This window comes from Stenotrophomonas sp. FBCC-B152, from assembly GCF_059134105.1.
Window position 1 is genome coordinate 1,231,957 of the sequence record NZ_CP101442.1, and the last position, 56,602, is coordinate 1,288,558.

A 56,602-nucleotide genomic window follows, 5' to 3' on the forward strand; every position below is an offset into this window, starting at 1 on the left:
CCGGCCAATGACCGCCTGCTGATCGCCGAAGAAGACGAGACCTACGCCAGTGAATTCAAGGTGTACACGCTGGAAGGCAGGTTCAGCGGCACCACCTTTGGCCGCGATGCGTTCAAGGCCCAGGCCGAAGGCGTGATGCTGCGCACCTGCGGCAAGGACGGCTGGTGGATCACCACCGAACAGGGCAAGGATCGCAGCGTGTTCCATCTGTTCGACCGCCACACGCTGAAACATGTCGGCGCGTTCCAGGGCAATACCGTGGCCAATACCGATGGCATCTGGCTGAGCACGGCCGCCTCGCCGCGCTTCCCGCATGGCGCACTGTACGCCGTGCATGACGACCAGGGCGTGGTCGCCTTCGACTGGGCCAGCGTGGCCAGACAGCTGTCGCTGCCGCTGGAGTGTGCAAAGTGAGCGGTATCCATGCATGCGCCCGCGCGCTCGCGGTAGTGCTGCTGCTGGGCAGCGCGTCCAGCTGGGCCAAGCCGGAGGGCAAGGCCGAACCGAACACCCAGGTGCCGATCGGCAACCGGCATTACGCGGCGACCGGCTTCCCGGACCGCATCGTGGCATCGCCGGCGCAGGACGCATCGCGCGGCTTCGCCGTGGCGTGGCGTACCGATACCAGCGTCAGCACGCCGCTGCTGGAATGGGTGGTAGCAGGCGACTCGCCCGATGTCGGCACGCCCAGGCGCGTCACCGCCGTGACCGCGACGCTGGACACCGAACTGGGCCCCTCGCACCATCACCGTGCCGACGTCGCTGGCCTGGCGCCGGATACGCTGTACCTGTGGCGGGTGCAGGGTAACGGGACCTGGAGCGCCTGGAACCAGCTGCGCACCGCCGGGCGGGCCGACCAGCCATTGACCCTGCTGTACTTCGGCGACACCCAGAACAAGAACGTCAGCCACGTCTCGCGTGTGCTGCGTGCCGGCATCAAGGCCGCACCGGACGCGCGATTGACGCTGTTTGCCGGTGACCTGGTGAGTGGCGGTGATGGTGTGGACGACAGCGAGTGGGGCGAGTGGTTCGCTGCCGCCGGCTGGCTGCCGCAGGAAACCGCAGTGGCACCGGCGATCGGCAACCATGAGTACTTCGAGGAATTCGAGGACACCCCGCAGGAGCGCCGCGTGCTGGGCCGGCACTGGCCGGTGACCTTCGCCCTGCCGCGCAACGGCGTGGATGCCGCGTCCACCAGCACCTACTGGTTCGACTACCAGGGCGTTCGCATCGCCGTGCTGGACGGCACCTCGGCGCTGGACCTGGGCACGGCCCAGGCGCAGGCGGCGTGGCTGGACAAGGTGCTGGCGGACAACCCGCAGCCGTGGAGCATCGTGCTGCTGCACCAGCCGTTCTATTCGCCGCGCGAGGGCCGCGAGAACGCCGAGCTGCGTGACGTGCTGCTGCCGGTGGTGCGCCGCCACAACGTGGACCTGGTGCTGCAGGGCCACGACCACACCTACGGGCGTCGTGGCGAAGGGCAGGCGGCCACCCCGCAGTACGTGGTCACGGTGGCCGGCCCGAAGCAGTACCGGCTGTCCGACGAAGCGCGCGCGACGATGGCGCCGGTCGGTGAGGACACCCAGCTGTACCAGGTGCTCACGATCGATCCACGGCACCTGCGCTATGAAGCACGCACGGTCACCGGCCGCCTGTACGACGGCTTCGAACTCAACCGGGAAGCCGATGGAAGCAAGCGCAAGACCGAACTCACCGAGGGCCGCATCGCCCCGCGCGACTGCACGCGCACCCAGACCCTGAAGGGTCGCGCCGACCGCTGCTGGGAATAAGGACTGCCATGAACCCGAAACCCAAGCTTCCCCTGATCGCCCTGGCCGCCGCGCTGCTGCTGCTCACCGGCGCCAGCCTGGCCAGCAACGCGGTGTTGCACCCCTTCCTGGCCGCCCAGCCGAAGGAAGCGCCGGAGGAAGCCAATCTGGCCGTGGAAATCCCGGCCGGAAGCTTCACCAAGTACGAAATCAAGGAAGACGGCCTTGTCCACGTCGACCGCTTCCAGTCCATGCCGGTCGCGTACCCGGCCAACTACGGCTCGATGCCGCGCACCCTGGCCGGCGACAACGACCCGCTGGATGCACTGGTGTTGACCCGCGAGCCGCTGCATCCGGGCGTGATCGTGCGCTTCCGGCCGATCGGCTACCTGAAGATGGTCGACAAGGGCGAGCACGACGAGAAGGTCATCGGCGTGCCCACTGACAAGATCGACCCGACCTACGCCAACATCCGCGACCTGCAGGACCTGCCGCTGATCGAGCGCCAGCGCATCGAAGCGTTCTTCCGCGTCTACAAGGACCTGCCCGAAGGCCGCAACCCGGTGCAGTTCAACGGCTGGGGCAACGCGGCCGAAGCGAAGGCGCTGATCCGCGAATCGATGGAGCGCTTCGACGCCCAGCAGCGCCGCGCCAAGGGCGACTGAACGCCCCGGACGGGGGGCACCCTGACTTCCGGCCCTTCTTGGTAATGCCGCCGGCATCGACGATGGTGGCACTGCCAAGGAGAGCACGCTATGTCATCGATGCCGTTCAACCCCCGCACGCTTGCGGCCGCGCTCCTGCTGTTGTCGGGCACATGTGCCGCACAGGACCTCGCCATCGTGGGCGCACGGGTGGTTTCCTCGCCGGATGCGGCCGCCATCGACGATGCCACGGTCTGGATCCGTGACGGACGCATTGCCGCCGTAGGCCCGCGCGACAAGGTGACGTTGCCGAAAGGCGTGCAGGTCATCGACGCCCGCGGCAGCACCGTGACCGCGGGCTTCTGGAACAGCCATGTGCACCTGATGTCGCCGCCGTTCCACCAGCCCGGAGGGCAGGAGGCCGGGGCGCTGGAAACCGCGCTGCGTCAGCGCTTCGGGCAATGGGGCTTCACCACGTTGTTCGATATCGGCTCATTGCCCGGTGACGTCATCGCGCTGCGCGCACGCATGGCGCGCGGCGAGGTCCACGGCCCGCGCCTGCTGACCGTGGACATGCCGTTCTATCCCGAACATGGCACGCCGATCTACGTGCGCGACCTGTGGGAGCAGACCCGTACGCGCAGCGCGGAAGTCGCTTCGCCGGACGAAGCGCGCCAGCGTGCAGAAGCGCAGATCAGCGCAGGTGCCGATGGGGTCAAGGTCTTCACCGGCGCCATCGTCGGCGGCGAGCAGGGGGTGCTGCCGATGCGGTTGGACGTGGCCAGCGCAGCCGTGGCCTCGGCGCATGCGCATGGAAAACCTGCCTTCGCGCACCCGACCAACATGGCGGGGCTGGAGGTGGCGTTGGCCAGTGGCGTGGACGTGCTCGCACACACCGCGCCCGACGCCGGTCCCTGGGCGCCGGAGCTGGTGGCACGGCTGAAGGCGGACGATGTGGCGCTGGTGCCGACGCTGTCGCTGTTCGATGCCCACCTGCGCCAGGAAGGGGTGCCGGACGCGGTGGTGCAGCGCTTCGTCGGCAACGCCCAGCAGCAGGTCAAGGCCATGGTCGCCGGGGGTGGCCAGGTGCTGTTCGGCACCGATGCTGGCTATACCGAGGTGTACGACACCCGGCTGGAATATCGCCTGATGGCCGGCGCCGGCATGGACTGGCGGCAGATCCTCACCAGCCTCACCACCGCCCCGGCGCAGCGTTTCGGCCAGGCGTCCGGGCGCGGACGGATCGCGGAAGGTTACGCCGCCGACCTGGTGGTGCTGGGCAGCGACCCGCAAGAATCACCGGAAGCGCTGGCCGACGTGCGCATGACCATCGCCGACGGCCGGATCATCCACCAGCGCGACGCTCCGTAGCGCCACGCCGCGCCTCCAAACCTGTGTGCGTGGCTGCGCCTTACAACAGCATCCCGCCGCCCACCTCGATGCGCTGCGCGGTGACCCAGTGATTGCCGGTTCCCACCAGCGCCGCGACCATCGCGCCGATGTCGTCGGCGCGACCGGGCCGTCCCAGCGCGGTGTGGTCGCTCACATAGCGGTTGACGTCCGGGTTGTCGCGCACCGCGCCGCCGAAGAAGTCGGTCTCGGTTGCCCCGGGCGCTACCGTATTGACGGTGATGCCGCGCGGACCCAGTTCCAGTGCCAGGTAGCGCGTCATCACCTCCATCGCGCCCTTCATGGAGGCATACACCAGGCTGCCTGGCGCTGTATGCCGGGTAAGGCTGGTGGAGATATTGACGATGCGGGCTCCATCTTCCAGGTGCGGGGCCAGGGTCTGGCTCAGCAGCAGCGGACCTTTGAAATGGAGCGCATGCAGGTGGTCGATGTCATCAGCGCGGATGCTGCCGAACAGGGCCGGCGCATGTGCGCCTGCATTGTTGACCAGCGCTTCCAGCCGCCTGCCTCCACGTTCCTGCAGCCAGGCAGTCACCACTTCCTGGAACGCAGGGAAGCTGGCGCTGTCGGTGAGATCCAATTCAAGCGCCAGCGCCCGTTGGCCCATGCGGGTGATCTCCGCGAGGGCGGCATGTGCTGCATCGGGATCGGTGCGGTACGTTAAGATCACATCCCAGCCCTGTGCTGCCAGGTGCTGCGCGATGCTGCGGCCGATTCCCTTGTTGCCACCGGTGACCAGCGCAACGCGGGCGCCGCTATCGGGAGAATGCCTGTGCATGAGACAACCTGTTGCGAGGAAGGAGGCGGCATGATCGACCCCGGCGATGCGCAGGTCTTGCAGGTTCCTGCAGCGTTCTTGCCTGATCGTGCAGATGCGCGGAACGGCCGCGCATGATCGCGCGATTGTACAAGGCGGTAGCAGCCCTGCTGCGTGCAACGCCGGCTACAGGCGGCCAGGTGCTCACGCCGCTGCCAGGCGTGATCGTATCCAGCACCCCTCACGCGCGCATGCCCAGCCATGCGCTGTACCGGCCCGCGCTTGGCGTGGTGGTGCAGGGTGCCAAGCAGGTGCTGGTGGGGAAACAACGCCTCGATTACCGCGCAGGTGAGGCACTGGTGACCCGGATCGCCCTGCCGGCAAGTGGCAGGGTGCTCGTTGCCAGCAAGGCGGCACCGTTCATGGGCGTTTCCATCGAACTTGATCCGGTGTTGCTGCAGGAGACCCTGGCCCGGCTCGATCCGATGCCGTCTGCCAAAGGGGCGCTTCCAGGCCTGTGCGTGCACGTCTTGCCGCCACCGGTGCTGGACTGCGTGGCGCGGATTGTTGAAGCGGCGTCGTTGGCGCAGGCGGACGTGCTGTTGCCCACCCTCCTGCGCGAGCTGAACTATTGGTTGCTTACCGGCGCGACCGCGGCGGATGTGGCGGCCATGGCACGCCCGGAAGGGGCACTGCATCGCGTTGCCGATGCTGTTGTTTACCTGCGCCGCCATTTCCGCGAGCCGCTGCAGGTCGAGGCGCTGGCGGCGGCAAGCAGCATGTCGGTGTCGTTGTTCTACCGCCAGTTCCGCGCGGTAACTGCGTTGTCGCCGTTGCAGTTCCAGAAGCAGCTGAGGCTGCTGGAGGCAAAGCGCCTGCTGGAAAACGACGAGGTGAATTTCACCGGTGCAGCGCTCAGCGTGGGCTATGAAAGCCTGTCGCAGTTCAGTCGGGAATACCTGCGCTGCTTCGGGCACAGCCCGCGCCACAGCGTTCAGGCAGGAACAGAGGAGCACGGTACCGCTTGATCGCGTGCGGGACCTGAATTAATATCCGACCGGACGGATATTAATGGACGGCAGCATGGCTCGACCCCGCACCATCGATCCCAATCAATTGCTGGATGCCGCCGAGCGCGTTGTGGCGCGCCTTGGCGTGCCCGGGCTGACGCTTGATGCAGTGGCCGTGGAAGCCGGCATCAGCAAGGGCAGCGTGCTCTACGACTACCGCAACAAGGCGGCACTGGTGCAAGCGGTGGTGATGCGCGCGCTGCAGCGCGACAGCGCCCACAACCAGGCTGCCATCGACGCGCTGGATGGCGACGACAGCCCGGTGATCCGGGGGCGCCTGTTGGCGGCGGCGCAGCCGTTGCCCGAACCCTTCCGTCCCGTGGCGCTGAGCCTGGTGGCGGCCATGGCCAGCGATTCCAGCCTGCGTGCGCCCTTCCAGGCGCATCAACGCGAGGTCATTGACGCGATCGAATCGAGCGCGCAGCAGCCGCGTGGCGCGATGCTGGCATACCTGGCGCTGGAAGGCCTGAAGCTGCTCGAATCGCTTGACTACCACCGTTTCCCCGAACAGCAGCGCGCACAGCTGCTGAGCGATATCGCCTGGCTGGTGGAGCAGCGCCCGCATGCGGCGCAGCCACGGCCGTAGGAGTCCCCATGTCTGTATCCCAGCGTATTTTCCTCACCGGCGGCAGCGGCTACGTCGGTCGAAACCTGATCGAGGCCTTCACCCGTCGCGGCTGCGAAGTGGTTGCGCTTGCCCGCAGTGATGCGGCGGCAGGCGTGGTTGAACAGCGTGGCGCACGCGCATACCGCGGAGAGCTGCTCGACGAAGCGCTGGCAGCCGGCATGCAGGGGTGCGATGTGGTCGTCCACGCCGCCGCGGACACCGATCACGTGGCGGGCGGCGAACGGCAGCGCCGGATCAATGTCGACGGTACCCGGCAGGTGGTGCGGGCGGCGCAGCAGGCCGGCGTCACCCGGTTGCTGCTGCTCAGCACCGAATCGGTGCTGGCCACGGGGCGCGCGCTGGTCGCGGTGGATGAGCGCGCGCCACTGCCGCGCAGGGCCATTGGTGGGTACTCACGCTCCAAGGCTGCGGCGGAGCAGATCGCGCTGGCCGCCAACGGCGAGCGACTCTCGGTCAGCGTGCTGCGCCCCCGCTTCGTATGGGGACGCGACGACACCACTGCGCTTCCGCAACTGTGCGAAGCGGTGCGGTCAGGCCAGTTCGCCTGGATTTCCGGCGGCCACTACCTGACCTCCACCACGCACATCGCCAACCTGTGCGAAGCGGTACTTGCCGCCCTCACGCACGCGCGGCCGGGAGAGGTGTACTTCATCGCCGACCAGCAGCCCGTCCAGTTCCGCAGCTTCATCACGGCGCTGCTGGACACCCAGGGCATGGCAGTGCCCGAACGCAGTGCTCCGCGCCCGTTGCTGTGGTTGCTGGCCAACGCAGGCGATGGACTGGCGGCGGTCAGTGGTGGTCGCCTGCGCGGGCCGCTGACCCGCCAGCAGTTCGCTGCCTCCGCGGTCGAGGTGACCCTGGAGACCAGGAAGGCGCGCCAGGAGCTGGGATATCGCGACGTGATCACGCGCCAACAGGGGCTGGACGAACTGCGCGTTCTGCGGGAAACGCCCAGCCACGCGGGGCGTGGCTCTACGTCGGTTCGTGGATCGGGCAACGGTTGAACGTTGAACGGAATTCACGCGAGGCCGCCATTACCACGCGACGTGCGCGGTTGAGGTTGCCCAGCGGCCGATGCGCCGCCAGGGCATGCCACGGGGCGAAGGCCAGCTGGTCTTCGCTCGATTCGGCGTCTGCACTCCAGGAGGCCTGGGCTTCGACCAACAGACGACCGACGGGCAGGTACGGGCTGAGCGCTTCAGGCCACACCACCGACGCGTCTTCAATCGGCATCTTCTCCAGGTCGCGGCACAGCTGCACCCGCAGCTCCCATTCGGCCACGGCACCCGGCTGGGCGAAGAACGTAGCAACCGCCTCGCGTTGCGTGTCCGGAGCCGATTCCAGCGGCTCGCCGGTCAGCGCCTTCAACGCCGGGGATACCGGCACCCAGGAGAACTTGGCGATGTACGCGCCATAGCGGAATGGCACCTGGGTAAAGAAGGTCTCACCCAACGGGTGATGCTGCGGTTCGCCGCCCAGCGCCTTGAGCGTGGCGCTTTGCCCGCCGACGGCTTCCAGCGCTGCCTCGGTGCCGCGCAGCGTGGCCGACAGCACCTGCTTGGTGCGCGGCATGCGCTCGGTGGTGGCAGCCAGCAGCTTCGCCGAGCGGAGGAAACCGCTGATGCCGGGCGTGTTGAACGCCGGTCCATTCACCATCAGGAAGTCCTGGCTGTGCAGTTCGTCGCCGCCCTCCACGCGCGCACCCGGGACGTCGATGATCTTGACGGCCATCGCGCGCGGCGTGGAGACGGTATCGGGCAGCTGTTCGGCCGGTGGCGAGGACAACCGCACCAGGGCGTCGTACTCACCGGGTGCGGCAAACAGGCCCTGGCTCAGCTCGGGCGACAGCCCCTCCAGCACGCGGAAACGCCCGCGCAGCAGCGCGTGCCCCTTGGCATGCACCGCGCGGTGCGCGTGGCCTTCGTGGTTGGCCACCACCTGGGCCATGTCGGTGAACACCTTGGCCAGTTCGGCGATGGTGGCCTGTTCGTCCGCGTCGGCATGTTCAACGTTGACCGAGTAGGCAACAGCAGGGAGGAGCGCAGGCATGGCGATGACATCCGCAGGAAGAGGGGCCACCTTCCCGCGTGACCCGTGCAGGGGCGGTGCAGACAGCATCGCGGCGATGCGAAGGGCGCGTGCAGCGCCTTCACCCGGCATCGCTATCATGTGGCTCTCTTTCAGCGTAGGCGGTGCTTGTGTCGGTAGCTCTGGTCTGGTTCCGCCGTGATCTGCGTCTTCAGGACAACCCGGCGCTGCAGGCCGCGCTGGAGGCGGGGCATCTCCCGGTGCCGGTCTACATCCACGCGCCGGACGAGGAGGGCGCATGGGCGCCGGGCGGTGCGTCGAACGCGTGGCTGCACCGCTCGTTGGCCGCGCTGGATGCGGACCTGCGCGCGCGCGGGTCGGCGCTGGTGCTGCGCCAGGGTGACAGCCAGGCGCAGCTGCAGGCGCTGATCGAAGAAACCGGCGCCGAGGCGGTGTACTGGAACCGCAAGTACGAACCGGCCACGCAACCGCGCGACGCCCGGATCAAGCGCGAGCTGCGCGGGCAGGGCATCGATGCAAACAGCTGCAACGGCAGCCTGATGTTCGAGCCATGGGACATCGCCACGCTGCAGGGCGGGCCGTACAAGGTATTCACCCCGTTCTGGCGCAACGCGCTGACCCGCATGAACATTCCGGCGGCCGCCCGGCTGCCGCAGACCCTGCCGGCGCACGCTGCGACAGGCGTGGCACTGGACACCTTGGGACTGGCGCCGACGCTGGACTGGGACAAGCAGTTCTGGGAGCACTGGCAGCCCGGCGAAGCTGGCGCGCAGGAAGCGCTGTCGGTGTTCATTGACGGTGCATTGAACGGTTACCGCCAGCAGCGCGACCTGCCGGACCGGGTAGGCACGTCGCTGCTGTCGCCGCACCTGCACTTCGGCGAAGTCTCGCCGTGGCAGATCGTGCGACGGCTGGAAGCGGAGCGCAGCGCCAGCCGCGATGCCGATATCGATGGCTACATCCGCGAGCTGGGCTGGCGTGAGTTCTCTTACCACCTGCTGCACCACTTCCCGCAGACCCCGGAACAGAACCTCAACCCGCGTTTCGCGAACTTCCGCTGGGCCGAGCCGAATGCGACGCAGATGCAGGCCTGGCAGCAGGGGCGGACCGGCGTGCCGATCGTAGACGCGGGGCTGCGCGAACTGTGGGCCACCGGCTACATGCACAACCGCGTGCGGATGATCGTGGCCAGCTTCCTGTGCAAGCACATGCGCCAGCACTGGCTGCACGGCGCCCGCTGGTTCTGGGACACGCTGGTGGATGCGGACCTGGCCAACAACACCATGGGCTGGCAGTGGGTCGCCGGTACCGGTGCGGATGCGGCGCCGTATTTCCGCATCTTCAACCCGGTCACGCAGTCGCAGAAATTCGATCCGCATGCGCGTTACATCACCCGCTGGGTGCCCGAGCTGGCGCCGCTGCCGGTGAAGGCGCGCTTCGCACCGTGGCAGTCGCCGTCGTTGTTGGCCGAGCTGGCACCGGGCTATCCGGCGGTGCCACTGGTGGATCTGGCGGCCGGCCGCGAGGCGGCGTTGGCCGCGTATCGGCACACCGGCTGATGCCCGAAACCTGAACGAAATGCCGAATCCGTGCGTGTTCATCATGCCGGCATCGCATCTGCGTGTTTATCCTTCTGGCCGTCCGCACGCCGTCAGACGGCATCCAAGGAGAACACCATGATTCGATCCGCACCCCGCAACGTGGCCCTGGCCCTGATGACCGCTGCCGCCCTGTCGGCCTGCGCCACCGGTGGCTCCTACGTGCAGAGTGACCAGTACGGCAACCCGACCGAGCAGCAGAGCCGCACCGGCCGCAATGCGCTGATCGGTACCGCCATCGGCGTGGCCGCCGGCCTGCTGACCGGTGACAGCGCGACCGAGCGTCGCCAGCACGCGATGGTGGGTGCAGGTATCGGTGCACTGGCCGGCGCCGGCGTGGGTGCGTATCAGAACAAGCAGGAACGGCAGCTGCGCGAGCGTACTGCCAATACCGGCATCGACGTGCAGCGCCAGGGCGACAACATCGTGCTGAGCCTGCCCGATGGCGTGACCTTCGACTTCGGCAAGTCCGCGCTGAAGCCGCAGTTCTACGGTGCGCTCAACGGCGTGGCCGCGACGCTTACCGAATACAACCAGACCATGATCGAAGTGGTCGGCCACACCGACAGCATCGGCAGCGATGCGGTGAACAACAAGTTGTCCAAGGAGCGCGCCGATTCGGTGGCTGCCTACCTGGCCGGGCAGGGCGTGGATCGCGTGCGCATGGAGACGCTGGGTGCCGGCAAGGCCTATCCCATCGCCGACAACAGCACCGATGCCGGCCGCGCCAAGAACCGCCGCGTGGAGATCCGCGTGATCCCGCTCACCCAGTAACGGAAGCACCGCGCACTTTCGCGATAAAAAAATGCCGCCTGGAAAGGCGGCATTTTTCATTGCGCGGACGGGTTGGATCAACCCGCCGTCACCGTCTCCAGGATCCGCTTCCCGGTCTCCTGCAGCTCCGCTTCGGCTTCCTTCTGCTGCTGCTTGGCCAGCTTCGCCGCCGGGCACTGCGCCAGCATGTAGTTGGCGTCGAAGTTGAGCTTTTCGACCAGGAAATCCACGAACGCGCGCACCTTCGGCGACACCAGCCGGCCGCCGGCAAACACCGCGTTGAAATCCACTTCCGGGCCGGTCCAGCCCGCCAGCACGCGGCGCACCATGCCCGATTCGATGAACGGCTTGGCCATCACATCGCCGGTGAGCAGCAGTCCCTCGCCGCAGACCAGCGCACCGTTCAACGCCGACGGATCATTGGCCACCAGCAGCGGATTGACCGGGAAATCGCGCAGGTCGCCGCCGTTCTCGCCCAGCTGCCAGAAGAACCGGTTGTTGTTGAGGTTGCGTGCCTTGCGCATCGCCAGGATGCGGTGGAACTGCAGTTCGTCCGGGTGCAGCGGCTCGCCGTAGCGTTCGATGTAGGCCGGGCTGGCGAACACCTGCGTGCGCAGGCTGCCCAGCTTGCGCGCCACCAGGTTGGAATCGGGCAGGGCACCCACGCGCAGCGCGAGGTCCGCTTCGCCCGCGATCAGGTCCAGCTTTTCGTTGCCCAGGTGCATGTCCAGCTGGATCTCCGGGTACTGGGCGTGGAACTGCCCCAGCAGCGGTGCGATCCAGGTGATGCCGATCGAATAGGGCACGGTGAAACGCAGCCAGCCGCGTGGGCCGGACTGCAGCTGGTTGACCGCGCCTTCGGCTTCTTCCAGCTCGCGCGCGATGCGCTGGCAATGCTCGTGGTACACCGAGCCTGCCTCGGTCAGGCCCAGCCGGCGCGTGGTCCGGTGCAGCAGGCGTGCGCCCAGCCGCGTTTCCAGTTCCTGGACCTTGCGGCTGACGGTGGTCTTGGGCAGGCCGAGCGCATTGGCAGCGGCAATGAAGCTGCCTTGCTCGACCACCTTGACGAAGATCAGCGTGTCGTTGAGATCGTGGGCCATGACGGAGTCCATATCGGGGGATGGGTAGGGTGCCCGAAAGATTGTGCCGGGTACGGGACGATTATTCCCCTTAATTCGGACTAATCAAGGGGGAGTTCGAGGACTAATCTGGCGCCATTCCCGAATTGGAGGACGCCAACCATGTGGTTGCAGAACATTCTAGGCCGCGTCATCGGCGGCCGCACGCCCTCGCTGGACCTGGCCCTGACCGTTGAAAAGCGCCCCTCGGCCTTCTCCGGCAAGGCTTTCCGCGAGTTCACCCCGCCCGCCAACCTGCAGCGCGGCGGCAGCCTGCGCTTGGGCGCCCGCAACGGCGGCCGACTGGGCCGAATTGGGATTATCCCGGCGACGGGAGTTAAAGTCCCATGAACGGGACACTGGCCCCCGAAGTGCTGGTGCTTGGCGGCACCGGCAGCGTCGGGCAGGGCATCGTGGCTGCGCTGCTGGAGGCCGGCAGCCCGGTCCTGGTGGTCGGCCGCGACCCGGGCCGGCTTGAGGCGCTGCGCGAGCAGTTCGCCGATGAGCCGGGGCTGGAAACGCTGTTGGGCTCGCTCGCCGACGATGGTTCGGCGCAGGCGCTGGCCGAGCGCATCGCGCAGCGGCCGCGCACGCTGGCCGCAGTCATCGATGCAATGGGCGGCCCTTACAACCGCGGCCGGGTCATCGACCGCAGCGGCGATGCGCTGCTGCAGGCGCTGCAGGCCGACATGATGCCGCACGTGCACGCCGGGCGCCGCCTGCTGCCGCTGCTGCAGAGTGAAGGCCACCCGCGCCGTTATGTGCTGGTGGGCAGCCCGGCCGGCTTCAAGCCGTGGGCCGGCTATGGCGAAAGCTCCATCACCGGCGCCGCCACACGCATGTACGCGCAGGTGCTGCACCAGGAAGCGCAGGCGCTGGGCGTGCGCGCGCAGATGCTGGAAGTGTGCAACCCGGTGTGCACGCCCACCAACGCCGCCAACGCGTGCATCGAATGGCCGAGCGCGCTGCTGGTTGGCCGCCGCGTGGTTTCCCTGCTCGACAACTGCGTCGACAACCGCGCCATCGTGCGCTGCGACACCCGCGATGCGGAACTTCCGCGTGGACTGCTGCAACTGGACCGGCCTCCCGCCTGGCGCGACATTGCAGGTGTCGCTTGACCTTTACCTAGGTTCAGGTCCCAAGCTGCCGCCCCCACGCAGTACAACGCGATTTTGTTTTTCTTTGACCACCCCTACGTACGGATGCATTCCATGACTTCCTCCAATTCCACTCCGCATCGCTTCTCCCGACGGCTGGCCATGGCCGGCGTGTCGATCCTGGCGGCCGCCGTGCTGACCGCATGCAGCGGCAGCCAGGCCGAAACCGCCGGCCCGCCGCCGCCGCAGGTCAGCGCCGCGCCGGTGCTGGTCAAGCCGGTCAGCCAGTGGGACGACTTCAGCGGCCGCGTCGAGGCGGTGCAGAGCGTCGAACTGCGCCCGCGCGTGTCCGGCTACATCGACAAGGTCAACTACGTCGAAGGCGATGAAGTGAAGAAGGGCGATGTGCTCTTCACCATCGACGCGCGCAGCTACCAGGCCGAGTACGACCGCGCCCGTGCCGAACTCACCCGCGCGCGCACCCAGGCCACCGTCGCCCGCAGCGAGTCCGAGCGCGCCAAAAAGCTGTCCGAGCAGCAGGCCATCTCCACCGAATCCTGGGAGCAGCGCCGTGCCGCCGCCGACCAGGCCGGTGCCAACGTGCAGGCCGCGCAGGCGGCGTTGGATGCAGCGGCCCTGAACCTGGAATTCACCAAGGTGCGTGCGCCGATCGACGGCCGTGCCGGCCGCGCGATGGTCACCGCCGGCAACCTGGTCACCGCCGGTGACAGCGCCAGCGTGCTGACCACGCTGGTGTCGCTGGACACGGTGTTCGTGTACTTCGATGCCGACGAGGGCACTTTCCTGCGGTACGCGCAGATGGCACGCAAGGGCGAACGCCCGAGCGAGCGCGACAGCGAGCTGCCGGTGAAGGTCGGCCTGTCCGGTGAAGAAGGCTTCCCGCACGCGGGCAACGTCGACTTCCTGGACAACCAGGTCACCCGCAGCACCGGCACCATCCGCGTGCGTGCATTGCTGGACAACGCCGACCGCGCCTTCACCCCGGGCCTGTTCGCCCGCGTGCAGCTGCTGGGCAGCGGCGAGTTCCAGGCCATGCTGATCGACGACAAGGCCGTGCTCACCGACCAGGACCGCAAGTACGTGTACGTGGTCGACAAGGAAGGCAAGGCGCAGCGCCGCGACATCCAGCTGGGCCGTACCGCCGAAGGCCTGCGCATCGTGCAGCAGGGTCTGGCCGCCGGCGACCGGGTGATCATCGATGGCGTGCAGAAGGTCTTCATGCCGGGGATGCCGGTGCAGGCCAAGGCGGTTGCGATGCAGCCGGCTGCGGCGGCCGCACCTGTTGCATTGAACTAAAGAGCAGCCGGCCAACGGTCGGCTCTACCGTGTCTTTCAACGCCCCGTGGGGCACCGCTCCCGCTGTCGTCCTCGACAGCGGCAGGGGTGCTGCACGCCGGCGTTGGTGAAAACCCAGGAATCCCCTAATGGACTTTTCCCGTTTCTTCATCGACAGGCCGATTTTCGCGGCGGTGCTGTCGATCGTGATCTTCGCCGCCGGCCTGATCTCCATACCGATGCTGCCGATCGGCGAGTACCCCGAAGTGGTGCCGCCGTCGGTGGTGGTGCGCACCGTGTACCCGGGTGCGAACCCGAAGGTGATCGCCGAAACCGTGGCCACCCCGCTGGAAGAGGCGATCAACGGCGTTGAGGGCATGATGTACCTCAAGTCGGTGGCCGGTTCGGATGGCGTGCTGCAGATGACCATCACCTTCCGCCCGGGCACCGACCCGGACGATGCGGCGGTGAAGGTGCAGAACCGCGTCGCCCAGGCGCAGGCGCGCCTGCCGGAAGATGTGCGGCGGCAGGGTGTGACCACCCAGAAGCAGTCGCCCACCTTCCTGATGGTGGTGCACCTGACCTCGCCGAAGGGCAAGTACGACACCCTGTACCTGCGCAACTACGCCCGCCTGCATGTCAAGGACGCGCTGGCGCGCATCCAGGGCGTGGGTGATGCGCAGATCTTCGGTGGCGGCGATTACGCCATGCGCGCCTGGCTGGACCCGGACAAGGTCGCCGCGCGCGGCCTGACCGCGAGCGACGTGGTGCGCGCCATGCGCGAGCAGAACGTGCAGGTCTCGGCCGGCCAGCTCGGCGCCGAGCCGATGCCCAACAGCCAGTTCCTGACCCTGATCAACGCCCAAGGCCGCCTGCGCAGCGAGCAGGAGTTCGGCGACATCGTGCTCAAGGCCGGTGTCGATGGTGAAGTGGTGCGCCTGTCCGATGTGGCCCGTGTGGAACTGGGCGCCGGCGATTACACCCTGCGTTCGCAGCTGGATGGCAAGAACGCGGTGGGCATCGGTATCTTCCAGGCCCCGGGTGCCAACGCGCTGGAGATCCGCGATGCGGTGATCGGCACGATGGACGAGATGCAGAAGACCTTCCCGGACGACGTCAAGTACGAAGCGGTGTACGACACCACCATCTTCGTGCGCGACTCGATCAAGGCGGTGGTCTCCACGCTGCTGGAAGCCATCGCGCTGGTGGTGCTGGTGGTGATCCTGTTCCTGCAGACCTGGCGTGCCTCGATCATTCCGCTGATCGCCGTGCCGGTGTCCATCGTGGGTACGTTTGCCGCGCTGTACGTGCTGGGCTTCTCCATCAACACGCTGAGCCTGTTCGGGCTGGTGCTGGCGATCGGCATCGTGGTCGATGACGCGATCGTGGTGGTGGAGAATGTTGAGCGCAACATCGAAGAAGGCCTGACTCCGCTTGCCGCGGCGCACCAGGCCATGAAGGAAGTGTCCGGGCCGATCATCGCGATCGCGCTGGTGCTGTGTGCGGTGTTCGTGCCGATGGCGTTCCTGTCCGGGGTGACCGGCCAGTTCTACAAGCAGTTCGCCGTCACCATCGCCATCTCCACGGTGATCTCGGCGATCAACTCGCTGACCCTGTCGCCGGCGCTGGCGGCCCGCCTGCTCAAGCCGCACGACGCGGCCAAGGATGCGCCGACCCGGATCATCGACCGCCTGTTCGGCTGGGTGTTCCGTCCGTTCAACCGCTTCTTCAAGTCCAGCTCGGAAAAGTACGAGCGCGGCGTGTCCAAGATCCTCGGTCGTCGTGGCGCGGTGTTCGTGGTGTACGCGGTGCTGCTGGTCGCCACCGGTTTCATCTTCAAGGTGGTGCCGCCGGGCTTCATCCCGACCCAGGACAAGCTGTACCTGATCGCCGGTGTGAAGCTGCCGGAAGGCTCGTCCATTGCCCGTACCGATGAAATGCTGCGCAAGGTCGCAAAGATCGCCCAGGAAACCGAGGGCGTGGCGCACACCATTTCGTTCCCGGGCCTGAACGCGCTGCAGTTCACCAACACGCCCAACACCGGCGTGGCGTTCATTCCGCTCAAGCCGTTCAACGAGCGCCATGGTCGCACTGCCGCGCAGATCAACGCCGAGATCAACCAGAAGATCGCCGGGCTGCAGGAAGGCTTCGCCTTCGCGATGATGCCGCCGCCGATCCTGGGCCTGGGCAACGGCAACGGCTACCAGATGTTCATCGAAGACCGCGGCAACCTGGGCTACGGTGCGTTGCAGACGGCGGTGAGCCAGATGCAGGGTGCGGTGGCGCAGACCCCGGGCATGGCCTTCCCGATCACCAGCTACCAGGCCAACGTGCCGCAGCTGGATGCTGAAGTGGACCGGGTCAAGGCCAAGGCCCAGGGCGTGCAGCTCACCGAGCTGTTCGACACCCTGCAGACCTACCTGGGTTCGTCCTACGTCAACGACTTCAACGAGTTCGGGCGTACCTGGCAGGTGATCGCGCAGGCCGACGGCCAGTTCCGCAACAGCGTGGAAGACATCGGCAAGCTGCGTACCCGCAACGACCGTGGCGAGATGGTGCCGATCGGTTCGATGGTGACCATCAAGGAAACCTACGGCCCGGACCCGGTGCTGCGCTTCAACGGCTACCCCGCCGCGGACCTGGCCGGTGAAGCCGACCCGCGCCTGCTGTCGTCGGCCGAAGCGATGAACAACCTGACCGAAATCGCCGCCAAGGTGCTGCCGGTCGGCATGACCACCGAATGGACCGACCTGAGCTACCAGCAGGCCACCCAGGGCAAGGCCGCCTTCATCGTGTTCCCGGTGGCGATCCTGCTGGCGTTCCTGGTGCTGGCCGCGCTGTATGAGAGCTGGTCGCTGCCGCTGGCGGTGATCCTGATCGTGCCGATGACGCTGCTGTCGGCCCTGTTCGGCGTATGGTTGACCGGCGGTGACAACAACGTGTTCGTGCAGGTCGGCCTGGTGGTGCTGATGGGCCTGGCGTGCAAGAACGCGATCCTGATCGTCGAATTCGCCCGCGAACTGGAAATGGGCGGCAAGGGGATCGTGGAAGCCGCGCTGGAAGCCTGCCGCCTGCGTCTGCGCCCGATCGTGATGACCTCCATCGCGTTCATCGCCGGCACCATCCCGCTGGTGCTCTCGCACGGCGCCGGTGCGGAGGTGCGCTCGGTGACCGGTATCACCGTGTTCGCCGGCATGCTCGGTGTGACCCTGTTCGGCCTGTTCCTGACCCCGGTGTTCTACGTGGCCCTGCGCAAGTTCGTCAGCCGCAACGGCGGCGGCAAGCTGGTCGCCCACGGCGAATCCACTCTCCACCATTGATCCTGACCCCTACAAGGAATCACGCATGAATACCGCTACTTCCAAGATCGCCCTGGTCACCGGTGCCACCCGTGGCATCGGCCTGGAAACCGTCCGCCAGCTGGCCCAGGCCGGCGTGCACACGCTGCTGGCCGGGCGCAAGCGCGACACCGCCGTGGCCGAAGCGCTGAAGCTGCAGGCCGAAGGCCTGCCGGTGGAAGCGATCCAGCTCGACGTGGTCGACGCCGCCAGCATCGCCGCCGCCGTGCAGGAGATCAGCGACCGCCATGGTCGCCTCGACATCCTGGTCAACAACGCCGGCATCCTGCTCGACAACCCGGCGCTGGCCCCCTCGGCGCAGACCCTGGACACCTGGCGCAGCACCTTCGACACCAACCTGTTCGCGGTGATCGCCGTGACCCAGGCGTTCCTGCCGCTGCTCAACCAGTCGCCGGCCGGCCGCATCGTCAACGTGTCCAGCATCCTGGGCTCGCTGACCCTGCATAGCCAGCCCGGTTCGCCGATCTACGGCTTCGCGGTGCCGGCCTACAACGCCTCCAAGAGCGCGGTGAATGCCTGGACCGTGCAGCTGGCCTATGAGCTGCGCGAGAGCACCACCAAGGTCAACACCGTGCACCCCGGTTACGTGAAGACCGACATGAACAGCGGCGAGGGCGAGCTGGAAATCGCCGATGGCGCACGCTCCAGCGTGGGCATGGCACTGATCGGTGCCGACGGCCCCAACGGCAGCTTCACCTACCTGGGTGAGGTGCTGCCATGGTGATCCGTGTGTTGACCGCCGCCGTTGCCAGCGCGCTGCTGGCCGGCTGCGTCAGCGTCGGCCCCAACTACCAGGCACCGCCGGCACAGCCGGTGGTCCTGCAGGGCGCGGCCGCGCCGGTGTTCAGCACCACCTCGCCGGTGGCCAGCTGGTGGGCGCAGTTCGATGACCCGGTGCTGGAACAGCTGGTGCACGATGCGCTGGGCGACAACCTGGACCTGCGCATTGCGATGGCGCGCGTACGTGAAGCACGTGCGGTGTTCGTCGAGCAGCGACTGGACCAGCTGCCGCACGTGACCAGTGGCGGCAGCTACGACCGCCGCAAGGCGCCGGATCTTACCGCCGGTGGTGAGCGCGTCTTCAGCGAAACCTACCAGCTCGGCTTCGATGCCGGCTGGGAGCTGGACCTGTTCGGCCGCCAGCGCCGTGCCGCCGAAGCGGCGCGTGCGGACCTGGGCGCAGAGCAGGACAACCTGGCCGATGCGCAGGTGACGGTGGCGGCTGAAGTGGCGCGCAACTACTTCGAACTGCGCGGCACCCAGAAGCGCATCGAAGTCGCCAAGCGCACGCTGGTGAACCTGCGCGACACCCAGAAGCTGACCGAAACCCGTTGGGACCTGGGCGCGGGCAGCGAGCTGGACGTGCAGAGCAGCCGCGCGCGGTTGAAGGCGATCGAGGCCGACATTCCGCTGCTGGAAGTGGCCGAAGTGCAGTCGCGGCATCGCCTGGCGGTGCTGCTGGGCCAGCGCCCGGATGCACTGGACACGCTGCTGGAACCGCGTGATGTCGCGCCGTATGCGAAAGCATTGCCGCTCGGCGATACCACCGACCTGCTGCGCCAGCGTGCCGATGTACGCGTGGCCGAGCGTCGCCTGGCCGCCGCCACCGCGCGGGTTGGCGTGGCCACCGCCGATCTGTTCCCCCGGATCAGCCTGAGCGGGTTCGTCGGCTTCCTGTCCGGCGATGCCAGCGGGCTGGTCAACGGCAACAACAAGGCGTGGTCGGTGACCCCGTCGATCAGCTGGGCCGCGTTCGACTTCGGTACCGTGAAGGCGCGCCTGAGGGCCAGCAAGGCCCAGGCCGATGGCGCGGCTGCCGAGTATGAGAAGGCGGTGCTGCTGGCGCTGGAAGACACCGAAAACGCGTTGACCCGCTATGCCAAGCAGCAGGCCCGCCTGGCGATCGTCGCCGAGCAGGCCCAGGCCGCGCGGCGTGCCGAACAGCTGGCGCAGATCCGCTATCGCGAAGGGTCGGAAGACTTCCTGACCCTGCTCGATGCGCAGCGTACCCAGCTGGCCGCCGACGATGCGTTGGCCGCGGCCGAGTCGACCGTCAACGTCAGCGTGGTGGGTGTGTACAAGGCGCTGGGCGGTTGGGGCCAGCAGCAGGACGCAACTCCGCCGGCGGTGGCCGGCACGATGCGGTGAAGGAACGCGGGGGGCGGCAAGAGTCGCCCCCTGCACACTTTGTAATGGTTCGCCGCAATGGCGTACCGGAGAACCCCGCGCTGACGGCTTTGCCTCTCACGGGTCGGCCGGAGGCGGTGCTAAAAACACCGCCTGCCCGGGAGATGCGTGATGCAACGGAAGTGCTGGAGACCGCCAGGAGACGGAGCAAAGGACGAGCACGTTTCGACGTCCTCGGGCCTGTCAGCGAGCGTGGTCGTCCTGCTCGTGGTGGCTGCATTGACCGTCAGCCTGGGGTTTGCGCGGTTGCCTGACAGCCTGCTTGGCATCGGCGTGGTCGGGGTCGGGGTGTTCCTGGCCATCAGCGCCCGCATCTGCCAGGCACGCGAACAACACCAGGCCCTGTGCAGGGCGCTGGAAGGAATGCGCCGGTTACCGCGCGGTTGAATCAGGGCCAGTGATTGGTCGCGCGGTGTGGGTCAGCGCGTGGACGCGGCCGGGAACACCAGCTCGGCCAGCACCGGATAGTGGTCCGACGGCACCACGCCGCCCGGCTTCTGGTCCAGCGTGGCGAATCGGTTCACGCCGAAGCCGCGCACCAGGATCCAGTCGATCTCGGCGGTGGGCGTGTCGCTGAAATTCTGGAAGGTCAGGCGCGGGCCTTTGACCTTGCGTGCCAGCTTGCGGGCATCGGCCAGCCCCGTGGTGAACGCCGCATACGTGGTGCTGCCCGGTTCGCTGTTGAAATCACCGGTGACCACCACGGGAATGTCCTTCGGCAGCGCGGCCAGCCGCTGGCTGATCAGCTTGGCGCCCAGTACCCGGCGCGGTTCGTCTTCATCGCGGTAGGGCAGGTGGGTGTTGTACAGGTAGAAGCGCTTGCCGTCGGTGGCGCGCTCGAACAGCGCCCAGGTCACCATGCGCGGCATCAGGTTGCCCCAGGTGATGCTGCCTGCCACTTCCGGCGTATCGGACAGCCAGAAATTGCCCGATTCGACCAACTTCAATGCGGCGCTGTCGTAGAACACGCCCATGTGCTCTTCATTGTCGCCGGGGCCGCGCGCCTCGCCGAACCACCGGTAGCCGGGCAGGTGCTGCACCAGGTAATCGGCCTGGTTGGTCTTGAGCTCCTGGGTGCCGAACACCACCGGGTGCTGCTCGCGCAACAGCGCCACCATCGCATCGCGACGGTCCTCCCAGCGCTTGTTGGGTTCGGTGTCCACCGGGGTGCGGACATTGAATGACATCACCCGCAGCGGCTCGGGAGCCTTGGCCAGGGCGGAGCCGAGCGGCAGCGCCAGCGCGATCAGGGCCAGCAGGGCCGGACGACGAAAACGAGACAACATGGGAATCCCTCCATTCCGTGAAATCGTTTGCAGAGGGTCGCATGGAAGGGCCGGGCGTGGATATGCACAGCTTGGCGGCAGCGGCCGCAACGGCTCAGCTGGCCAGCAGCAGCACCCCGATGGTCATGTTGATTGCCGCACCGAGCGCGAGTACCCAGAAGGTGGAGAGGATCGTATTCAGCCACGAACGCTGCAGCGCCACCTTCAGCCAGCCGGCCTGCACCACCACGAACCAGGCCCCTGACAGCAGGGCGGTGGCAATGCCGATGTTGGTGGACAGCTGCCCGGGCAGGCGCACGAACACCATGCTGGTGGACAACGCCACCGCGAAGGGCGCGGTCAGGTAGCACTGCATGAAAAACGGCCGACGCAGCGATTCGCGGGTCATCGGGATGCGCTTGCGGCGCAGCAGGTGCACCGTGGCCACCAGCGGCCAGATCGCAAAGGTGATCGAGCGATACAGCAGCAGGCTTTCCTCATTGCCCATCACCGTGCGCGACAGCTCGCTGGTGCCGACCACGGTCTGGTGCATCAGCAGCTCCACCCCGTGCGCGACCAGCACCGCCAGCATCAGGAACATCGGCGGGCTGATCGCATCGTCGAACTGGCGTTCCAGCTTTTCCTTCAGCTCGGTGTTGACGTACTGCGCCATCCGCCGGGGATGCACCACCACCCGGTATAGCGTGCGCGGGAAGAACAGGAACCAGGTGCACAGCTCGTACAGGAACTCTTCGAGCGAACGCAGCAGCTTGAGGAAATCCATCCAGACCTCCGGCGCGGGGCAGGGCGCGACGCCGCAGGACGCGGCGCCGCCGGTACCAGCATGGCCCAGGGAGCTATCGCATGCCAGCGTCCTGCCGCCACTGGTCGAAATAGGTAACCAGTCCGGCGTCGGGCGCCAGCCGCTCCGCAGCGGCGGGCAGTGGCTCGGGCACGCGCGCGGGGGATCCATAGTCCACCATGTAGCGCACCGAGAAGGGGTCGGCATCCGGGAACCGGTTGCGGAGCTGCTGCATCACCACTCCGCCGCAGGAGCGGCAGGTGTCCTGCAGCGTCCACAGCTTGAGCGAGATCGCGCGGGGGTGGTCCTCCATGGCGCTGGCGATCAGCCGCTCCGAATCCACCTCACGGCCGAACGGGCGCGCTTCGAGATTGTCGAGGTTGCGCACCACCGGCAGGCTGGTGATGGTCTGCAGGGGTGCTACGCCCTGCATCGCCTTGCGGGCGTCGATGAAGCGGGTGCCGTCACCGAGCGACGCGTCTTGCCGCAACTGGACGTTGCGGCCCCGCTTTCCGCCGGAGAGCGCGTAGTAGATGGTCCGCTGCCCGTCATCGTCGATGACCTCGGCGAACGCCAGGTTGGCCCCTTTGAGGTGCGCCAGGATCGCCCGACCGGCATCAGGCAAGGCCAGCGCGGCCGCGTCCACGGCCTGCCAGCTGCCCTTGCCGCCGGTGGCCGGCAGCAGCGCATTGAGGACGTCGGCAACCTGGCCGCGTTCTTCTTCCGTGGCGCTGGCCATCGCCTTCCAGTCCGGGATGCGGCGACGCGCGATATGGACGAAGCCAAGCTGCTCCCGCTCACCGGTCAGCACGCGGTCGGCGTAGCGCTTGAGCACATCCGGGCGCCCGCGCGCGGCGAAGTAGTCCACGTACGCTTCGTAGGTGGGGAACTGTGCCAGCTGGTCCTCGCCCAGGCCGGGACGGATGAAGCTGTAAGCCAGTCGCGCGATGTTCTCCCGGTCCTGTTCCAGGTACGGGCGTAGGAGGTTCATCCGGTAACCTTCGGAGGTGCGCAGGTAGGCATGGATCGCCGCAGCATCGCGCTCGTTCTGCAGGCGGGTGAACTGCAGTTCGGCGCCGGCATCGAGGGTATCCGGCAGCGCGGCCTGGTAAAACACGCCATCGTCCGGCTCAATGCACAATCCGCGCAGGAACGGCGATTCCACCCGGATCGCACGCAGGCGGCGCGCATCCTTTATGCCGGGCACCAGCGCGCCGACGTCGACCACGGGCAGCGTGTGCTGCAGGCGTGCCAGATCTGCTTCCTGCGGCGCCGCGCCGAGACCGAAGTCGGGTACATCCACCAGCGTGCCGCGCAGCGTGTCGGGATAGCTCACGCTGGCGGGCAGGCCGAGCGCATCGCGCTGCGCCGCTGGCAGCGGGGACAAAGTCGGGGGGGCTCCCTTCGCCGATGGGGTCCACGTGCAGATCCCGCCCTTGTGCACCATCAGGCGCAGCGTTTCGCCGGTGTCGGGCGAGACATGCGCCAGGTCCAAGGTGAACTCGCGGGTAGTGGCGGCGAGTGCGTCCAGGCGCTCAGGGGGTAGGGCGTTCGTATCCAGGTCGGCCGCCGCATCGGGGACGAAGCGCAGCCGTGACTGCCGCGCACACGGCAGCACCTCCAGCGAACGGCGCGGGCGGCAGCTGGCCGGCAGCAGCTGCCAGTGACCGGGCTCGTTGGGCCAGGCAGCATCGGATTGCGCTTCCAGCGCGTCGCCATCGGCGTTGAGCCGATAGCGCTGGCCTTGGAGCAGTACATCCCACTCGTCCTCTCCATCTGCGAGGAACTGCACGGGCGTATCACCCACCGACACCTGCAGGCCATTCTCCGTGCGCTGCGCCGGAATGGTGGACGGCAGGTCGTGTTCGAACGTGAACTCCTCCAGCGGCGGCCCATAGGCGTTGCCCGTGATCAGGTCGAAGCGATGCCACGACGTTCCCTGCGGCACGATCAGCGCCACGCTGCCGTCGGCCAGCCGCGCCTCGGCCAGTGACGGCGTGCGGGTCTTCAGGGCCTGCACCGCCTCCGCCGGAGCAATGCCTTGCGCAACAGCGCGCTCAAGGCTCAGCGCCGAGCCGTCCAGCGCGGTTCCGCTGCGCAGGGCACGGCGCAGCCAGCCGGCGCCTTCCAGTGCGCTGTTCCAGGCACGGCTGCCCGCCCACAGCGCGCCCTTTGCCGCCGTTTCGATCGTGCCCAGACCGCCCTTGCGTGCGACGTCCTTGCCCAGCGTGAGCAGCGCGCTGCCGGCTTCGGTGGCAATCGACTGGATGGTGCGTTCGCCCGCCGTTTCCGCGATGCGCACGGTGCGTGCGACGAATCCACCCACTTCCAGCACCGGTGCATCCATCGCGCACTTGGCGAGCGTGCCCAGTGACAGATCACCCTCCTGCAGCTTCTCGGCGCAGCTGTAGCCAGGCACGGCGAATTCGGCCAGCTGGTTGAGCATGTTGCGCTCGCGCTGCCAGCGCTGTTCCAGCCCGGTCAGGTGGGCCAGTTCCTCGGCACGGACGCGCTCCAGCACCGGCTGCCACAGATGCGTGGCAACCAGTCTTGCTATCCCCGGCAGCTTCTGCGCGTCGCTGCCGCGGATGGCCACACCGGACGAGTCGAGTGAAAGGCCGGACAGCGGGTTGAGGTCGTTGCCATCGCGGCTGCGCTGCACCGCACCGCTGACCAGCCCTTCGAAATCGATCAGCGGGCCGAGTGCCGGGTCCGGCCACGCGCGGCGTGCCATGCCGGCCTGCGGCACGATTTCGTAATACACCGGTGCGTCGTCGCTACCGTCCGGGTCGCAGCTCACCAGCAGGCCCTGGTCGGCCTGGCGGCCATCGCAGCTCACCCGCAGCGTGCTGCAGGTGCCCTCCTGCAGCAGCTGCCGGTCTTCCGCCGGAAGGCCTTCCAGCGCCGTGGTGGCCAGGCCGGCCAGCCCGGCTTCCACCCGGCGCTGGTAGGCGTCGAACTCGGCAGCGTAGCGGTCTGCGGTGGTCGGCCCCGAGGTCGAGAGCCAGGCATCGGCCACCAGCAGCGCCTGCAGCGAATCATCGTTGGTGACCAGGGCCCGTTGCCGTGGATCGTCGGGCGGATCACCGCCTGCGGCCGAGGGTTTGCCCAGCGCATAGAGATGCGATTCGAACGCGATCAGCTTTGAAGGCACGATGCCGTGCTGGGCCAGGTAGTCCTCGCCGATGTCAGCCGGCCGCTGCGACCACAGCGCCGGCGGGACGCCCGCCTCGCGCAGCGTCTGCGCAGCCACGTCCATGCGTCGTGGTGCGGAGCTGCCCAATTGCGCCACATGCAATGCGTGCTGGCCCTGCTGCGCCTGCAGGAAGGCCAGCGCGTCGCTGATCTGCTGCCCGCTCACCGCATCCAGTCGCGTGGTATTCGGGATCGCGCCGTGCGCGCTCGCGTAGGCCACCGCCGCCGGCACCAGCGTGCGGGCCCACGCCTCATGCAGGGCATCGTGCTCGCCTGCGGCATGCGTGGGCCCTGCCAGCTGCGCAGGCAGGGCGGTAATCGCGTCGAAGCCAAGCCGGCTGCAGGCACCGGGCTGCATGGCATGCGCCAACGTCGACGCGTGCAGCAGCGCCACGCTCATCGGCGAGTTCGCGTAGCCCAGCCACTCGGGAATGTCGCTGACCAGCAGCGCGGGCTGGTCCAGCTCGCTGGCCAGCATCCAGAACACGATCTCCAGTGCTGCCGGCGATGCATCGGGGTTGGTCTGCAGCACGTCATCGCGCAGTTCGCGGGCGAGCTCGGTAAAGCGCGCATCGACCACGGCAGGCGACGCGAATCGATCACGCAGGGCGTCGATGCGGTCACGGCCCACGTAGCGTTCCAGCATCAGCCGTGCCAGCAGTGTCTGCGCGCCGCGCGACGACGCCGTTTCGCCATCACTTCCGCCGTACCAGCCTGCCTCGGCCAGCAGCGGCCGGCAGAACTCGGCGAACTGGCGGGTGCGGCTCATCAGGTCCCAGGCGTCCACGGCAGCCAGCGGCGCCGCATCGCTGTCGCGGTCACTGTGCGGGTGCAACAGTGAAAGTCCGAAGCGGTCGAACAGGGCATCCAGTTCCGGCAGGCGGGACGGGTCGGGCCCGGGTGGCGGGGTTGCATCTTCCGGTGCTGCGCGCAGTGCGTACTCTGGCAGCGCCGCGTCGAAGGCATCGCGGGGTGCGGGCAATTCGCGGCGCGGTGCCAGCAGGGGGAACTGCACAGCTGCGTTCGGCCCGGTCGCTGCACGCGCGCCCGGCGGCAGCAGCGCGGTACTGAAGGCGATGGCCTCATCGGTGCTCAATGCCGGATAGCGTGTACGCAGCGCGATCGCCAACGACAGCACCGGTGCCCCATCGTCGGCAAGCGAGGGCTCGCTTCCTGCGGCCAGTTCGCCTGGCACTGGGAGCTGGGCCTGCGCCGAGGCGGCCAGCAGCGCGGCACAGGTGGGTGCCGTCAGCGGCGCGGCGTGGTCCAGTCGCGACGGCGCGGTGCCGCCCGGCAGCGGGCGCAGCAGGTGGCGCCAGACCGTGTGGCGTGCATCGTCACTGCCGCACCAGTCATCCAGCGCAGCGGGCCCCTCCATGATCCGCGTCCACAGCGCTGGCACGCCCTGCGCCTGGCGCGTCGCCACGCGCGCGTCGCTCGCGCGGTTCACCGCATCCACCAGCCCTCGCCGGCTGTCGTAGGCGTCCGGGCCACGCCATAACGCGGCCAGCGCGCCGGCCGGTTGCAGCGTCAACCATTCGGCCGGTGACAGATGCCAGGTCGAACCGCGCTCGAATGCAGTACGCCACGCGCCGAGATCTTCGCCGCCGGGCAATGCGGCCAGCGTGCGGAAGAAGCCGTGTGCAAGCTCCGGCACGACCGCTTCGCTGGCAATGCCCAGCGTCCAGGCGATCAGCTGGCGGCTTTCATCACCGCGCATCAGGCGCAGCAGGGCGCGCTCCTGCTCCGCCGGCGCGGCCGGGTAGCGCTCGCTGCCCAGCAGAAGCCGAAGGGTTGCGCCCGCCAGTGGCCGGCCGATGCTTATCGGCGGCAGCAGGCGGCGCAGCGGCATCGGGTTGCCGCCCAGGTCCATGCGCTCCAACAGGTCCAGGGCCGGGGAGGATCGGGTGTCGCCCACCCAGGCAAGGAACGCCGCGCAGGTGGAGTACGCCACCGGGTACCAGGGGTCGGCCTGATCCATCGGCAGGTCCAATCCGGCATACAGCTGCACGACCGGTGCAATCAGGTCCCGCGTGAGCACGCGCAGGTCGCTGCGGCGCGGGTCGATGACCGACTGCAGCGCCGGTTCCAGGTCGTCGTAGCGTGCCAGCGACGCGGCAATGTGATGGAACAGCGCGCCCAGCTCGGTGGCCCAGTGCGTGCGCCGCGCGGCGTTCAAGATGATCCCGCCAGTCGGCTGCGGTGGGCGCACTGCCGCGCCAGTCCCAGCCTTCGTCGAACCGCAGCGGATCGACCGTGCCGCGCAGGCTGACCAGCAGGTCGGCCAGCAGCGCGTCGGCGGCATCCAGCACCTCGAATCCGGTTGCATCCAGCAACGCGGGCTGTGCCTCGACCAGCCAGCGCCGGCTCTGCGCCGGGTCATCGGCATGCGGCAGCGGCATGCCGTACGCCTGGCGCATGCGGCTGCGGTGGGCGTCCAGTTGAGGCGCGGTCATCGGCGGCGCCAAGCGCCCGGCAACGGTATCGGTCTGCCAGGCCAGTGCATCGAAGTACGCATGCGCCGCAGCGAGCGGGACATCGGCCTGTGCCTGCAGGTACTCGATTGCAGCACTGCCGATGCGGGCCAATCCGTGCAGTGTGCTCGCCTCTTCGTCGTCATGCGGGCCATGGGTCAGCACGTCCAGCATGCGGGTAAAGGCATAGGCGCGGGCAACATGGCTCTCGCCGCCTGCAAGCGCGCGCCGGGTGCCTTCGGGCAGCCACGCGAACTCCTGCAGCGCGGCGTACCACGCGCGCGCTGGGGCGGCATCGAAGAAGGCGGCCAATGCGGCCGGCGTCGGCGCGCGCTGCTGCAGGTCCAGCCCGGCAGTAGCAAAGGCATCGGTCACCGCGGTGTGCAGCCCGGCCGGCGTGCGCGGCACCTGCCAGTCCAGCGCGCTCCACCAGTCGCGCGGCGGGATGCGGTCCATCAACGGCGCCAGCGCCGCCAGCGGCAAGGCGCCCTGCATCGGCACCATGGCCTGTGCGGCCGCGCCGCCGAACAGCGGCGCAGTGGCGGACGGGGCGAACGCCGGCACCCCCATATCGGTGAGTGCGCCGGCCAGTGCCCGTGGCCTCACCGTGGGGTGATGCCCAACGCCCGCCTTTGCCGCGGGTGCCAGCGCATGCGTCGACGTCCGCTGCGCAGTCGCAGCCGGTTGCCCCTGGCGGGCCAGCAGCGCACCCATCGCTGCCGCCTGCGCGCGCAGCAGGCCCGGCACGGTACGCCGTTCTTCCCAGCACTGCCCGGGCTGCGCCAGCGCCGTGCCCGGGCGCTGCCGACCGAGCAGCGCATCGCTGTGCTGTACTGGAGCAGCATTGCCGCGCGCCGGTGTACAGGCCACGGTCTGCAGCGGACGCATCCACGCCGCATCGCGGGCATGCGGCTGTGCGACCTCGGCGATCGTCTCCGGTGCCGGCAGTGCAGTGTGGCCCAGCAGCCGCGTACCCACTGCACCGGCATAGGCCATGTCGAAGCCGGCCCCCACCATCTGCGGCAACTGCCATGGCGCGCTCAACACGCTGACCAGCGCCCGCGCGGCGGTGTCGTAGCGACCCAGCGGCTGAACCGCTGCCGGGACGTCAATGCTGGCTTGATGGGCAACCGCAAGCAGTTCCGCGGCTAACGTGGGCGCGGTGACGCATGCGGACGCGCCCTGGCCGTCATCGGGTGCACCACCATGACGCGCGGCCAAGCGCGCGTAAACCGCTTTGATCGAAGCCACATCCAGTGCTTCGAACACCTTCGGCAGGCCTGCGCGCGGCTCGACCAGGCCGGCATCGCGCTGCTGCCGTACGTGTTTGAGTGCCCGTTGCAACGATCCAGGTGACGCCTCTGGCGCCAGCGCCTGAAGCTGGCTGAGTGCCCACGCCCAGCGGAGGTGGTCAGCGTGACCATCAAGGTGGTTCTTCTGAAGATCCAGTGCCACGTCGCGCGCATCTGTCTTCGCGTCCCGGTCGTGCCGTGCGATCAGCAGCGCGCGCCATGCCGCAGGCGTGACGTCCATGGGGCGATACAGCGCATCGCGCAGTCGCTGCAGCAGGGGATCGGCAGCAGCGGTGGCTGCGGTCAGGCGCTGCCGTTCGCTGATGCATTCAATCTCCCACTGGGCAGACGGGAGGCGCAGCGCATGCAGCAGTACGCATCGCCACGCCAGCACCTCCTGGTTCCCGCATGCGGGCAGGATGCAGCGCTCTGCAAGCCACTCGGCCATGGCATCCCCGAGTGGTGTTCCCGGAAATCCACCCGTAGTCAGCGCGCGCAACAGGGTGGTGTCGATCGGCGCCGCAGCCAGACGGTCGGCCAGCGCATCCAATTGGGCGCGGGGTACCCCGCGCAGCGGCAACCTCATTGCAGACCCCGTCACCACCCGGTTGTGCACCTGGTGCGGGCTGGGCGCGCGCGTTGGCGGCGACGGGATGGCTGGCACGCGTGCCACGGCACGCGAAGTGGTCGGGAGGGCGGGGGAGGGAGACTTCGTCGGCACAGGCAGGGCGTCGCGGCAGGCGCAGGGGCGCGGAAGGGCGCCGATCCTACGCACGGGGTGTGCCGCTGCAATCGACTACATCAATCGAACCTGACTAAACCATTCAAGCTGTGCTCGGAATTCGTTGCAGGGCGCGGGATCCCGGCATGCCACCTTGGTCTGACCGCCACCGCGTGGCAGTGTCGGTATCGGAATTGTTGTATCGATCTTTCGACCTATATCGATGCGGCGAACATCGCATTCAACTGCGCGTAGCCCGGTGCATCGGTGGGCAGCGCTATCGTGTCGCCCAGCAGTGCCTGCATGCCATCGGTCATCGCCTTCCAGGCGAGGGTGGAAAGCGCCGGTCCCGCGCTCAGGCGACGCACGCCGGCCGTTGCCAATGCATCGTGCGCGGCCATGCCGGGCAGCCACATGACGTTGAGTGGCAGTGGCTGCCCACCTGCGATGTGCGCCATCCCGCCCAGGTCGGAGATGCCGGGGACGAAGCCGCCGTCCGCACCGGCACGCGCGTACCCCTGCAGGCGTTCGATGCTCATTGCCACCGCCTGCTCGCCTTTTGCCATGCCACGCAGGTAGACATCGGTCCTTGCGTTGATGAACAGCGGTCGTGCGCCCAGCTGGTGTCGGATCGCCTGCAGCTTCGCTTCGAGCAGCGCAGGGCTGTTCGCGCCATCTTCGATGTTGATGCCGACCACGCCCAGTTCGACGAGCCTGGCCACACGCAGTGCCACCTCCTGCGGATCGTCACTGTAGCCATCTTCCATATCCACGGTCACCGGGAGCGAGGTGACCCGCACGATTTCCGCAACGCGTTGCAGCAGCGCCACCTCGGGCAGGGCGCCGCCGTCGGGATAGCCGCATGACCACGCCATGGCCGCACTGGTGGTGCCCACCGCACTGGCGCCGAGCTGCTGGGCGAGGGCCGCGCCACCGGCGTCCCAGACATTGGGAAGCACGAACAGGGCGGGGGAGCGGTGCAGTTGCTCGAAGCGCGGGTGGAGGGTGCTCATGGCGGTGGCTTCTTGGCGGAAACCCGGAGTCTGCGCCGGTTGCCAGACCGGTGCTCGCTGTTTTCGGACAGTAATACCCGGGCACGGGAACAGGGGTACTCTGGGCAGTCCCCCATCGCCAACCCCGGGCCCGCCGCATGGAATACCAGCTGATCATCAAATTCTGGAGAAAGTCACTGGACGACGAAGCCTTCCTGGCGACGCTGGAGGCCGAACTGGGCACCGCCCTGGGCAGCGCAGCCAAGCTGGACGGCTACGACGTCAGCGCCAAGGAGATCAACCTCTTCATGTTCACCGCCGACCCGCGCCCGGCCTTCCGCCGTGCCAAGGACGTGCTGGAACGGCTGGGCGTGCTGCACAGCGTGTCGGCCGCCTACCGGCTGGAAGGCGGCGCACAGTTCACCTCGGTGTGGCCGACCCGCATGGCGCGGAAGTTCACGCTGCCCTGAGGCAGGAGAGCCGCCTCAGTTACCGACAGGGTTCAAATACAGCCGCGCACTGTGGGGGGCGGATAGAACGGCTTGGCCGTTGTCTCTTACCCCTACTTGGCTCAGGCTAGTACTTCAAGGCCATGCTTTTTCACGACATCCAACAGACGCATCGCCATGCCGCTGGGCTTCTTTGCGCCCGTTTCCCACTTCTGGACCGTGCTTTCGCTTGTGCTCAAATACAGAGCGAAAACTGGCTGGCTTACGTTGTTGGCCGACCGGATCCGCACGATTTCTTCAGGTTTGAAGTCGGGTGCCTTGATCAAGTGGCGCGCGTCGAAATCGCGCATGGTGGCTTTGTTGATTGCACCAACCTTCATCAGGGCCGAGGCCGATGAGTGAAGGGCTTCAGACATATCGCTCTTATATTTCGTCTTTGTATTCATGGCAGATCTCCAGCAAGTCTTTGTCCTTCAGTAGAACGGTCAGCTGCATCTCGCCCAGCCTTCCGTAGGCTTTGGCAAGCGTTCGGAAGTTTTCCAGCTCGTCATCGTCCAGGCTCTTCTTGCCCTGCTTGGAAAAGATGAAGTTGAAGATCCAGTATTTCCCGCCTTTCGCCAGGATGATGCTGCGGTAATCATTGTTATGGAGGCGTTTTTTGAAAACCCCTCCGCCGAGATCTTCCGCTTGGCCCAGCCGGACCTGTTTCACAGCCCTGCATAACTCAGCGTCGCTGATGCCGATCTTCCTCGCCTTCTTGGCGAACCAACTCGTCTTGAACGTGCGGCCCATGCTGGAAAGGTAGCACTGAGTGCTACGCTCAGTCAAACTTGAACCTGCAGCCGCACGCGGGGGGCAATAAAAAAGCCGGGACCCCGTTTAAAGGAGGTCCCGGCTCTTCGGGTCCTTGCGGACCGTCTTATGGTGGAGGTGGGCGGAATTGAACCGCCGTCCGAAGGCACTCCATCCCCGGTACTACATGCTTAGCTCACCGTTGAATCTCGCCCTGTGGCAGCACGGTGTGCAAAGCGCACCCCAGGACCAGCCTGCTTTAGTTAAGCCGTGACTGACAGGCAGCCATCACAGCCGGTTCCGTGATAATGACCCTACATCTACGAGCACGGGCACAAGTAGGTTCGGGGGTTCGCCTTAGGCGGCTGTAGAACTAAACGCTAAAGCTGTTTTTTAGGCAGCGATTGCGAAGTCGTTCGAACCGTAGTTGTCGTCGTTGGCAACTAGAAGTTTGCTGCTGGATTAACGAGGAAAGCTGCCCCCTCGGCATGCACCAAGTAACTTCACAACCCCCGTCGAAACCAATGCACCCCCGGTTTCTTCAAGAACTGCAAGCCGTCTGCGACCAGACGCTACTTGACGGGGCTGATGCTACTCCAATTCAGCTGAACAGTCACCTGAAAGGCGCACCCACCCCGGTTTGGGCTTACCTGCCTTCGCGCTGGCGCTTGCTGTCGGCCTGGTGCTTGGCCCGGACCTTGCGGTCATGGTTCTGGGCGTTGCGCTGGGTCATGGCCTGCTTGCGGGCTTCGGGTTCGGCCCGGGCCATCAGGGCCTCGATCCGCGCGACCAGGCGGCGGTGCTCGAGCGAGTCGTAGCTCTGGGCCTCCGAGGCCACGCGCTTGGCGTTGCGCAGGGTGTAGGTGAGCACCTTGAGCAGGGCGGCCGGGTCCATGGCGCGGGCCAGCTCGCCGAAGATGGTCTCGTAGGCGGCGACGTCGGCCTGGAGCGTGGCGATGGGGTCCGCGCTCGGGGCGGTCTCCTGGGGGATTTCCTGGGTCACGCGGTGCTCCGGACAGTTGGGGCGGGTAGGGCAGCCGGGCAGGGCCCGGCTCTACGATGGTGGTAATGATGCGCCAGGCGGTACGGTGTCCGCCGGGGGGTCAGGCGTCGCGGTTGTGGCGGCGCATGGTGCGCTGCTTTTCGCGGGCCCAGTCGCGGTCCTTTTCGGCGTCGCGCTTGTCGTGGGTCTGCTTGCCCTTGGCCAGCGCCACTTCCAGCTTGATCTTGTTCTTGCTCCAGTACATCGCCGTGGGGACGATGGTGTAGCCGTCACGTTCGACCTTGCCGACCAGCTTGTCGATCTCGCTGCGGTGGAGCAGCAGCTTGCGTTCGCGGCGGTCGTTGGCCACCACGTGGGTGGAGGCCTGGATCAACGGGGTGATCTGGGCGCCGATCAGGAAGATCTCGCCGCTTTTGACGTAGGCGTAGGCGTCGATGATGTTGCCGCGCCCGGCGCGGATCGATTTCACTTCCCAGCCCTGCAGGGCCAGGCCGGCCTCGAAACGGTCCTCAAGGGTGTATTCGTGGCGGGCACGCTTGTTGAGCGCGATGGTTTTGTTGGCCGTCGCGTTCTTTGCTTTATCCTTGCCGCTGTTCTTGCTCATTTCCGTATTGTCTCCGATTCGGGCCTCCGTGGTCGATTCGCCAGCCAAGCCTTCGCATGCCAACTATCCGACGTAGTGCCCTGGTTGAACATTCGGCTGCCCGCATGTTCGACCTGGTCAATGATATTGATGCCTACCCGCGCCGCTTCCGGTGGTGCTCGGCCGCGCAGATCCTGGAATCCGGCCCGGACCGGCTGGTGGCGCGGCTGGACCTGGGGCTGGGGTCGTTTTCGACTTGGTTCATGACCGAAAACACCCTCCAGCGCCCGCACCACATCGACATGCAGCTGCGCGATGGGCCGTTCAAGCGCCTGCACGGCCGCTGGGAATTCCATGCGCTGGCCGAAGATGCCTGCAAGGTCAGCCTCACCCTGGAGTTCGAACCCAACTCACGCCTGCTGGGACCGGCACTGGCACTGGGCTTCCAGGGCCTGGCCGACCGCATGGTCAATGACTTCGTCCGCGTCGCCGACGAGCAGGACTGAGCCGTGATCCGGGTGGAAGTGGTGTTGGCTTGGCCCGACCGGGCCGATGCGCGCCCCCTGCAACTGGCCGACGGCGCCACCGTGGCCGACGCCATTGCCGCCGCGGCGATCGAGGGTAGCGAAAACTGCCCGGCCGTGGCCGTGCATGGGCTGCTGGCCAAGGCCAGCCAGGTGCTCAACGACGGGGACCGCGTGGAACTGCTGCGGCCCCTGGTGGCGGATCCGAAGGACAACCGGCGTAAACGGGCTCGCGCTCGCTGATGGTGCCAGCCGGGCAGGGCCGCGCCAAGGTGCACCTGTCGCATGGCGTTGATGAACGCGTCGCCACGCGCCCGGTAAATGAATCACCGGGCGGTGCGCCGGATCAGCGGCCGCGCTGCTTCTTCTTGTCCTTGGCCAGGTTGCGGCCGAACTGGCGCACCTGGTCCCGGGCCAGCTGGGCATCGTTGTTCGGGAAGTAGTCGCCTTCCCAACGGGTGACCTGGTCGCCTTCGAAGAAGACCACGAAGTTCTTCACTTCGGTGCGGCCGAGGCGGTCCAGCCGCTGGCTGGCGGTGTAGTCCCAGCGCTGGGCGTGGAAGGGGTCGTCGATGGAGGGGGTGCCGAGCAGCGCGTTGACCTGCTGCTTGCTCTGGCCCACCTGCAGCTGACCGACGGCCTGCTCCCGGATCAGGTTGCCCTGATAGATGGGTTGCTTATAGATGATGCCGCAGCCCGTGGTGGACAGGGCAACGGCGGCGACCAGCAGGAGATTGCGCATCGGGAATGGCGTTTGGGGAAATCCAGTCGATGATACACTCCGAACGTGTCGCCGCGACCCAATCCGAGGCAGCTGGCGCTAAATCGCCAATGAACGGAGACTTATGGAAACCCACGACCTGCGCAAAGTTGGCCTGAAGGTGACCCATCCGCGTATGCGGATCCTTGCCCTGCTCGAGCAGCGCGACGCCCAGAAGCACCAGCACCACATGACGGCCGAAGACATCTACCGCCAGCTCCTGGAGCACGGTGACGAGATCGGCCTGGCCACGGTGTACCGCGTGCTGACCCAGTTCGAGGCCGCCGGCCTGGTGCTGAAGCACAATTTCGAAGGCGGCCAGGCCGTTTACGAACTGGACCGGGGCGGCCACCACGACCACATGGTGGATGTGGACTCGGGCAAGATCATCGAGTTCGAAAGCCACGAGATCGAAGAACTTCAGCGCAAGATCGCTGCCGACCACGGCTACGAGCTGGAAGAGCACTCGCTGGTGCTCTACGTGCGCAAGAAAAGGAAGTAACGGCGCAGCCGTTACGGTAGGTCCTGACCGTTGGTCAGGACGCTGTTGATACGGAAACCCGGGCCGCGCCCGGGTTTTTTATTGCCCGAGCACCGCCAAATCCACCGCCTCGGCCATCGCCCGGTTGCCGGCATCGCCCGGGTGCAGGTGGTCGCCGGAGTCGAACGCCGGCGCCAGCCGGGCCGGGTCGGCCGGGTCGCGAAGGGCGGCGTCCAGGTCGATCACGGCATCGAACGGGGCCTGCTCGCGCAGCCAGGCATTGAGCTGTTGGCGCAGGGCGTCCTTGTCCGGGCTGTAATAGTCCTCCAGCGGGGTACCGGGCAATGCGCCGGCAAACGGGGTCAGGGTGGCGCCGATGATCCGCACGCCGTGGGCATGCGCGCGCTCGACCAGCTGGCGGTAGCCGGCCTGGAGTTCGGCCAGCGACGGTCGCGGCTGGTCGCGGGCGAAGGCGGTGCCCGGCCAGCTGATGTCATTGATCCCCACCAGCACCACCACGCTGGCCACGCCCGGTACGTCCAGCACATCGCGCTGGAACCGGGCCAGCGCCGCTTCGCCCATGCCGTCGCGCAGCAGCCGCCCGCCGGAGATGCCGGCATTGACTACCGCCACACCTTGCGGCGCCAGCCGGGCAGCCAGGTGGTCGGTCCAGCGCTGGTCGCGGTCCAGGCTGGCGGTGGCGCCGTCGGTGATCGAATCGCCGATCACCACCACGGTGCGCGCCGCCGCCGGGGCCTCCACCTCGATCCCGGTCAGGAACAGCCGCGCGGTGGTGGGGCTGCTGTCGCGCAGCGCAACGCTGCCGGCCTGGTCGCCCGGGGCGATCGCGCTGGTCTGGCGTCCCTCCCAGTGGAAGGTCTGCAGTGGCGTGGGGCCGGGAACGTACACGTTGACCTGCACAGCCTGCTGGTTGCCAACGGGCAGGGCCAGCGGGTCGCTCACGCGGTCCTGGCCGGGCGCGATGGTGGTGCCCGCCTGGCCGTCAAAGGACAGCGCCACCGGAGCCGCTCCGGCGCTCCCGGACACGCTGGCCGCACCGATCCGCAAGGGCGTGGTGCCGAACGCATTGCTCAAACGCACGCGCAACCGCGGGCCGCCCAGGCTGATCCGGGCGGTCTGGCGGAAGGTCTGGTCGTCCAGCACCTGCGGGATACCGGTCGGAAACAGAAAGTCGGCGCCCCAGACCGGTTGCGGGCTGGCCTGCCAGCTGGTGACCCAGTGCGGCGGCGCGGGACCTTCCGCAGCGGTGGCGAGGGAGGCGGCAGCGGCCGACAGCGTCAGCAGGGTGCCAGTGGCAAGGCGGATCAGGGGGTTCATGTGGGCCATCCGGTGGAAGAGGCGGCCATCGTGCGCGGCGGGCTATCTGTGAACTAGACTGCCTGCGGACAATCATCTGTGAATTGCATTCATCCAATGCCGACGCCCGACATCAATCGTTCCGGCCAGCTGGAAATCTTCGTGCGGGTGATCGAGGCCGGCAGTTTCTCTGCGGCGGCCCGCGCGCTGGACATGAGCCCGTCGGCGGTCAGCAAGCTGGTGGCGCGACTGGAGCACCGGCTGGGCACGCGCCTGCTGCAGCGTTCCACCCGCCAGTTGCAGCTGACCCCGGAAGGCTGCGCCTTCTATGAGCGTGGCCTGCGCGTGCTGGCCGACCTGGACGAGGCCGAGCGCTGCGCCAGCGCCCATGCCGAACCGCGCGGGCGGCTGCGGGTGAACAGCAACGTGCCGTTCGCCCACCACTTCCTGTTGCCACTGCTGCCGGCCTTCCTGGACCGGCACCCGCAGGTGGGGGTGGACCTGATGCTGACCGATGAGGTGATCGACCTGCTGGAGCAGCGTACCGACGTGGCGGTGCGGGCCGGCCCGTTGAAGAGCTCCAGCCTGGTCGCGCGGCGGCTGGGCAGTACCCGGATGATGATCGTGGCGGCGCCGGCATACGCGGCCCGGCACGGGTTGCCGGGCGATGCGGAAGCGCTGCTGGCACACAACCGCCTGGACATCGGTCATGCACGAGCGCAGGCCGGCTGGCCGGTGCGCGAACAGGGACAGGTGCAGATGGTGCCGACCGGCGGCAACGCACGCGCCAGCGATGGCGAGGCGTTGCGGCGGCTGGTGCTGGGCGGCGCGGGCATCGCACGGCTGGCGGCGTTCCAGGTGCAGGCCGATATCGCCGCCGGGCGGCTGCTGCCGGTACTGGAGCAGGCCAACCCGGGTGACCTGGAAGACGTGCATGCGGTGTTCGTGGGGCAGGGCGGCTACCTGCCCCTGCGGGTGCGCGCGTTCCTGGATTTCCTGGTGGAACACGTAGATCTGCGCAAACCGCTGATCTGACGGTAGGTACCCACCGTGGGTGGGTACGGCCCTCAGGTTTCCTGCAGCAGCTTGCGCGCGGCCGCGCGGGCTTCTTTACTGACTTCCACCCCGCCGAGCATGCGCGCGAGTTCTTCCTCGCGCGCCTTGGCATCCAGCTTCTCCACCGCGCTCTGGGTCATGCCCTCCACCGGTGCCTTGCTGACCCGGTAATGGGCGTGGCCCTTGGAGGCGACCTGCGGCAGGTGTGTGACGCACAACACCTGGCGTTTCTCGCCCAGCGCGCGCAGCTTCTGGCCGACGATATCGGCCACCGCGCCGCCGATGCCGGAATCGACTTCGTCGAACACCATGGTCGGCACCGCATCCAGGCCCAGCGCAGCCACTTCAATGGCCAGCGAGATGCGCGACAGCTCACCACCGGAGGCCACCTTGCGCAGCGCGCGCGGCGGCTGGCCGGCGTTGGCGGCCACCAGGAATTCCACGCGCTCGGCACCGTTCGGGTCCGGCTTGGCGGCCGCGTGCGGCTCGATCTCGATCAGGAACTGGCCGCCGCCCATGCCCAGTTCGCCGATCAGCGTGGTTGTGGTCTCCGACAGCGCCTTGGCCGCGCTGGCGCGGCTGGCACTGAGCGTGGTGGCGACGGCCTGCCACTGCGCGGCCGCGCGGTCGATCTCGCCGGCCAGCGCCTGCAGGCGGGTATCGGCGCCGCGCAGCTGCTCGACTTCGGCTTCCATCGCATCGCGGTGTTCGGCCAGGCCTTCCATCGGCACGCGGTGCTTGCGCGCCAGGTCGTGCAGGCGGCCGAGGCGGCGTTCGATGTCCTCGAACTGCTCCGGGTCGGCATCGAGGTCGTCGTGGACCCGGTCGAGCAGGGCCAGCGCTTCGTGCAGCTGGATGACCGCGCTGTCCAGCAGCGCGTCCACCTCGCCCAGCCGGGCGTCGTGTTCGGCCACGCGGGCCAGGTCATGCCGGGTCTGCTGCAGCAGCTGCAGTACCGACACCTCATCGTCGCCGTTGAGCCGGGCGGCGGCCACGTCGCAGGCGCTGACCAGCGCCCCGGCATGGGCCTGGCGGCGGTGGCTGCTGCCCAGCGCGGCGATCGAGGCCGGCTCGAGGTCTTCGCGCTGCAGCTCGCCCAGCTGGTGTTCCAGGAAGCCGATGCGGTCGCTGACATCGCCCTGGCGCGACAGCGACTCGGCCTCGTCGACCAGCGCCTGCCAACGGCCGGCGGCCTGGCGGACCTGGACGCGTTCGGCCTCGTTGCGGGCGTAGGCGTCCAGCAGCGCCAGCTGCGAGGGCCGCGCCAGCAGCGCCTGCTGTTCGTGCTGGCCGTGGATCTCGACCAGCATGCCGGCCAGCTCGGTGAGCTGGGACAGGGTCACCGGGCGCCCGTTGATCCAGGCGCGCGAGCCGCCGTCGGCCCGGATGATGCGGCGCAGTTGGCACTGTTCCTCGTCATCCAGTTCGTTGTCGCGCAGCCATTGCCGGGCCGGGGCCTGTTCGCCCGGCGCGAATTCGGCCGACAGCTCGGCGCGCGCCGCGCCGTGGCGGACCACGCCGCTGTCGGCGCGCAGCCCGGACAGGAAGCCCAGCGCGTCGACCATCAGCGACTTGCCTGCGCCGGTCTCGCCGGAAACCACGGTCATGCCCGCGCCGAACTCCAGTTCGGTGGCACGGACAACGGCGAAATCCTTGATCGATAGATGTTTAAGCATGGTCTTGGGTTCTTGAGCCGCGCAACGCTAGCATGGGTGGGGCAGGCAGTGTTCCTGCCATTATCCAACGTTGCGTCTCACAGGTTGATTCCATGCACCCTTCCGCGCCCCATCTTGCACCGCGTGCCCGCCACCTGCTGCGGACGCTGATCGCGCGCCACATCCAGGATGGCGAGCCGGTCGGTTCGCAGACCCTGGCGCGGTTGGCCGGGCTGGATGTCAGCCCGGCCACGATCCGCAACATCCTGGGTGACCTGGAAGACCTGGGCCTGCTCAGCTCGGCGCACGTCTCGGCCGGCCGGGTGCCCACCGCGCACGGCTACCGGGTGTTCGTCGACAGCCTGGTCAAGATGCAGCCGCCTGGCGAAAGCGAGCTGAGCCGCCTGCGCAGCGAGCTGTCCAGTGGCGCCGGCACCCAGGCGCTGCTCGGCAGTGCCTCGGAGCTGCTCTCGGCGATGAGCCATTTCGTCGGCGTGGTCGGCGCGCCACGGCGCGAACAGTTCGCGTTCCGCCACATCGATTTCGTGGCGCTGGACGCACGCCGGGTGCTGGCCATCCTGGTGTTTGCCGACAATGAAGTGCAGAACCGGGTGATCGAGCCCAAGCGCAGCTGGGAGCCGGCCGAGCTGGAGAAGGTGGCCAACTACCTCAACGCCCATTGCGCCGGCCGCCCGCTGGCCGAGATCCGCGCCACCCTGCTGGTCGAACTGCGCCAGGCGCGCACGGAAATGGAGCAGTTGCTGGCGCACAGCGTGGAGCTGGCCGAACAGGCGATGGCGCCGCCGGCCGACGACATGGTGCTGGCCGGGCAGACCCGGCTGATGGGGGTGCAGGACCTGTCCGACCTGGACCGCCTGCGCGAGCTGTTCGACCTGTTCGCCAGCAAGCGTGAGATCCTGCAGCTGCTCGAGCGCACCATCCAGGCCCCGGGCGTGCGCATCTTCATCGGCGAGGAGACCGGCGTGATGCCGCTGGAGAACATCTCGCTGGTCACCGCCCCGTACTCGGCCGGCGGCCAGGTGCTGGGCGTGCTGGGGGTGATCGGGCCCAAGCGGATGGCCTACGACCGCATGATTCCGCTGGTGGAGGCCACCGCCCAGGTGCTCGGCGCGGCCCTGGATGCCCCCGCTGGGGGCGGATTGTCCCGGGATCGCACCTAAACACGCCCGCAGCTCTTGAATCGGGTCCGGCCGCCCACATTGGGGTGGGTGGAGGCGGAGAGTCACCGCCAAGGATCCGGAAATGAACCAAGATCAGCCTGATATCGCATCCCAGACCCCGGCCGGCGACGCCGCCACGGGCGATTCCCTGCAGCAGCAGCTGGACAGCCTGCACAACGAAGTGGCCCTGCTCCGGTCCGAGTCGCTGCGTGAGCGCGCCGACCTGGACAACCAGCGCAAGCGCGTGGCCCGCGACGTCGAACAGGCGCGCCGCTTCGCCAACGAAAAGCTGCTGGGCGAGCTGCTGCCGGTGTTCGACAGCCTGGACGCCGGGCTCAATGCCGCCGGCGCCGAACCCAGCCCGCTGCGCGAAGGCCTGGAGCTGACCTACAAGCAGCTGCTCAAGGTCGCCGCCGACAACGGCCTGACCCTGCTGGACCCCACCGGCCAGACCTTCAACCCCGAACACCACCAGGCCATCAGCCAGGTCGACGCGCCCGGCGCGGCGCCGGGCAGCGTGGTCCAGGTGTTCCAGAAGGGCTACCTGCTCAACGACCGCCTGCTGCGGCCGGCCCTGGTCGTAGTGGCGCGGGACTGACCTGAACGCGTTTGGCCGCCATCGGACACAGCGTTCGATGGATGGGTTGAAAGTGTCATCAGCGTCCCACACATCCCATTCATAACCCGGCAGCTGCCGGATGTTCCCAAATATTTCAGGAGTCTCCCCATGGGCAAGATCATTGGTATCGACCTCGGCACCACCAACTCGTGTGTGGCGATCATGGACGGCGGCAAGGCCCGCGTCATCGAAAACTCGGAAGGCGACCGCACCACGCCGTCCATCGTCGCCTACACCAAGGATGGCGAAGTGCTGGTGGGTGCCTCGGCCAAGCGCCAGGCCGTCACCAATCCGAAGAACACCTTCTACGCCGTCAAGCGCCTGATCGGCCGCAAGTTCACCGACGCTGAAGTCCAGAAGGACATCGCGCACGTGCCTTACGGCATCCTGGCCCACGACAACGGCGATGCCTGGGTGCAGACCAGCGATGCCAAGAAGATGGCGCCGCAGGAAATCTCCGCGCGCGTGCTGGAAAAGATGAAGAAGACGGCCGAAGCCTTCCTGGGCGAGACCGTCACCGAAGCGGTCATCACCGTGCCGGCCTACTTCAACGACAGCCAGCGCCAGGCGACCAAGGACGCCGGCCGCATCGCGGGCCTGGAAGTCAAGCGCATCATCAACGAGCCGACCGCTGCTGCCCTGGCCTATGGCCTGGACAAGGGTGACGGCAAGGACCGCAAGATCGTCGTGTACGACCTGGGCGGCGGCACCTTCGACGTGTCGATCATCGAAATCGCCAACGTCGACGGTGAGAAGCAGTTCGAAGTGCTGGCCACCAACGGCGACACCTTCCTGGGCGGCGAAGACTTCGACAACCGCGTCATCGAATACCTGGTGGACGAGTTCAACAAGGACCAGGGCATCGACCTGCGCAAGGATCCGCTCGCCCTGCAGCGCCTGAAGGATGCGGCCGAGCGCGCCAAGATCGAGCTGTCGACCAGCCAGCAGACCGAAGTGAACCTGCCGTACGTCACCGCCGATGCATCCGGTCCGAAGCACCTGAACATCAAGCTGACCCGCGCCAAGCTGGAAGCGCTGGTGGAAGACCTGATCAAGAAGTCGATCGAGCCGTGCCGCATCGCCCTGAACGATGCCGGCCTGCGTTCGAGCGACATCAGCGAAGTGATCCTGGTCGGCGGCCAGACCCGCATGCCGAAGGTGCAGCAGGCCGTGACCGAGTTCTTCGGCAAGGAACCGCGCAAGGACGTCAACCCGGACGAAGCCGTGGCACTGGGTGCGGCGATCCAGGGCGGCGTGCTCGGCGGCGACGTCAAGGACGTGCTGCTGCTGGACGTGACCCCGCTGTCGCTGGGCATCGAAACCATGGGCGGTGTGTTCACCAAGATCATCGAGAAGAACACCACCATCCCGACCAAGGCTTCGCAGGTGTTCTCCACCGCCGAAGACAACCAGTCGGCCGTGACCGTGCACGTGCTGCAGGGTGAGCGCGAACAGGCCCGTTACAACAAGTCGCTGGCCAAGTTCGACCTCTCCGGCATCGAGCCGGCCCCGCGCGGCCTGCCGCAGGTGGAAGTGTCCTTCGACATCGACGCCAACGGCATCCTGCACGTGTCGGCCAAGGACAAGAAGACCAACAAGGAACAGAAGGTCGAGATCAAGGCCGGTTCGGGTCTGTCCGAGGACGAGATCGCGCGCATGGTCGCCGACGCGGAAGCCAACCGCGAAGAAGACAAGAAGTTCCACGAGCTGGTCCAGGCCCGCAACCAGGCTGACGCGCTGATCCACGGTACCCGTACCGCGATCAACGAACACGGCAGCAAGGTCGGTGGCGAAGTGATCGGCAAGGTCGAATCGGCCCTGGCCGACCTGGAAACCGCGATGAAGGGTGACGACAAGGCCCAGATCGAAGCCAAGTCGAAGGTGCTGGAAGAAGCCGGCCAGTCGCTGTTCGCGGCCTCGGCTGCGGCCGAGCAGGGCGGCGGCGCCCCGGGTGCCGATGCCGGTGCCGGCAACAACGGCGGCGCGCAGGACGACGTGGTGGACGCCGAGTTCACCGAAGTAAAGGACGACAAGAAGTCCTGATCCGGACGCCAGACGGGACGTTGCGCAGGCAACGTCCCGTTGTCGTTTCCATTAGATCCTGACAGCCGTGCCGCGGCATGTCGGGGATGAATCCCGACCGCCGGAACCCGATTCAAACCATGAGCAAGCGCGATTATTACGAAGTGCTGGGTGTTACCCGCACGGCGACCGAAGAAGAACTGAAGAAGGCCTATCGCCGTTGCGCGATGAAGCACCACCCTGACCGCAACCCCGGCGACAGCGCCGCCGAAGCGGCCTTCAAGGAGTGCAAGGAAGCCTACGAAACCCTGTCCGACGCCAACAAGCGCCGCATGTACGATGCGCACGGCCACGCGGCCTTCGAGCACGGCATGGGCGGCGGTGGCGGCCCGGGTGGCCCGGACATGGGCGACATCTTCGGCGACATCTTCGGCAACATCTTCGGTGGTGCTGGCGGTGGTCCGCGCCAGGCGCGTCGCGGTGCCGACATCGGCTACGTGATGGAGCTGGACCTGGAAGAAGCGGTGCGTGGCATCGAGCGCCGCATCGAGATTCCGACCCTGGCCGAGTGCGACGACTGCCACGGCAGCGGTTCGGACGACGGCAAGGTGGAAACCTGCAGCGTGTGCCGTGGGCAGGGCCAGGTGCGTATCCAGCGTGGCATCTTCGCCATGCAGCAGGCCTGCCACAACTGCAACGGCCGCGGCCAGATCATCCAGAACCCCTGCAAGACCTGCCACGGCAATGGCCGGGTAGAGGAAGACAAGGTGTTGTCGGTCAAGGTGCCTGCGGGCGTCGACACCGGCGACCGCATCCGCCTGGCGGGCGAGGGTGAGGCCGGTCCGGCCGGCACGCCGCCGGGCGACCTGTACGTGGAAGTGCGGGTGCGCGAGCACGCCATCTTCCAGCGCGATGGCGACGACCTGCACTGCGAAGTGCCGATCCGCATCTCGCAGGCCGCGCTGGGCGATACCGTGCGCGTGGCCACCCTGGGCGGCTATGCGGAAATCCGCATTCCGGCCGAAACCCAGACCGGCAAGCTGTTCCGCCTGCGCGGCAAGGGCGTGCGTTCGGTGCGCAGCCGCAGCGAAGGTGACCTGTACTGCCGCGTGGTGGTGGAAACCCCGGTCAACCTGACCACCGAGCAGCGCAAGCTGCTGGAGCAGTTCGAAACCACCTTCACCGGCGAAGAAGCGCGCAAGCATTCGCCGAAGTCGGCGACCTTCATCGATGGCGTGAAGGGTTTCTGGGATCGCATGACCTCGTAAGCGGTTGGTTCCATCAGTAACGAAAACACCGGGCACGTCCCGGCTTTTTCGTGGCTGCGATTCAGCCGGCAGGTACCGACCGTTGGTCGGTACGCTCTAAAATGGGCCATGAACGATACCCTCGAAAGCCATCTGGTCCATGGGCGCCGCCAGCGCCCGGACGTTCCGTCGCCGGTCGACGTCATCTCGGTTCAATCGCAGCTGGTCTATGGCCACGCCGGCAACAGCGCGGCAGTTCCGCCGCTGCGCGCGCTGGGCGTGCGCGTGGCCGAAGTGCCGACCACGCTGCTGAGCAATGCGCCGTTCTATCCCACCACGCGCGGCCGCGTGCTGCCGGCCGACTGGTTCGCCGACCTGCTGCAGGGCGCCAGCGAGCGCGGCCTGCCGGCGCGCGCGAAAATGCTCGTTTCCGGCTACTTCGGCAGCGTCGGCAATGGCGCGGCGTTCGCCGACTGGCTGGACACGGTGCTGCCCGCGTCGCCGCAGCTGCGCTACTGCCTGGACCCGGTGATCGGCGATACCCACACCGGTCCCTACGTGGAGCCGGGCCTGGAAACCATCTTCGCCGAGCGCCTGCTGCCGCATGCCTGGCTGGTCACGCCGAATGCGTTCGAGCTGGGCCGGCTGACCGGCATGCCGAGCCTGGCCGAAGCCGATGCCATCGCCGCCGCGAAGGCACTGCTGGCGCGCGGGCCGGAATGGGTGCTGGCGCACAGCGTGGGTGGCGACCCGGGCGAGCTGGTCACGCTGGCGGTCAGCCGCGAGGCGATCTGGCGCTGGTCTTCGCCGCACCTGCCGGTCGACGTGGCCGGTACCGGCGATGTGCTGATGTCGCTGCTGGTCGCGTTCCTGCTGCGTGGTGAGCGCTTCGAGCAGGCGCTGTCGCGGTCGATCTCCGGCGTGCATGCCGCGCTGGAGGCCACCCTGGCCAACGACCACGAAGAATTCGACGTGCTGGCCGCCGCACCGGCCGCGTTGGCGCAGCCGCACCGCTTCCGCGCCGAGCGGCTGGCGTGAGCCTGCGCCCGGTTGTCGGCATCGTCGGCAGCGCCGGCGCCTATGGGCGCTGGCTGCGCACGTTCCTGGCGCAGCGCCTGGGGCTGGAAGTGATCGGGCATGATCCGGCCGATCCGCAGTCGGACGATCCGGAAACACTGCTGGAGCGCGCGGACGTGCTGGTGTTCTCCGCGCCGATCCGGCACACGCCTGCCTTGATCGCCGATTACGTGACCCGTTCGGCCGGTCGCGAAGCTGGCCGGCTGTGGCTGGATGTGACCTCGGTGAAGAGCGAGCCGGTGGCTGCGATGCTGGCCTCGCAGGCCGAGGTGGTCGGCCTGCATCCGATGACCGCACCGCCCAAGGCGCCCACGCTGAAGGGCCGGGTGATGGTGGTGTGCGAAGCGCGCCTGTCGCACTGGCAGCCATGGGTGAACGAGCTGTGCGCGGCGCTGGAAGCGGAGTGCGTGCGCGCCACGCCCGAGCACCACGACCAGGTGATGGCGCTGGTGCAGGCCATGGTGCATGCCACCCACCTGGCCCAGGCGGGGGTGCTGCGCGAGTACGCGCCGCTGCTGGGCCCGCTGTCGGAGCTGATGCCGTACCGCTCGGCCTCGTTCGAACTGGATACGGCGATCATTGCCCGCATCCTCTCGCTCAACCCGGCCATCTACGAGGACATCCAGTTCGGCAACCCGCACGTGGCGCCGATGCTGGACCGCCTGCTGGGCCAGCTGCACGCGCTGCGCCGGCAGGTGGAGCAGGGCGATGATGCCGCGCGCGCTGCGTTCCGTGAGCGGCTGCTGCTGGATAACCGCGAGCACCAGGGCAAGGCGCTGCTGGAAGCGGGCAATTACACCTTTGAACGGGTGGGCTACCTGTTGGCCGACCTGACCGAGCGCAACGCGATCAGCGTGCACCTGCCGGAGGATCGCCCGGGTTCACTGCGTGAGCTGCTGCATGTGTTCGAGCGGCACGGGGTCAGCCTGGCCTCCATCCATTCTTCGCGCACCCCGGGTGGCGAAGTGCATTTCCGGATGGGCTTCGTGGCCGGCAGTGACCTGGACGCGCTGCAGCGGGCGGCGGTGGAAATCGACGCCACCGGCATCGGGCGGGTGCTGCCGCGCTGACAGCCTGTCGCATTCATCCACAGGGGGTGTGGATGAAATGCGGACAAGCATGTGGATAACCGTGCGCAGCCCCCGTGGGGCAACGCTGTCAAGATGGGTGGCGATTAATTGACCAGTCAGGTGGTCAGGGTGAGCTCGCCACCGCTGGTCCGGTAAATCCGACCCTCACGGACCAGATGACGGCCATCGGCCAATTCGTAACGGACATGCGGGTCGGCGGCGGTATCGCCGGCCTCGTCCTTGAATTCGATGACCACATGGTCTTCGCCATTGGCATCGGTCGCGGGAAACTGACGGAACGACATCAAACACCTCCTGCAGCAGGTTCATGGGGCGCTGCCACCATGCAACCTGCCGCGTTATCGGTGCGTCATCAATCGATGAACTGCAGCTTGGCAAGTTCAGCGTACAGCCCACCTTCGGCCAGCAGCTCGGCGTGGGTGCCCTGCGCGACGATCCGCCCGTGGTCCATCACCACGATGCGGTCGGCCTTCAGCACGGTGGCCAGCCGGTGCGCGATCACCAGCGTGGTGCGCCCGGCCATCAGGCGCTCCAGCGCCTGCTGCACCGCACGTTCGCTTTGCGCGTCCAGTGCGCTGGTGGCCTCGTCCAGCAGCAGGATCGGCGCGTCCTTGAGCAGCGCACGCGCGATCGCGATGCGCTGCTGCTGGCCACCGGACAGGCGCGCACCGCGCTCGCCCAGTTCGCTCAGGTAGCCATCGGGCAGTGCCTGCAGGAACTCGTCGGCCTCGGCGGCTTCCGCAGCACGCTGCACCTCTTCGTTGCTGGCTTCCAGGCGGCCGTAGCGGATGTTCTCCAGCGCGCTGCTGGCAAACAGCGTGGGCTGCTGCGGCACCAGTGCCATCTGTGCGCGCAGCTGCGCCGGATCGACCCTGCGCACGTCCACGCCATCCACCAGCACGCTGCCAGCGGCAGGATCATGGAAGCGCAGCAGCATCGACAGCACCGTGCTCTTGCCGGCGCCGGAGGGCCCTACCAGCGCCACGGTTTCGCCCGGGCGCACATGCAGGTCGAAGTGTGCCAATGCTGCGGTGTCAGGGCGCTGTGGGTAATGGAAGACCACGTCCTGGAAGCGGATCTCGCCGCGCAGCGGGTGCGGCAATGGCGACGGATCACGCGGCGCGGTGATTTCGATGTCTTCGTGCAGCAGCTCGGCGATGCGGCCCATGCCGCCGGACGCGCGCTGCAGTTCATTCCACACTTCGGCCAGCGCACCGACCGAGCCACCGCCGATCAGCGCGTACAGCACGAACTGGCCCAGGGTGCCGGCGGTCATGCGGCCGTCGTTGACGTCATGCGCACCCAGCCACAGCACGCCCACGATGGCACCGAACACCAGCACGATGGCGGTGGCCGTCACCAGCGACTGCGCGCCGATGCGGCGCCGCGCGGCGCGGATCGATTCGGCCAGTGCTTCGTTGAAGCGGTTGCGTTCATACGGTTCGCGCGCGTGCGCCTGCACCGTGCGCACCGCGCCCAGCGTTTCGGCGGCCAGGCTGTTGGCATCGGCGATGCGGTCCTGGCTGGCGCGCGAAATGCCGCGCACGCGCCGCGCCCCGATCACGATCGGCAGCACCGCCAGCGGAATGCCGACCAGCGACCATGCGGCCAGGCGCGGGCTGGTCACGAACAGCATCACCAGGCTGCCCACCACCGTGACGCTGCTGCGCAATGCCACCGACATCGTGGAGCCGATCACGCTGCGCAGCAGTTCGCTGTCGGCGGTCAAGCGCGACACAAGCTCGCCGCTGCGACTGCGGTCGTGGAAGCCCGCGCCCAGTGAGATCAGGTGGGCATACAGGCCGCTGCGCAGGTCGGCCACCACCTTCTCGCCCAGCAGCGAGACGAAGAAGAAGCGCGCCGCCGTGGCCAGCCCCAGCACCACCGCCACCAGCAACAGCAGGGCGAACGCGCGGTTGATCTGCCCGTTGCCGCTGAAGCCGTGGTCGATCATCAGCTTCACCGCCGGCGGCAGGCTCAGCGTGGCGGTCGAGGAGACCGCCAGCGCTACCAGCCAGGCCGTGAACAGCCCGCCGTGCCGGCGCACGAACGGCCACAGCGTGCCCAGGCTGCCAAGGCGGCGCAGCGCGGGTTCCGGTGCGGAAGTGGGTTCAGTCATGGACAAGGCCTGGTTCGGTGCGCGAATGCACGCGGATACGATCACGGGTGGCGTCGCGCAGGCGGGTTTTCAACGGGTCGGCCTGATCGGCGGGAAGGCGGACGTGCAGTTCCACGCCCGAGGCGGTGAACGTTTCGTCCAGTTTTTCGGCCAGGTGCGCCGCCAATGCGGCATGCAAAGCACCCAGGTCCTCGAATGCGGCCTGCACGGTCAGCTCGGTCAGCGCCACCAGCGGCAGCCGTGGCGCGGTGCGCAGGCACTCGGCGGCGGTGCCGCCATAGGCCCGTACCAGCCCGCCCGCGCCCAGCTTGATCCCGCCATACCAGCGGATCACCACCACCATGACGCGATCGAAACCTTGGCCGTCGATGGCCGCCAGGATCGGGCGGCCGGCGGTGCCGGCCGGTTCGCCGTCATCGCTGGAGCGGTACTCGTTGCCGTGGCGGTACGCCCAGCAGTTGTGGGTGGCATCGGGCACGACCACCTGCTGCAGGAACGCCAACGCGTCCTCGGCAGACCCGATCGGCGCGGCATGCGCGACGAAACGGCTGTGTTTGATTTCCAGGCTGTGGCTGACGGCGGTGGCGAGTGTATCGGGCATCCCCGCCATTCTAGTGGGGGTCGAGCAGCTCGCGCAGATCCTGCGGAATGCGCGCTTCCGGGTAGTGCTGCAGGTAGCGTTCCAGGCTGGCGCGCGCGGTATCCACGTCGCCGTCGTCGCGACGTTCGCGGATGCGCTTGAGCCATTGCCGGCGGGGCAGCGCGGCGTCGGCATCCACCGCCACGGTGATCGCAGTGGCCGACAACGTGCCGTAGGCCGACGCCGCAGCAGGCGCAGGGGCAGTTGCAGGTGCGGCACGACGCATCACACCAGGAGCGCCTTTGGCCTGGGTGCGTTCACGTGATTCGTTGATGCGGCTGCTGGTTGTCACCACGCGGTCGAGTGCGCTGGCCTCATCGGCCTGCACCACGGCATCGGGCGGGCTGGGTGCTGCCATCGGCGCCGCCATGGGGGCGGGTGCCGGCGGAGGCGGCGGCAAGGGGGCTGGCGCGGTCTTCGGCGCCGACGCAGCACGCGCGGCCTGTGGTCTGGTCGCGGCAGCGGGCGTTGCGGGCTCCGCGCTCACTGGCGCGGCGGCGTCGGCCGTGGCTGCAGCAGCGGCGTCTGCGTCGGCAGCAGCCGGGGCATCGGCCGCCGCATCCGCAGTGGGTTCCGCCGCCGCCGGTACCGGCGCGGCCGGCGGCGGTGACTCGGGTTTGAGCTGCCAGGCGATACCCACCGCGAACACCAGCGATGCCGCCAGGCCGAACACCGCCGGCAGGCGGGAGCGCGGGCGGGTCGTGCCGCGGACCGGGGCCGCAGCTGCCGGGGGGGCGTCAGCGACGGCACCAGGCTGTACCGCCGCACGCGCAGCGGCCAGCACCGCCTCGTCCACGGCCGCAGGCGGCGCGGCCGGCGCGGGGCGACCGAGCAGGCGGGCCAGCTCGCGTTCTTCCGGCGTCAGTGGATCAGGGCGGTTCATGGGCTCAACTCCGCGCGCAGCTTGTCCATCGCATAGCGCAGCCGCGATTTGACCGTTTCACGGCCCACGCCGGTGATCTGCGCGATCTCCTCCAGGCTCAGTTCCTGTTCCAGCCGCAGCTGCAGCACCGTACGCTGGTCATCGGGAAGCTGCTCCATGGCCAGCTGCAGGCGGCGGCGCTGCTCGAAATCGGAGAGCTGGCTCTCCGGGGTGCGGGTGTCGCTCATCCGCGCCACCCGCTCGTCGGCATCGGTTGGCGCCGTGGGCCGATGGCGTGACGCCCGCCAATGATCGTTGAGCCGATTATGGGCAATGCGGAACAGCCAGGTGGTGAAGGCCGCCTCGGGCTGCCAGCCCTCGCGCGCGGCGATCACCCGCTGCCAGACGTCCTGGAACATCTCGTCGGCCAGCGCGGCATCGCGCAGCTGGCGCAGCAGGAAGCTGTACAGGCGGTTGCGGTGGCGGGCGTACAGGGCCTCGAACGCGCGCAGGTCACCCCCGGCCCAGGCCAGCATCAGCGATTCGTCGGTTGGCAGGGCAGCGGCATCCACGGCGCACAGAGTAAGCGCTGAATGGGCCTGCGCATAGCGGCGCGGGACAGGAGCTGCGGCGGAAATCACAAGGGTGGACCCAGCGGGAAGACACAGCGAACAACGGCCCAGGGCAGGCAATGGGGTCAAGGGCTTCCATTGCCCCCCGGGGGGCGCGTTATGCTCGGGGTACAGGGGAGGTGCCGGTTCTCCGGCGCCAGAAGAGATGAACATGTTGTCCAGCCAGGCAGTGACGACCTCGGGGCATCCGGACCGTGGCGCGGTGGTATCCACCGCGCTTGCGCGGACGCTGTGCGCGTTGCTGCCCGAGGGCGCGCAGCTCGCATTGGGCTGGTCCGACGCCGCGCTCGGCGACGGCTGCATCAGCCACCCGCCGTCCACCCAGCCCGGGCATGTGGTGCTGGACGCCCTGCTGGGCCCGCCGCCGGCGCCGGACACCGGAGCGCTGTACCGCTGGCAGCACCAGGGCGGCGACCTCGCCATCCGCGTGGCACTGCCCGACGGGACGGCACCCCATGACGCCTGGTGGGCGGCGGCGCGTACCGGTCTTCAGGACGCCCTGGCGCTGGCCCGGCAGCGTGAACAGATCCGGTCGCTGGAAAATTCAAAGCGGCTGCAGCAGGCGCTTTACGAGATCGCCGACCTGGCCGGTGCCGACCTGGAAATGGCCGAGATGCTGCGGCACTTCCATCGCGTGCTCAATTCGCTGATGTACGCGCAGAACTGCTACATCGTCGAGTACGACGACGTGCGCCGGCGGATCCGCTTCCTGTACTTCGCCGACCAGCGCGACAGCTTCGTGGCCGATCCGGACCGCAGCTACGAAGAACACGAAATGCCGCGCAGCCTGACCTTCGCCCTGCTGCGCCATGGGCAGCCGCTGAGCGGGCCGTCCAACGAACTGCTGGCGGCGATGAGCGACGAATACGACCCCAGCCGCGGGCCGGAAAGCCTGGACTGGCTGGGCGTCCCGATGCTGCGCGAGGGCCGGGTCTGCGGTGCGATCGTGGTGCAGAGCTACGAACACCGGGTGCGCTACAACGAAGCCGACCGCACGCTGCTGGGCTATGTGGCCCAGCACATCCTCACCGCGATGGACCGCCGCCAGGCGCAGGTGCAGCTGGAGCGCCAGGTGGAGCGGCGCACGCTGGAACTGCAGCGGGCCAACCACAGCCTGCAGGACGAGGTGATCGAACGCCGCCGCGCCGAGAAGCTGCAGCTGGCCCTGTTCAACATCGCCGAGATGGCGATGAGTGCCGAAAGCCTGGCCCAGTTCTACGTGCAGGTGCACGGGGTGGTGGGCACGCTGCTGGATGCGCGCAATTTCTACATCGCCCTGGTCGATGAATCCGGCGAAGGCCTGGAATTCGTCTACTCGGTGGACGAGTACAACCCGGCGCGTGCGCCACGACCGTTCAGCAAGGGCCTTACCGAATACATCGTGCGCAACCGCCAGCCGCTGCTGGCCTCGCGCGAACACATCGACGCACTGCGTGCCTCGGGCAGCGTGAACGAGTTCGGCGCGCGCTCGCACTGCTGGCTGGGCGTGCCGCTGCTGAGCGATGACGATGTGGTCGGCGTGATCGTGGTGCAGAGCTATTCGCCGGAGATCAGTTTCACCGCGCACGACCAGCGCCTGCTCACCTTCGTGGCCCAGAACATCGGCAACGGGCTGGCCCGCCAGCGCGACCAGGAGCGCCTGCGCAACGCGCATGCCGAGCTGGAAAAGCGTGTTGAAGAGCGCACCCGCGAGCTGGCCGAAGTCAACGGCAAGCTGCTGGGCCAGATCGGCGAGCGCCTGCGCGCCGAGCAACGGCTCACCCACCAGGCGCTGCATGACGCGCTGACCGGGTTGCCCAACCGCGCGCACCTGCTGGACCGGCTGGAAGATGCCATCGCGCGTGCGCGTTCGCGCGACGGGCTGCGCTTTGCCGTGCTGTTCCTGGACCTGGACCGCTTCAAGCTGGTCAACGACAGCATCGGCCACGCCGCCGGCGACCAGATGCTGGTGGAGGTGGCCAAGCGCATCGTCTCGATGGTGGGCGGCGATGACGTGGTGGCGCGGCTGGGTGGCGATGAATTCGCGATCCTGCTCGAATGCGAGCAGGGGCTGGCCTCGGCGCGCGAGTTCTCGCAGCGCATGCTGGTGGCGCTGGAAGAATCGATGTGGGTGCAGGGCCGCGAGCTGTTCCCGTCCGGCAGCCTGGGCATCGCGATGTGGAGCCCCCGCTACCGCAATGGCGAGGAGATGGTGCGCGACGCCGACGCGGCGATGTACCGGGCCAAGGCCCAGGGCAAGGACCGCTGCGCGGTGTTCGACGAAGCCATGCGCGAAGAGGCGCTGCGCAGCCTGGACCTGGAAGCGGACCTGCGCCGGGCGATCAACAACCGTGATTTCCTGCCGTATTACCAGCCGATCGTGCGCCTGACCGATGGCCAGGTGGTGGGCTACGAAGCGCTGCTGCGCTGGCGCCACGAACGCCGCGGCCTGCTGCTGCCCAGCGCGTTCCTGGACCTGGGCGAGGAAAGCGGGCTGATCGAGCAGGTCGACTGGCTGCTCTACGAAGAAGTGATCGGCCAGCTCGCCCGGGGGGGCGAAGGCTACCTGTCGGTGAACGTGTCGCCGCGGCATTTCCGTTCGGCCGATTTCAGTTCACGCCTGTTCGGCCTGATCGAAGCGGCCGGTGCCGATCCGCACCGGTTGCGGCTGGAGATCACCGAAGTGGCGCTGCTCGACGATGGCCCACGCACGCTGCGGATCCTGCAGACGCTGCGCGAACGCGGCGTGCTGGTGCAGCTGGATGATTTCGGGACCGGCTTCTCGGCGCTGTCCTACCTGCACCGCTTCCCGATCTCCACGCTCAAGATCGACCAGAGCTTCATCGCCGGCCTGCATGGCCAGGACCTGCAGAGCACCTACGCGCTGGTGCAGGGCGTGCTGTCGCTGGCGCGCACGCTGGGCATTGAAACGGTAGGCGAGGGCATCGAGAACATGGCCCAGCGGCAGACCCTGCTGCAGCTGGGCTGTGATTACGGCCAGGGCTACCTGCTTGGTCGCCCCGCGCCGATGGATACGTTCGTTACGGGCTGATCAGCGCGGTGCGGCGCTTCTCGTCGATCCACTTCGAGGCCTGGGCCGGCTCATAGGCGCGCATCCAGTCGAGCATGGCGTCGATGTCCGAGCCGTACCAGAGGTCCGCGCGCTGGTCCGGGTGCAGGAAGCGCTCTTCGACCATGCGGTCGATCATGCCGATCAGGGGCGCGTAGAAGCCGTCCACGTCGAGGAAGGCGCACGGCTTGTTGCCGATGCCGAGCTGGCGCCAGGTGAGCATCTCGAAGATTTCTTCCATGGTGCCGAAACCGCCGGGCAGGGCCACGAACGCGTCGGACAGCTCGAACATGCGCGACTTGCGCTCATGCATGGAGCCGACGATTTCCAGTTCGGTCAGGCCGCGATGGGCCACTTCCCAGTCTGCCAGCTGCTGCGGGATCACGCCGGTCACTTCGCCGCCGCCGGCCAGCACCGCATTGGCCACGGTGCCCATCAGGCCGACGTTGCCGCCGCCGTAGACCAGGCGCAGGCCGTCGCGGGCGATGCGGTCGCCCAGTGCAATGGCACGTTCGGTGTAGATGGGCTTGCTGCCGGCGTTGGAGCCGCAGTAGACGCAGATGGACTTCATGGGAGGTTTCCGCTGGAAACCTCCCATTCTCGCACGGCCGACGTCTTCGGAAATGTTAAACGCCGGGCGCCGGGCCGGCGCCATCGTTCCGGTCGCCTTCGGACCCTTGTGCCGCGCGTTGCGCGGTTGCCACGCATGGCGTGGCACTACGAATTGCTACGTGCGCAGGATGATCCGGATACGTCAGGCCGCTTGGGTCTGTTGCCGCTGGGGACCTTCTTTAAGGGCGCGGCCGACCAGGTTCACGAGCAGGTCCAGTTCGTCGCTGTCCATGCCGAAGTGCGGGGTGAAGCGCAGCGAGTTTTCGCCGCCATGGATCACGTTGATGCCATGGTTGCGCAGCCACTCCTCGGTGGAATGGGTGCCGTAGCACTTGAACTGCGGGGCCAGCTCGCAGGAGAACAGCAGGCCGGTGCCCTGCACCTTGGTGATCAGCCCGCCCAGCTCGGCCTTGAGCTGCTCCAGCTTGCGCACGGCTTCTTCGCCGCGCTGGCGGATGTTGTCGCGCACCTGCGGGGTCAGCAGCGACAGCGTGGCGCAGGCCACGTCCAGCGCGCGCGGGTTGCTGGTCATGGTGTTGCCGTAGATGCCCTTGCGGTACAGCTGCGCGGCATGCTCGGTCACGGCCAGCACCGACAGCGGGAACTGCGCCGCGTTCAGGGCCTTGGAATAGGTCTCCATGTCCGGTACGTCCAGGCCTTCGAAGCCGGGGTAATCCACGATCGACAGCACGCCGTGCGCGCGCAGGCCGGCCTGGATCGAGTCCAGCAGCAGCAGGCTGCCGTGCTGGCGGGTCAGTTCACGGGCCAGCGCATAGAACGACGGCGGCACCGCACGGCCGGGGTCGCCTTCGCCCATCACCGGTTCCAGGAAGATCGCCTCGATGAACCAGTGGTTCTGCTCGGCCTCGGCGAAGACCCGCTTCAGGGCCTCCTCGTCATACGGCGCGATGGCAATCACGGTGTCCTCGCCGCGGTAGCTGGCCAGGTGCTGCATGTAGGTCTTGCGGCTGGAATCGGAGTACAGGCCGGGGCGGTCGGTACGGCCGTGGAAGCTGCCCTTGACCACCACCCGCTTGATCTTCGCGCCGGCGTGGCGGGCACCCGGGTCGGTCTGCAGCTTGGCGTTGACGTCGGCGATGCGGGCGGCCAGGCCGACCGCTTCGGAGCCGGAATTCAGGCACATGAACCGTGCATACGGGCAGCCGCCACGGCGGTGCCCGATCTCGGCGCGCAGCGCCTTGATGAAGCGCTGCTGCGACAGGCTGGGCGTCATCACGTTGGCCATCACCTGCGGGGCCGCCATCGCCTCCAGCACCGCTTCCGGGGTATGCCCGAAGCCGAGCATGCCGTAGCCGCCGGCGTCGTACAGCACCGCACCCTTCAGGGTCACCACCCAGGCGCCGCGGGCGGCGAGGGCGACGTACGGGGTCACGGCATCATCGGCGTAGAAATTGACGAAGCCGTCCTGCATCGCATCGATCTGGGCGCGCTCATCAAGGGCCAGCACGTCGGACAAGTCGGCGCGGACCCGCTCGAATTCGGCGGCGGCGGCTTCAACGGCCGCCACCAGCTGCGGGTGGCCGGCAGCCAGGCGTTCAAGGGTGGCGTCATCCAGGCCGGCGGTGAGCCGGGTGCCGGGCTGGGCGCGAAGGGGGGCGAGGCGTTCGATGAAGCTCATTGCAGATCTCCTGAAACGATTGGCGGCATGGCGCAAATGCAAAACGCGCGACCGGGGGCGCGCGCCTGGGGCAATGCGGCTCATGCATCAGACTTCCGGTTCGATGCTATCACGCGGTTTTTCGCGCGATAACCCCGCAAAAAACTGTTGCAAAGCAGCATTTTGCGCGACGTTCAGCGCTTCTCGCGTTGCCACCGGGGGCCAGTCGTACAATGCCCGACATTGTCTACACGTTGCCGTGCGCTCCCTTGAAGAAGTCCGACTTCCATTACGACCTTCCCGCTGAACTGATCGCCCAGGCCCCGCTCGCCGAGCGCTCGGCCAGCCGCCTGATGGTGGTGCCGCAGGCCCCGGCGGCGTTCGAACACCGCCAGGTGCGCGACCTGCCGGCGCTGCTGCAGGCCGGCGACCTGCTGGTATTCAACGATACCCGGGTGATCCCGGCCCGCCTGTTCGGCCAGAAGGCCAGCGGCGGCCGCGTGGAAATCCTGATCGAACGCCTGCTCGGTGCGCAGCAGGCCCGGGCCCAGGTGGGCGCCAGCAAATCGCCGAAGCCGGGCAGCCGGATCGCGCTCGACGCCGGCGGCGAGGCCGAGGTGCTGGGCCGCGATGGCGAGTTCTACGTGCTGGAGTTCCATGTGCCCGAGCCGCTGGAACAGTGGCTGCTGCACGCCGGGCGGCTGCCGCTGCCGCCG

51 protein-coding genes and 1 other RNA gene (2 of these 52 running past the window's edge) are annotated in these 56,602 nt (G+C 67.8%); 29 read left to right on the plus strand and 23 right to left on the minus strand.

Annotated elements, in window-relative coordinates; all coding sequences use genetic code 11:
- The 4 genes from NMB40_RS06035 to NMB40_RS06050 form a co-directional block, all read left to right on the plus strand.
- Positions 1-414: the 3' end of a phytase gene (locus NMB40_RS06035; protein WP_494360451.1), read on the plus strand. The gene continues 699 nt to the left of window position 1, outside the view; the window shows 414 of its 1,113 coding nt (coding positions 700-1,113); its start codon lies beyond the left edge, outside the window; its stop codon occupies positions 412-414.
- A gap of 35 nt (positions 415-449) precedes the next feature.
- Positions 450-1,790 (plus strand): purple acid phosphatase family protein, encoded by a 1,341-nt coding sequence (locus NMB40_RS06040; RefSeq protein WP_494361047.1) that lies wholly within the window; start codon positions 450-452, stop codon positions 1,788-1,790.
- Positions 1,791-1,798: 8 nt separating this feature from the next.
- Positions 1,799-2,434, plus strand: coding sequence for an inorganic diphosphatase (locus NMB40_RS06045; RefSeq protein ID WP_494360452.1), 636 nt, complete (start codon positions 1,799-1,801; stop codon positions 2,432-2,434).
- A gap of 90 nt (positions 2,435-2,524) precedes the next feature.
- Complete coding sequence (locus tag NMB40_RS06050; protein ID WP_494360453.1) at positions 2,525-3,784, plus strand: amidohydrolase family protein; 1,260 nt, start codon at positions 2,525-2,527, stop codon at positions 3,782-3,784.
- 40 nt (positions 3,785-3,824) lie between these two features.
- On the opposite strand, the gene NMB40_RS06055 is transcribed toward NMB40_RS06050, so the two are convergent.
- Complete coding sequence (locus tag NMB40_RS06055) at positions 3,825-4,601, minus strand: SDR family NAD(P)-dependent oxidoreductase (RefSeq protein WP_494360454.1); 777 nt, start codon at positions 4,599-4,601, stop codon at positions 3,825-3,827.
- A gap of 113 nt (positions 4,602-4,714) precedes the next feature.
- On the opposite strand from NMB40_RS06055, the gene NMB40_RS06060 reads away from it, so the two are divergent.
- From NMB40_RS06060 to NMB40_RS06070, 3 genes are read left to right on the plus strand one after another with little or no spacing between them, the layout of a single operon-like run.
- Positions 4,715-5,608, plus strand: coding sequence for an AraC family transcriptional regulator (locus tag NMB40_RS06060; protein ID WP_494360455.1), 894 nt, complete (start codon positions 4,715-4,717; stop codon positions 5,606-5,608).
- A gap of 55 nt (positions 5,609-5,663) precedes the next feature.
- Positions 5,664-6,236, plus strand: a complete 573-nt coding sequence (locus NMB40_RS06065; RefSeq protein ID WP_494360456.1) for a TetR/AcrR family transcriptional regulator — start codon at positions 5,664-5,666, stop codon at positions 6,234-6,236.
- 8 nt (positions 6,237-6,244) lie between these two features.
- Complete coding sequence (locus tag NMB40_RS06070) at positions 6,245-7,282, plus strand: NAD-dependent epimerase/dehydratase family protein (protein ID WP_494360457.1); 1,038 nt, start codon at positions 6,245-6,247, stop codon at positions 7,280-7,282.
- Here NMB40_RS06070 and NMB40_RS06075 read toward each other — a convergent pair.
- Positions 7,251-8,327: a catalase family protein gene (locus NMB40_RS06075; RefSeq protein ID WP_494360458.1), complete on the minus strand. Its 1,077-nt coding sequence runs from the start codon at positions 8,325-8,327 to the stop codon at positions 7,251-7,253. The two genes, NMB40_RS06070 and NMB40_RS06075, sit on opposite strands and share 32 nt — an antisense overlap.
- A gap of 149 nt (positions 8,328-8,476) precedes the next feature.
- On the opposite strand from NMB40_RS06075, the gene NMB40_RS06080 reads away from it, so the two are divergent.
- Positions 8,477-9,886 carry a cryptochrome/photolyase family protein gene (locus NMB40_RS06080; protein WP_494360459.1) on the plus strand — a complete coding sequence of 470 codons (1,410 nt, stop codon included), beginning with the start codon at positions 8,477-8,479 and terminating at the stop codon, positions 9,884-9,886.
- Positions 9,887-10,003: 117 nt separating this feature from the next.
- Entirely contained in the window at positions 10,004-10,699 is a 696-nt protein-coding gene (locus NMB40_RS06085) for a YiaD family glycine zipper/OmpA-like lipoprotein (protein WP_282245139.1), read from the plus strand.
- A gap of 77 nt (positions 10,700-10,776) precedes the next feature.
- Here NMB40_RS06085 and NMB40_RS06090 read toward each other — a convergent pair whose 3' ends face one another.
- Complete coding sequence (locus NMB40_RS06090; protein WP_282245138.1) at positions 10,777-11,799, minus strand: LysR family transcriptional regulator; 1,023 nt, start codon at positions 11,797-11,799, stop codon at positions 10,777-10,779.
- A gap of 141 nt (positions 11,800-11,940) precedes the next feature.
- Here NMB40_RS06090 and NMB40_RS06095 point away from each other — a divergent pair, with 141 nt between their 5' ends.
- From NMB40_RS06095 to NMB40_RS06125, 7 genes are all read left to right on the plus strand, one after another.
- Positions 11,941-12,168, plus strand: a complete 228-nt coding sequence (locus NMB40_RS06095) for a hypothetical protein (protein ID WP_070206429.1) — start codon at positions 11,941-11,943, stop codon at positions 12,166-12,168.
- A complete protein-coding gene (locus NMB40_RS06100; RefSeq protein WP_282245136.1) occupies positions 12,165-12,935 on the plus strand; it encodes an SDR family NAD(P)-dependent oxidoreductase in 771 nt (256 codons plus the stop codon). The genes NMB40_RS06095 and NMB40_RS06100 overlap by 4 nt, the downstream gene beginning before the upstream one ends.
- Before the next feature lie 93 nt (positions 12,936-13,028).
- Positions 13,029-14,231: an efflux RND transporter periplasmic adaptor subunit gene (locus NMB40_RS06105; protein ID WP_494360460.1), complete on the plus strand. Its 1,203-nt coding sequence runs from the start codon at positions 13,029-13,031 to the stop codon at positions 14,229-14,231.
- A gap of 128 nt (positions 14,232-14,359) precedes the next feature.
- Entirely contained in the window at positions 14,360-17,530 is a 3,171-nt protein-coding gene (locus NMB40_RS06110) for an efflux RND transporter permease subunit (protein ID WP_282245131.1), read from the plus strand.
- A gap of 25 nt (positions 17,531-17,555) precedes the next feature.
- Complete coding sequence (locus tag NMB40_RS06115; protein ID WP_282245129.1) at positions 17,556-18,293, plus strand: SDR family oxidoreductase; 738 nt, start codon at positions 17,556-17,558, stop codon at positions 18,291-18,293.
- Positions 18,287-19,717, plus strand: a complete 1,431-nt coding sequence (locus tag NMB40_RS06120; RefSeq protein ID WP_494360461.1) for an efflux transporter outer membrane subunit — start codon at positions 18,287-18,289, stop codon at positions 19,715-19,717. The genes NMB40_RS06115 and NMB40_RS06120 overlap by 7 nt, the downstream gene beginning before the upstream one ends.
- 231 nt (positions 19,718-19,948) lie before the next feature.
- Positions 19,949-20,143, plus strand: coding sequence for a hypothetical protein (locus NMB40_RS06125; protein WP_494360462.1), 195 nt, complete (start codon positions 19,949-19,951; stop codon positions 20,141-20,143).
- 32 nt (positions 20,144-20,175) lie between these two features.
- Here the strand turns inward: NMB40_RS06125 and NMB40_RS06130 are convergent, their stop codons facing one another.
- The 5 genes from NMB40_RS06130 to NMB40_RS06150 all read right to left on the minus strand — a co-directional run bounded on the left by NMB40_RS06130 (position 20,176) and on the right by NMB40_RS06150 (position 30,518).
- Entirely contained in the window at positions 20,176-21,042 is an 867-nt protein-coding gene (locus tag NMB40_RS06130; RefSeq protein ID WP_494360463.1) for an endonuclease/exonuclease/phosphatase family protein, read from the minus strand.
- 94 nt (positions 21,043-21,136) lie between these two features.
- Positions 21,137-21,805 carry a hypothetical protein gene (locus tag NMB40_RS06135; protein ID WP_494360464.1) on the minus strand — a complete coding sequence of 223 codons (669 nt, stop codon included), beginning with the start codon at positions 21,803-21,805 and terminating at the stop codon, positions 21,137-21,139.
- 73 nt (positions 21,806-21,878) lie between these two features.
- Positions 21,879-26,738 carry a deaminase domain-containing protein gene (locus tag NMB40_RS06140; protein WP_494361048.1) on the minus strand — a complete coding sequence of 1,620 codons (4,860 nt, stop codon included), beginning with the start codon at positions 26,736-26,738 and terminating at the stop codon, positions 21,879-21,881.
- Positions 26,728-29,370, minus strand: a complete 2,643-nt coding sequence (locus tag NMB40_RS06145; protein ID WP_494360465.1) for a hypothetical protein — start codon at positions 29,368-29,370, stop codon at positions 26,728-26,730. Before NMB40_RS06145 ends, NMB40_RS06140 begins: the two co-directional genes overlap by 11 nt.
- A gap of 350 nt (positions 29,371-29,720) precedes the next feature.
- Positions 29,721-30,518, minus strand: coding sequence for an isocitrate lyase/PEP mutase family protein (locus NMB40_RS06150; protein WP_494360466.1), 798 nt, complete (start codon positions 30,516-30,518; stop codon positions 29,721-29,723).
- A 137-nt stretch (positions 30,519-30,655) separates the two neighbouring features.
- On the opposite strand from NMB40_RS06150, the gene NMB40_RS06155 reads away from it, so the two are divergent.
- On the plus strand, positions 30,656-30,967 hold the full coding sequence (locus tag NMB40_RS06155; protein WP_494360467.1) for a hypothetical protein: 312 nt from the start codon (positions 30,656-30,658) through the stop codon (positions 30,965-30,967).
- Positions 30,968-31,068: 101 nt separating this feature from the next.
- On the opposite strand, the gene NMB40_RS06160 is transcribed toward NMB40_RS06155, so the two are convergent.
- From NMB40_RS06160 to smpB, 5 genes are all read right to left on the minus strand, one after another.
- Entirely contained in the window at positions 31,069-31,392 is a 324-nt protein-coding gene (locus NMB40_RS06160; protein ID WP_494360468.1) for a helix-turn-helix domain-containing protein, read from the minus strand.
- Positions 31,370-31,738: a type II toxin-antitoxin system RelE/ParE family toxin gene (locus NMB40_RS06165; RefSeq protein ID WP_494360469.1), complete on the minus strand. Its 369-nt coding sequence runs from the start codon at positions 31,736-31,738 to the stop codon at positions 31,370-31,372. The genes NMB40_RS06160 and NMB40_RS06165 overlap by 23 nt, the downstream gene beginning before the upstream one ends.
- Positions 31,739-31,868: 130 nt before the next feature.
- Positions 31,869-32,272, minus strand: a transfer-messenger RNA (tmRNA) gene (ssrA, locus tag NMB40_RS06170).
- A gap of 112 nt (positions 32,273-32,384) precedes the next feature.
- A complete protein-coding gene (locus tag NMB40_RS06175) occupies positions 32,385-32,741 on the minus strand; it encodes a hypothetical protein (protein ID WP_184123990.1) in 357 nt (118 codons plus the stop codon).
- A 100-nt stretch (positions 32,742-32,841) separates the two neighbouring features.
- Positions 32,842-33,345, minus strand: coding sequence for an SsrA-binding protein SmpB (gene smpB, locus NMB40_RS06180; RefSeq protein WP_068851133.1), 504 nt, complete (start codon positions 33,343-33,345; stop codon positions 32,842-32,844).
- Positions 33,346-33,401: 56 nt separating this feature from the next.
- Here smpB and NMB40_RS06185 point away from each other — a divergent pair, with 56 nt between their 5' ends.
- A complete protein-coding gene (locus NMB40_RS06185) occupies positions 33,402-33,830 on the plus strand; it encodes a type II toxin-antitoxin system RatA family toxin (RefSeq protein ID WP_282245104.1) in 429 nt (142 codons plus the stop codon).
- 3 nt (positions 33,831-33,833) lie between these two features.
- Positions 33,834-34,091, plus strand: a complete 258-nt coding sequence (locus NMB40_RS06190; RefSeq protein WP_494360470.1) for an RnfH family protein — start codon at positions 33,834-33,836, stop codon at positions 34,089-34,091.
- A 103-nt stretch (positions 34,092-34,194) separates the two neighbouring features.
- On the opposite strand, the gene NMB40_RS06195 is transcribed toward NMB40_RS06190, so the two are convergent.
- On the minus strand, positions 34,195-34,590 hold the full coding sequence (locus NMB40_RS06195; RefSeq protein ID WP_282245100.1) for an outer membrane protein assembly factor BamE: 396 nt from the start codon (positions 34,588-34,590) through the stop codon (positions 34,195-34,197).
- A 103-nt stretch (positions 34,591-34,693) separates the two neighbouring features.
- On the opposite strand from NMB40_RS06195, the gene fur reads away from it, so the two are divergent.
- The gene (fur, locus tag NMB40_RS06200; protein WP_068851145.1) at positions 34,694-35,110 is read left to right on the plus strand and encodes a ferric iron uptake transcriptional regulator; all 417 of its coding nucleotides are present in this window, start codon (positions 34,694-34,696) and stop codon (positions 35,108-35,110) included.
- Positions 35,111-35,188: 78 nt separating this feature from the next.
- Here fur and NMB40_RS06205 read toward each other — a convergent pair whose 3' ends face one another.
- Complete coding sequence (locus tag NMB40_RS06205; protein ID WP_494360471.1) at positions 35,189-36,427, minus strand: SGNH/GDSL hydrolase family protein; 1,239 nt, start codon at positions 36,425-36,427, stop codon at positions 35,189-35,191.
- 96 nt (positions 36,428-36,523) lie between these two features.
- Here NMB40_RS06205 and NMB40_RS06210 point away from each other — a divergent pair, with 96 nt between their 5' ends.
- Positions 36,524-37,441: a LysR family transcriptional regulator gene (locus NMB40_RS06210; RefSeq protein WP_494360472.1), complete on the plus strand. Its 918-nt coding sequence runs from the start codon at positions 36,524-36,526 to the stop codon at positions 37,439-37,441.
- A gap of 32 nt (positions 37,442-37,473) precedes the next feature.
- Here the strand turns inward: NMB40_RS06210 and recN are convergent, their stop codons facing one another.
- Entirely contained in the window at positions 37,474-39,138 is a 1,665-nt protein-coding gene (gene recN / locus NMB40_RS06215; RefSeq protein ID WP_494360473.1) for a DNA repair protein RecN, read from the minus strand.
- 92 nt (positions 39,139-39,230) lie between these two features.
- Between recN and hrcA the strand changes: the two genes are divergently transcribed.
- The 6 genes from hrcA to NMB40_RS06245 all read left to right on the plus strand — a co-directional run bounded on the left by hrcA (position 39,231) and on the right by NMB40_RS06245 (position 46,333).
- Positions 39,231-40,298 carry a heat-inducible transcriptional repressor HrcA gene (gene hrcA, locus NMB40_RS06220; RefSeq protein WP_282245083.1) on the plus strand — a complete coding sequence of 356 codons (1,068 nt, stop codon included), beginning with the start codon at positions 39,231-39,233 and terminating at the stop codon, positions 40,296-40,298.
- 82 nt (positions 40,299-40,380) lie between these two features.
- On the plus strand, positions 40,381-40,896 hold the full coding sequence (gene grpE, locus NMB40_RS06225; protein WP_282245081.1) for a nucleotide exchange factor GrpE: 516 nt from the start codon (positions 40,381-40,383) through the stop codon (positions 40,894-40,896).
- Positions 40,897-41,025: 129 nt separating this feature from the next.
- Entirely contained in the window at positions 41,026-42,960 is a 1,935-nt protein-coding gene (gene dnaK / locus NMB40_RS06230; protein WP_448142492.1) for a molecular chaperone DnaK, read from the plus strand.
- A gap of 119 nt (positions 42,961-43,079) precedes the next feature.
- Positions 43,080-44,207 carry a molecular chaperone DnaJ gene (gene dnaJ / locus NMB40_RS06235; protein ID WP_282245077.1) on the plus strand — a complete coding sequence of 376 codons (1,128 nt, stop codon included), beginning with the start codon at positions 43,080-43,082 and terminating at the stop codon, positions 44,205-44,207.
- A gap of 108 nt (positions 44,208-44,315) precedes the next feature.
- Positions 44,316-45,224 carry a pyridoxal kinase gene (gene pdxY, locus NMB40_RS06240; RefSeq protein WP_494360474.1) on the plus strand — a complete coding sequence of 303 codons (909 nt, stop codon included), beginning with the start codon at positions 44,316-44,318 and terminating at the stop codon, positions 45,222-45,224.
- A complete protein-coding gene (locus tag NMB40_RS06245; RefSeq protein ID WP_494360475.1) occupies positions 45,221-46,333 on the plus strand; it encodes a prephenate dehydrogenase in 1,113 nt (370 codons plus the stop codon). Before pdxY ends, NMB40_RS06245 begins: the two co-directional genes overlap by 4 nt.
- Positions 46,334-46,449: 116 nt before the next feature.
- On the opposite strand, the gene NMB40_RS06250 is transcribed toward NMB40_RS06245, so the two are convergent.
- From NMB40_RS06250 to NMB40_RS06270, 5 genes are all read right to left on the minus strand, one after another.
- Positions 46,450-46,638 carry a hypothetical protein gene (locus tag NMB40_RS06250; protein ID WP_282247760.1) on the minus strand — a complete coding sequence of 63 codons (189 nt, stop codon included), beginning with the start codon at positions 46,636-46,638 and terminating at the stop codon, positions 46,450-46,452.
- Positions 46,639-46,706: 68 nt separating this feature from the next.
- The gene (locus NMB40_RS06255; protein WP_494360476.1) at positions 46,707-48,473 is read right to left on the minus strand and encodes an ABC transporter transmembrane domain-containing protein; all 1,767 of its coding nucleotides are present in this window, start codon (positions 48,471-48,473) and stop codon (positions 46,707-46,709) included.
- Positions 48,466-49,074 (minus strand): IMPACT family protein, encoded by a 609-nt coding sequence (locus NMB40_RS06260; RefSeq protein WP_494360477.1) that lies wholly within the window; start codon positions 49,072-49,074, stop codon positions 48,466-48,468. Before NMB40_RS06260 ends, NMB40_RS06255 begins: the two co-directional genes overlap by 8 nt.
- Positions 49,075-49,084: 10 nt before the next feature.
- Positions 49,085-49,996, minus strand: a complete 912-nt coding sequence (locus tag NMB40_RS06265) for a hypothetical protein (protein ID WP_494360478.1) — start codon at positions 49,994-49,996, stop codon at positions 49,085-49,087.
- Positions 49,993-50,547 carry an RNA polymerase sigma factor gene (locus tag NMB40_RS06270; protein WP_448143988.1) on the minus strand — a complete coding sequence of 185 codons (555 nt, stop codon included), beginning with the start codon at positions 50,545-50,547 and terminating at the stop codon, positions 49,993-49,995. Before NMB40_RS06270 ends, NMB40_RS06265 begins: the two co-directional genes overlap by 4 nt.
- A 205-nt stretch (positions 50,548-50,752) precedes the next feature.
- Between NMB40_RS06270 and NMB40_RS06275 the strand changes: the two genes are divergently transcribed.
- Positions 50,753-53,638 carry a bifunctional diguanylate cyclase/phosphodiesterase gene (locus NMB40_RS06275; protein ID WP_494360479.1) on the plus strand — a complete coding sequence of 962 codons (2,886 nt, stop codon included), beginning with the start codon at positions 50,753-50,755 and terminating at the stop codon, positions 53,636-53,638.
- On the opposite strand, the gene NMB40_RS06280 is transcribed toward NMB40_RS06275, so the two are convergent.
- The gene (locus tag NMB40_RS06280) at positions 53,628-54,227 is read right to left on the minus strand and encodes an LOG family protein (protein WP_282247766.1); all 600 of its coding nucleotides are present in this window, start codon (positions 54,225-54,227) and stop codon (positions 53,628-53,630) included. The two genes, NMB40_RS06275 and NMB40_RS06280, sit on opposite strands and share 11 nt — an antisense overlap.
- Before the next feature lie 183 nt (positions 54,228-54,410).
- Positions 54,411-55,907: an aminotransferase class III-fold pyridoxal phosphate-dependent enzyme gene (locus tag NMB40_RS06285; protein ID WP_494360480.1), complete on the minus strand. Its 1,497-nt coding sequence runs from the start codon at positions 55,905-55,907 to the stop codon at positions 54,411-54,413.
- Positions 55,908-56,119: 212 nt separating this feature from the next.
- On the opposite strand from NMB40_RS06285, the gene queA reads away from it, so the two are divergent.
- Positions 56,120-56,602, plus strand: partial view of a tRNA preQ1(34) S-adenosylmethionine ribosyltransferase-isomerase QueA gene (gene queA / locus NMB40_RS06290; RefSeq protein ID WP_282247768.1) — the 5' end (the start) only. 585 nt of this gene lie beyond the right edge of the window; 483 of the gene's 1,068 nt are visible here — the first part of the coding sequence; it begins with the start codon at positions 56,120-56,122; its stop codon lies off the right edge, out of view.

Excerpts from the sequence above, each read along its gene's own strand:
- NMB40_RS06055 (WP_494360454.1), bottom strand. The coding sequence starts at position 4,601 with ATGCACAGGCATTCTCCCGATAGCGGCGCCCGCGTTGCGCTGGTCACC.
- NMB40_RS06105 (WP_494360460.1), top strand. The coding sequence starts at position 13,029 with ATGACTTCCTCCAATTCCACTCCGCATCGCTTCTCCCGACGGCTGGCC.
- NMB40_RS06135 (WP_494360464.1), bottom strand. The coding sequence starts at position 21,805 with ATGGATTTCCTCAAGCTGCTGCGTTCGCTCGAAGAGTTCCTGTACGAG.
- fur (WP_068851145.1), top strand. The coding sequence starts at position 34,694 with ATGGAAACCCACGACCTGCGCAAAGTTGGCCTGAAGGTGACCCATCCG.
- NMB40_RS06160 (WP_494360468.1), bottom strand. The coding sequence starts at position 31,392 with ATGAATACAAAGACGAAATATAAGAGCGATATGTCTGAAGCCCTTCAC.
- NMB40_RS06275 (WP_494360479.1), top strand. The coding sequence starts at position 50,753 with ATGAACATGTTGTCCAGCCAGGCAGTGACGACCTCGGGGCATCCGGAC.
- NMB40_RS06110 (WP_282245131.1), top strand. The coding sequence starts at position 14,360 with ATGGACTTTTCCCGTTTCTTCATCGACAGGCCGATTTTCGCGGCGGTG.
- NMB40_RS06205 (WP_494360471.1), bottom strand. The coding sequence starts at position 36,427 with ATGAACCCCCTGATCCGCCTTGCCACTGGCACCCTGCTGACGCTGTCG.
- NMB40_RS06130 (WP_494360463.1), bottom strand. The coding sequence starts at position 21,042 with ATGTTGTCTCGTTTTCGTCGTCCGGCCCTGCTGGCCCTGATCGCGCTG.
- NMB40_RS06045 (WP_494360452.1), top strand. The coding sequence starts at position 1,799 with ATGAACCCGAAACCCAAGCTTCCCCTGATCGCCCTGGCCGCCGCGCTG.
- NMB40_RS06085 (WP_282245139.1), top strand. The coding sequence starts at position 10,004 with ATGATTCGATCCGCACCCCGCAACGTGGCCCTGGCCCTGATGACCGCT.
- NMB40_RS06195 (WP_282245100.1), bottom strand. The coding sequence starts at position 34,590 with ATGCGCAATCTCCTGCTGGTCGCCGCCGTTGCCCTGTCCACCACGGGC.
- NMB40_RS06165 (WP_494360469.1), bottom strand. The coding sequence starts at position 31,738 with ATGGGCCGCACGTTCAAGACGAGTTGGTTCGCCAAGAAGGCGAGGAAG.
- pdxY (WP_494360474.1), top strand. The coding sequence starts at position 44,316 with ATGAACGATACCCTCGAAAGCCATCTGGTCCATGGGCGCCGCCAGCGC.
- hrcA (WP_282245083.1), top strand. The coding sequence starts at position 39,231 with ATGCACCCTTCCGCGCCCCATCTTGCACCGCGTGCCCGCCACCTGCTG.
- NMB40_RS06095 (WP_070206429.1), top strand. The coding sequence starts at position 11,941 with ATGTGGTTGCAGAACATTCTAGGCCGCGTCATCGGCGGCCGCACGCCC.
- grpE (WP_282245081.1), top strand. The coding sequence starts at position 40,381 with ATGAACCAAGATCAGCCTGATATCGCATCCCAGACCCCGGCCGGCGAC.
- NMB40_RS06050 (WP_494360453.1), top strand. The coding sequence starts at position 2,525 with ATGTCATCGATGCCGTTCAACCCCCGCACGCTTGCGGCCGCGCTCCTG.
- NMB40_RS06265 (WP_494360478.1), bottom strand. The coding sequence starts at position 49,996 with ATGAACCGCCCTGATCCACTGACGCCGGAAGAACGCGAGCTGGCCCGC.
- dnaJ (WP_282245077.1), top strand. The coding sequence starts at position 43,080 with ATGAGCAAGCGCGATTATTACGAAGTGCTGGGTGTTACCCGCACGGCG.
- NMB40_RS06210 (WP_494360472.1), top strand. The coding sequence starts at position 36,524 with ATGCCGACGCCCGACATCAATCGTTCCGGCCAGCTGGAAATCTTCGTG.
- dnaK (WP_448142492.1), top strand. The coding sequence starts at position 41,026 with ATGGGCAAGATCATTGGTATCGACCTCGGCACCACCAACTCGTGTGTG.
- NMB40_RS06155 (WP_494360467.1), top strand. The coding sequence starts at position 30,656 with ATGGAATACCAGCTGATCATCAAATTCTGGAGAAAGTCACTGGACGAC.
- NMB40_RS06185 (WP_282245104.1), top strand. The coding sequence starts at position 33,402 with ATGCCAACTATCCGACGTAGTGCCCTGGTTGAACATTCGGCTGCCCGC.
- NMB40_RS06150 (WP_494360466.1), bottom strand. The coding sequence starts at position 30,518 with ATGAGCACCCTCCACCCGCGCTTCGAGCAACTGCACCGCTCCCCCGCC.
- NMB40_RS06145 (WP_494360465.1), bottom strand. The coding sequence starts at position 29,370 with ATGAGGTTGCCGCTGCGCGGGGTACCCCGCGCCCAATTGGATGCGCTG.
- NMB40_RS06115 (WP_282245129.1), top strand. The coding sequence starts at position 17,556 with ATGAATACCGCTACTTCCAAGATCGCCCTGGTCACCGGTGCCACCCGT.
- NMB40_RS06280 (WP_282247766.1), bottom strand. The coding sequence starts at position 54,227 with ATGAAGTCCATCTGCGTCTACTGCGGCTCCAACGCCGGCAGCAAGCCC.
- NMB40_RS06060 (WP_494360455.1), top strand. The coding sequence starts at position 4,715 with ATGATCGCGCGATTGTACAAGGCGGTAGCAGCCCTGCTGCGTGCAACG.
- NMB40_RS06285 (WP_494360480.1), bottom strand. The coding sequence starts at position 55,907 with ATGAGCTTCATCGAACGCCTCGCCCCCCTTCGCGCCCAGCCCGGCACC.
- NMB40_RS06255 (WP_494360476.1), bottom strand. The coding sequence starts at position 48,473 with ATGACTGAACCCACTTCCGCACCGGAACCCGCGCTGCGCCGCCTTGGC.
- NMB40_RS06100 (WP_282245136.1), top strand. The coding sequence starts at position 12,165 with ATGAACGGGACACTGGCCCCCGAAGTGCTGGTGCTTGGCGGCACCGGC.
- smpB (WP_068851133.1), bottom strand. The coding sequence starts at position 33,345 with ATGAGCAAGAACAGCGGCAAGGATAAAGCAAAGAACGCGACGGCCAAC.
- NMB40_RS06090 (WP_282245138.1), bottom strand. The coding sequence starts at position 11,799 with ATGGCCCACGATCTCAACGACACGCTGATCTTCGTCAAGGTGGTCGAG.
- NMB40_RS06260 (WP_494360477.1), bottom strand. The coding sequence starts at position 49,074 with ATGCCCGATACACTCGCCACCGCCGTCAGCCACAGCCTGGAAATCAAA.
- NMB40_RS06065 (WP_494360456.1), top strand. The coding sequence starts at position 5,664 with ATGGCTCGACCCCGCACCATCGATCCCAATCAATTGCTGGATGCCGCC.
- NMB40_RS06120 (WP_494360461.1), top strand. The coding sequence starts at position 18,287 with ATGGTGATCCGTGTGTTGACCGCCGCCGTTGCCAGCGCGCTGCTGGCC.
- recN (WP_494360473.1), bottom strand. The coding sequence starts at position 39,138 with ATGCTTAAACATCTATCGATCAAGGATTTCGCCGTTGTCCGTGCCACC.
- NMB40_RS06070 (WP_494360457.1), top strand. The coding sequence starts at position 6,245 with ATGTCTGTATCCCAGCGTATTTTCCTCACCGGCGGCAGCGGCTACGTC.
- NMB40_RS06250 (WP_282247760.1), bottom strand. The coding sequence starts at position 46,638 with ATGTCGTTCCGTCAGTTTCCCGCGACCGATGCCAATGGCGAAGACCAT.
- NMB40_RS06140 (WP_494361048.1), bottom strand. The coding sequence starts at position 26,738 with ATGCGCGGTGATGAAAGCCGCCAGCTGATCGCCTGGACGCTGGGCATT.
- NMB40_RS06075 (WP_494360458.1), bottom strand. The coding sequence starts at position 8,327 with ATGCCTGCGCTCCTCCCTGCTGTTGCCTACTCGGTCAACGTTGAACAT.